The 43,614-nt window shown below is 65.6% G+C and carries 35 protein-coding genes and 2 pseudogenes; 21 read left to right on the top strand and 16 right to left on the bottom strand.

Going from position 1 to position 43,614, the window contains the following annotated elements:
• Both AC1DS6_RS36745 and AC1DS6_RS36740 read left to right on the top strand, forming a co-directional pair.
• Positions 1–148, top strand: a pseudogene (locus tag AC1DS6_RS36745) (ABC transporter ATP-binding protein); the annotation flags it as partial.
• Between the two features lie 40 nt (positions 149–188).
• Positions 189–779 (top strand): hotdog fold thioesterase, encoded by a 591-nt coding sequence (locus tag AC1DS6_RS36740; protein ID WP_477104344.1) that lies wholly within the window; start codon positions 189–191, stop codon positions 777–779.
• On the opposite strand, the gene AC1DS6_RS36735 is transcribed toward AC1DS6_RS36740, so the two are convergent.
• Both AC1DS6_RS36735 and AC1DS6_RS36730 read right to left on the bottom strand, forming a co-directional pair.
• Positions 674–1,984: an NAD(P)/FAD-dependent oxidoreductase gene (locus AC1DS6_RS36735; RefSeq protein ID WP_441634179.1), complete on the bottom strand. Its 1,311-nt coding sequence runs from the start codon at positions 1,982–1,984 to the stop codon at positions 674–676. The genes AC1DS6_RS36740 and AC1DS6_RS36735 overlap by 106 nt on opposite strands.
• A 52-nt stretch (positions 1,985–2,036) precedes the next feature.
• On the bottom strand, positions 2,037–2,663 hold the full coding sequence (locus AC1DS6_RS36730) for an HAD family hydrolase (RefSeq protein WP_441634181.1): 627 nt from the start codon (positions 2,661–2,663) through the stop codon (positions 2,037–2,039).
• Positions 2,664–2,788: 125 nt separating this feature from the next.
• On the opposite strand from AC1DS6_RS36730, the gene AC1DS6_RS36725 reads away from it, so the two are divergent.
• Positions 2,789–3,787, top strand: coding sequence for a LysR family transcriptional regulator (locus AC1DS6_RS36725; protein ID WP_441634183.1), 999 nt, complete (start codon positions 2,789–2,791; stop codon positions 3,785–3,787).
• Positions 3,788–3,842: 55 nt separating this feature from the next.
• Here AC1DS6_RS36725 and AC1DS6_RS36720 read toward each other — a convergent pair whose 3' ends face one another.
• The 4 genes from AC1DS6_RS36720 to AC1DS6_RS36705 all read right to left on the bottom strand — a co-directional run bounded on the left by AC1DS6_RS36720 (position 3,843) and on the right by AC1DS6_RS36705 (position 8,020).
• Complete coding sequence (locus AC1DS6_RS36720) at positions 3,843–4,706, bottom strand: HpcH/HpaI aldolase/citrate lyase family protein (protein ID WP_441634185.1); 864 nt, start codon at positions 4,704–4,706, stop codon at positions 3,843–3,845.
• A 67-nt stretch (positions 4,707–4,773) separates the two neighbouring features.
• Positions 4,774–5,442 carry an RraA family protein gene (locus AC1DS6_RS36715; RefSeq protein WP_477104343.1) on the bottom strand — a complete coding sequence of 223 codons (669 nt, stop codon included), beginning with the start codon at positions 5,440–5,442 and terminating at the stop codon, positions 4,774–4,776.
• Between the two features lie 97 nt (positions 5,443–5,539).
• Positions 5,540–6,892 (bottom strand): MFS transporter, encoded by a 1,353-nt coding sequence (locus AC1DS6_RS36710; RefSeq protein WP_477104342.1) that lies wholly within the window; start codon positions 6,890–6,892, stop codon positions 5,540–5,542.
• A 354-nt stretch (positions 6,893–7,246) separates the two neighbouring features.
• Positions 7,247–8,020, bottom strand: a complete 774-nt coding sequence (locus AC1DS6_RS36705; protein ID WP_477104341.1) for a FadR/GntR family transcriptional regulator — start codon at positions 8,018–8,020, stop codon at positions 7,247–7,249.
• Positions 8,021–8,498: 478 nt separating this feature from the next.
• Here AC1DS6_RS36705 and gabT point away from each other — a divergent pair, with 478 nt between their 5' ends.
• The 4 genes from gabT (at position 8,499) to AC1DS6_RS36685 (ending at position 14,382) form a co-directional block, all read left to right on the top strand.
• The gene (gene gabT, locus AC1DS6_RS36700) at positions 8,499–9,761 is read left to right on the top strand and encodes a 4-aminobutyrate--2-oxoglutarate transaminase (RefSeq protein ID WP_441634191.1); all 1,263 of its coding nucleotides are present in this window, start codon (positions 8,499–8,501) and stop codon (positions 9,759–9,761) included.
• A 91-nt stretch (positions 9,762–9,852) separates the two neighbouring features.
• On the top strand, positions 9,853–11,580 hold the full coding sequence (locus AC1DS6_RS36695) for a thiamine pyrophosphate-binding protein (RefSeq protein ID WP_441634193.1): 1,728 nt from the start codon (positions 9,853–9,855) through the stop codon (positions 11,578–11,580).
• Positions 11,581–11,607: 27 nt separating this feature from the next.
• Complete coding sequence (locus tag AC1DS6_RS36690) at positions 11,608–12,849, top strand: Zn-dependent hydrolase (RefSeq protein ID WP_441634195.1); 1,242 nt, start codon at positions 11,608–11,610, stop codon at positions 12,847–12,849.
• Positions 12,850–12,882: 33 nt separating this feature from the next.
• Entirely contained in the window at positions 12,883–14,382 is a 1,500-nt protein-coding gene (locus tag AC1DS6_RS36685) for an aldehyde dehydrogenase (RefSeq protein WP_441634197.1), read from the top strand.
• A gap of 56 nt (positions 14,383–14,438) precedes the next feature.
• On the opposite strand, the gene AC1DS6_RS36680 is transcribed toward AC1DS6_RS36685, so the two are convergent.
• Positions 14,439–15,206 (bottom strand): response regulator transcription factor, encoded by a 768-nt coding sequence (locus AC1DS6_RS36680; RefSeq protein ID WP_441634199.1) that lies wholly within the window; start codon positions 15,204–15,206, stop codon positions 14,439–14,441.
• Between AC1DS6_RS36680 and AC1DS6_RS36675 the strand changes: the two genes are divergently transcribed.
• Entirely contained in the window at positions 15,205–15,378 is a 174-nt protein-coding gene (locus AC1DS6_RS36675) for a hypothetical protein (protein WP_441634201.1), read from the top strand. The genes AC1DS6_RS36680 and AC1DS6_RS36675 overlap by 2 nt on opposite strands.
• A 203-nt stretch (positions 15,379–15,581) precedes the next feature.
• On the opposite strand, the gene lon is transcribed toward AC1DS6_RS36675, so the two are convergent.
• The 3 genes from lon to AC1DS6_RS36660 form a co-directional block, all read right to left on the bottom strand.
• On the bottom strand, positions 15,582–18,023 hold the full coding sequence (lon, locus tag AC1DS6_RS36670) for an endopeptidase La (protein WP_477104340.1): 2,442 nt from the start codon (positions 18,021–18,023) through the stop codon (positions 15,582–15,584).
• Positions 18,024–18,112: 89 nt separating this feature from the next.
• Entirely contained in the window at positions 18,113–18,517 is a 405-nt protein-coding gene (locus tag AC1DS6_RS36665; protein WP_035869573.1) for an Hsp20/alpha crystallin family protein, read from the bottom strand.
• 200 nt (positions 18,518–18,717) lie between these two features.
• The gene (locus tag AC1DS6_RS36660) at positions 18,718–19,152 is read right to left on the bottom strand and encodes a hypothetical protein (RefSeq protein WP_477104339.1); all 435 of its coding nucleotides are present in this window, start codon (positions 19,150–19,152) and stop codon (positions 18,718–18,720) included.
• Positions 19,153–19,435: 283 nt separating this feature from the next.
• Here AC1DS6_RS36660 and AC1DS6_RS36655 point away from each other — a divergent pair, with 283 nt between their 5' ends.
• Positions 19,436–19,867: a CopG family transcriptional regulator gene (locus AC1DS6_RS36655; protein WP_045242757.1), complete on the top strand. Its 432-nt coding sequence runs from the start codon at positions 19,436–19,438 to the stop codon at positions 19,865–19,867.
• 62 nt (positions 19,868–19,929) lie between these two features.
• Complete coding sequence (locus AC1DS6_RS36650) at positions 19,930–21,075, top strand: extracellular catalytic domain type 1 short-chain-length polyhydroxyalkanoate depolymerase (protein ID WP_441634234.1); 1,146 nt, start codon at positions 19,930–19,932, stop codon at positions 21,073–21,075.
• A gap of 94 nt (positions 21,076–21,169) precedes the next feature.
• On the opposite strand, the gene AC1DS6_RS36645 is transcribed toward AC1DS6_RS36650, so the two are convergent.
• Positions 21,170–22,090 carry a LysR family transcriptional regulator gene (locus AC1DS6_RS36645; RefSeq protein WP_447431137.1) on the bottom strand — a complete coding sequence of 307 codons (921 nt, stop codon included), beginning with the start codon at positions 22,088–22,090 and terminating at the stop codon, positions 21,170–21,172.
• A 155-nt stretch (positions 22,091–22,245) separates the two neighbouring features.
• Here AC1DS6_RS36645 and AC1DS6_RS36640 point away from each other — a divergent pair, with 155 nt between their 5' ends.
• The 6 genes and pseudogenes from AC1DS6_RS36640 to AC1DS6_RS36615 all read left to right on the top strand — a co-directional run bounded on the left by AC1DS6_RS36640 (position 22,246) and on the right by AC1DS6_RS36615 (position 28,308).
• Complete coding sequence (locus AC1DS6_RS36640; RefSeq protein ID WP_477104338.1) at positions 22,246–23,280, top strand: tripartite tricarboxylate transporter substrate binding protein; 1,035 nt, start codon at positions 22,246–22,248, stop codon at positions 23,278–23,280.
• Positions 23,281–23,321: 41 nt separating this feature from the next.
• Positions 23,322–24,218, top strand: a complete 897-nt coding sequence (locus AC1DS6_RS36635) for an isocitrate lyase/PEP mutase family protein (protein ID WP_441634212.1) — start codon at positions 23,322–23,324, stop codon at positions 24,216–24,218.
• Between the two features lie 557 nt (positions 24,219–24,775).
• Positions 24,776–25,216 carry a MaoC family dehydratase gene (locus tag AC1DS6_RS36630; RefSeq protein ID WP_035869587.1) on the top strand — a complete coding sequence of 147 codons (441 nt, stop codon included), beginning with the start codon at positions 24,776–24,778 and terminating at the stop codon, positions 25,214–25,216.
• Positions 25,217–25,280: 64 nt separating this feature from the next.
• Positions 25,281–26,951 carry a PHA/PHB synthase family protein gene (locus tag AC1DS6_RS36625; protein WP_477104337.1) on the top strand — a complete coding sequence of 557 codons (1,671 nt, stop codon included), beginning with the start codon at positions 25,281–25,283 and terminating at the stop codon, positions 26,949–26,951.
• Between the two features lie 58 nt (positions 26,952–27,009).
• A pseudogene (locus tag AC1DS6_RS36620) lies at positions 27,010–27,174 on the top strand (hydrolase); the annotation flags it as partial.
• A 567-nt stretch (positions 27,175–27,741) separates the two neighbouring features.
• Complete coding sequence (locus AC1DS6_RS36615; RefSeq protein ID WP_477104336.1) at positions 27,742–28,308, top strand: acyloxyacyl hydrolase; 567 nt, start codon at positions 27,742–27,744, stop codon at positions 28,306–28,308.
• 469 nt (positions 28,309–28,777) lie between these two features.
• Here the strand turns inward: AC1DS6_RS36615 and AC1DS6_RS36610 are convergent, their stop codons facing one another.
• The 3 genes from AC1DS6_RS36610 to AC1DS6_RS36600 form a co-directional block, all read right to left on the bottom strand.
• On the bottom strand, positions 28,778–29,560 hold the full coding sequence (locus tag AC1DS6_RS36610) for a class II aldolase/adducin family protein (RefSeq protein ID WP_441634218.1): 783 nt from the start codon (positions 29,558–29,560) through the stop codon (positions 28,778–28,780).
• Positions 29,561–29,569: 9 nt separating this feature from the next.
• On the bottom strand, positions 29,570–30,562 hold the full coding sequence (locus AC1DS6_RS36605) for a Bug family tripartite tricarboxylate transporter substrate binding protein (RefSeq protein ID WP_441634220.1): 993 nt from the start codon (positions 30,560–30,562) through the stop codon (positions 29,570–29,572).
• A gap of 202 nt (positions 30,563–30,764) precedes the next feature.
• Positions 30,765–31,790: a TauD/TfdA family dioxygenase gene (locus tag AC1DS6_RS36600; protein WP_441634222.1), complete on the bottom strand. Its 1,026-nt coding sequence runs from the start codon at positions 31,788–31,790 to the stop codon at positions 30,765–30,767.
• 149 nt (positions 31,791–31,939) lie between these two features.
• On the opposite strand from AC1DS6_RS36600, the gene AC1DS6_RS36595 reads away from it, so the two are divergent.
• Positions 31,940–32,872, top strand: a complete 933-nt coding sequence (locus AC1DS6_RS36595; protein WP_441634224.1) for a LysR family transcriptional regulator — start codon at positions 31,940–31,942, stop codon at positions 32,870–32,872.
• A gap of 194 nt (positions 32,873–33,066) precedes the next feature.
• Here AC1DS6_RS36595 and AC1DS6_RS36590 read toward each other — a convergent pair whose 3' ends face one another.
• Positions 33,067–33,807: an IclR family transcriptional regulator gene (locus AC1DS6_RS36590; protein WP_477104335.1), complete on the bottom strand. Its 741-nt coding sequence runs from the start codon at positions 33,805–33,807 to the stop codon at positions 33,067–33,069.
• Positions 33,808–34,103: 296 nt separating this feature from the next.
• Between AC1DS6_RS36590 and imuA the strand changes: the two genes are divergently transcribed.
• Genes imuA through AC1DS6_RS36575 form a run of 3 tightly spaced genes read left to right on the top strand, consistent with a single transcriptional unit; the run spans position 34,104 to position 40,027 of the window.
• On the top strand, positions 34,104–35,000 hold the full coding sequence (gene imuA / locus AC1DS6_RS36585) for a translesion DNA synthesis-associated protein ImuA (RefSeq protein WP_477104334.1): 897 nt from the start codon (positions 34,104–34,106) through the stop codon (positions 34,998–35,000).
• Entirely contained in the window at positions 34,933–36,492 is a 1,560-nt protein-coding gene (locus tag AC1DS6_RS36580; RefSeq protein ID WP_477104333.1) for a Y-family DNA polymerase, read from the top strand. Before imuA ends, AC1DS6_RS36580 begins: the two co-directional genes overlap by 68 nt.
• A 46-nt stretch (positions 36,493–36,538) precedes the next feature.
• Positions 36,539–40,027: an error-prone DNA polymerase gene (locus tag AC1DS6_RS36575; protein WP_441637320.1), complete on the top strand. Its 3,489-nt coding sequence runs from the start codon at positions 36,539–36,541 to the stop codon at positions 40,025–40,027.
• Positions 40,028–40,060: 33 nt separating this feature from the next.
• Here the strand turns inward: AC1DS6_RS36575 and AC1DS6_RS36570 are convergent, their stop codons facing one another.
• The gene (locus tag AC1DS6_RS36570; protein WP_441637318.1) at positions 40,061–40,312 is read right to left on the bottom strand and encodes a hypothetical protein; all 252 of its coding nucleotides are present in this window, start codon (positions 40,310–40,312) and stop codon (positions 40,061–40,063) included.
• A 356-nt stretch (positions 40,313–40,668) separates the two neighbouring features.
• Here AC1DS6_RS36570 and AC1DS6_RS36565 point away from each other — a divergent pair, with 356 nt between their 5' ends.
• A complete protein-coding gene (locus AC1DS6_RS36565; RefSeq protein WP_477104332.1) occupies positions 40,669–42,642 on the top strand; it encodes a methyl-accepting chemotaxis protein in 1,974 nt (657 codons plus the stop codon).
• The last annotated feature ends 972 nt before the right edge of the window (positions 42,643–43,614 follow it).

Genomic DNA, 43,614 nt, shown 5'->3' with positions numbered 1-43,614 from the left:
GCCGCTGATCGTGAAGGAAATCTTCCACATCATCAACGACCTGCGCAAGACCGGTGTGGCGACACTGCTGATCGAGCAGAACGCACGCGCGGCGCTGCAGGTGGCGGACTATGGGTATGTGATCGAGACGGGGGACATGGCGATGGAGGTGGCCTGACGACGCAAATGCCGACAACACGAGTTTGCCAATGACTATCTGGACCGTACCCGACTGGACCACCTACGCAAATGAGAAGGCGCACGGCACATTGAATGCCGCGCTGGGAATCGAACAGACCGAACTGGGGCCCGACTACGTGAAGGCGCGCATGCCGGTGGATCACCGGACCTTCCAGCCGGCAGGAGTTCTGCATGGCGGCGCGTCCGTGGTGCTCGCGGAAACGCTGGCGTCATGGGCCGGGAGCTTTGCGGTGGACCGCAACCGCTTTCACTGCGTGGGGCAGGAGATCAATGCGAACCACGTCAGGCCGGTCAGCGCCGGCTTTGTGGAGGCTGTGGCGATGCCCGAGGCTCTCGGCCGGAGATCTCATGTATGGAGCGTCCGCTTCTACGATGCGCAACGCAAGCTGGCCTGCGTGTCACGCGTCACGCCCGCGGTACTGGAGCGGCCGTCTGAATACCAAGCGCGACGGCCTGCCCAGGGCACGGGGCGGCGCGGGATCGCCGGGTGCGCTCAATGCAAGCGCGTCCCCGCCGCCAGCAGCCGCTCCAGACCCTGCGCCAGCGTCATCCCCAGCGCCCGTCCCCAACCGTGGATGTCGAGCACGTGCCGGCGATAGACGGCATGGTGGAGCAGGGCGGCGAGCCTGCCCTCGATATGCCAGCCGTTGTCCTTGCCTGGCGTAGCGCTCAGGTTGGCGATGGCACTGCTGCCCGCCAGGGAGACCAGGGAACCATAGTCGCGATACCTGAACCCCGGCGGCTGCTTGCCTGCCAGGCGCCGTGGCAAGGCCTCCGAGAGATATAGCGCTTGCTGGTAAGCAACCTGCGCGCGGGTCGGGAGTTCCGCATCGAGGTCCTGCGGCCGGCAGCTGGCGCAGTCGCCGATGGCGTAGATATGCTCGTCATCGATGCTTTGCAGTGTCGGCAACACGCGAATCTGCCCTTTGGCATTCACCGGAAGCTGGAAGGTGCCCAGCAGGGCAGGCGCCGTGATGCCGGCCGCCCACACCACCACATCCGCCTGCATCGGCGCCTGGCCGGCAATGGTCAGGCCGTTTTCGCTGACGGACGTCACCCGTGCGCTGCATTGGACGCCGATATGCAGGCGCGCAAGCTGCTCGCCGACGCGCGCCGCGAGCCGGGCGCCCATGCCAGGGACGACCGCGGCGGACGCTTCAATGACGCAAATATCCACGCCGGTCACCGGGTCCAGCCGGTGTATGCCATAGCGATTCAGCACGCTAGAGGTCCGGCGCAACTGCGCGGCGAGCTGCACGCCGGTCGCACCTGCGCCGACGATGGCCACGCGGACCTTTGCCGGCGATGCCTGCCGCTCGACATCGGCCTGGGCAGTCCTGCGGCGCAGGGCGGTGAACACGCGGTCCCGCACCTGTTCCGCGCTGGCGACGCTGTCCAGCGTCAAGGCGTGCTCGCGCGCACCGGGCACGCCAAAGTACTGGGTGACACCGCCGACGGCAAGAACCAGCTTGTCGTAAGCAATGGACCGGACCTGGTCGCCTTCGCCGTGGCATGTGCCGGCAATCGCCACGGAGACGGTCCGGTTGATGCGATCCGCCGCGAGCAGCTCGCCTTGCACAAAGCGAAAATGATGGCGCTCGGCCTGCAAGGCGAACGAAGTATGGTGAACGACGGGCTCGATCCGGCCCGCGGCCACTTCATGGAGCAGAGGCTTCCACAGATGCGTGGGGCTGCGATCGATCAGGATGATCTCGGCGAGACCGCGCCTGCCAAGGCGCCGGCCCAGGCGAGTGGCCACCTGCAGGCCCGCGGCGCCGCCGCCGACGATAACGATTCTTCTCATGGGAACCTCCGCGATGTGTGTCTGATGCGTGGGTGGCGCCACGGTGGGCGCATCAGTTCGTCACAGGCTCGGCCATGGCGCGGCTTGCGCTGTGGCCACGATGCTGGCCGGCCACGATCGACTCCAGTACGTGGAAGTCCGGCCAGGCCGCCTGCGCTGTGCCCGAAAGCGTTACCGATACATCCGCATGGCGCGGCGTATCGCTGCCCTGCGGCAGTACAGCGGCTGTATGCATGCCGATGCCGCTTGCGGCGCGCAGGCTGCCTTGCGTGGCGCCAACCAGCAAGGCCCGGTGCGCCGGCGCCTCGGCGGTGCGCAGCACCAGGCGGTAGAGATCGGCCTCGGTCTCGCGGGCGGATAGCGCGTCCGCCGTGGCGACCACGGCAAAGCGATCGGTCCAGTCCGGCCCGATGGCGCCATCGAGCAATGCGCACAGCATGCGCGACGAGACCGGGGCGGCCAGCGCCAGGCGCGCACCGCCTGACTCGGCGCTGCGCATGAGTGCCAGGGCCTGGGGGCGGACGGGGATCGCCTGCTGGCCGCAAGCCGTGACGAAAGCGTCTTCGTGCGCGCGGAGAGTGCCGCGTTCCCGCGGTGCCAGATCGATGCCGGCCCGGCGCAGTTCGTCAGTCCGGATAAGCACATCGTCCAGGGTAAGCACCAGCAATTCAAGCGACATTCTCCGTCTCCATTAGCACCGCGTTGCGACACGCGGAGGTGATTGCGTTTCCGATCCAGGCACTATAAGGTAGGCCCTTCATATTGAAAAATTGGTTTATAAAACCGACTGATAGGTTTTCTACTATGAATCGCACCACCACCTTCCGCCAGCTGAACGCCATCGATGCGATCGCCCGCCTGGGCGGTGTTTCCCGCGCGGCGGAGGAGCTGCATATCACCCAGCCAACGGTGTCGCTGCAACTGAAGCTGCTGGAGGAAGCGATCGGGGCGCCACTGGTGCAGCGCGCGGGCAGGGGCACGCAGCTCACGCCGGCGGGCGAGGTGATGGCGGGCTACGCCGGGCAGATCCTGCGGCTCTGGCGCGATGCCACCGAAGAAGTCGCGGCGCTCAAGGGCAACCTGGCGGGAACGCTCCGGGTCGGCGCCATCACGACGGCGGAGTATTTGCTGCCGTCGATGCTGGTGGCATTCACGGCGGACCGGCCGGAGGTCAAGATCAAGCTTCACGTGGGCAACCGCGAGGAGATTGTCCGGATGCTGGCCATGCATGAGATCGATCTGGCCATCATTGGCCGGCCACCCACGGATATGCGCACCCAGGCGACGTCGTTCGCCAAGCACCCCATGGCGTTTATCGCGGCGCCGGACCATCCATTGATGACGCGCCGCCATCTGACGCTGCAAGACCTGGTGGAGGCGAACCTGCTGGTGCGCGAGCGCGGCTCGGGCACGCGCAATACCGTGGAGCGGCTGTTCAGGGAGGCTGGCCTGCGGCTGCCGCTGGGTTCCGAGCTGTCCAGCAACGCGGCGATCAAGCGGATGGTGTCCGCCGGGCTGGGCGTGGCGTTTCTCTCGCTGCACGCCTGCACCCTGGAGTTCCAGGCCGGGCTGATCGGGCTGCTGCCGCTGCAGGGCAATCCCATCGAGCGCGACTGGTACGTGCTGAACTTGCCGGGCGTGCGCCTGCCGCGCGTGGCGGTGGCCTTCCGTGCCTATCTGGTGGAGCAGGGCCAGGCGGAAATCAACCGGCAGCTGGAGTCCTTCGACGTGATATTGCGCCGGCTGCATGCCCGTGCGCGGCGTTTGCGCAAGGCAAAGCCCGATGCGGCGGAGCATTCATGAAGACGAGGCCGGATCGCTGGGAGGCGTTCGTCCCCGGTTGCCCGGCCGTCCGGTTCTAGCTGAGGGCCGTATCGCCGCTGGCCTGCGCCCATTCCCGGAACCTGGCATCGCGCGCCAGCAGCCTGCGCGCGGTGTTGTAGTCCGGCGGATCCACCCGCGTGCCTCCGGCGGGTTTGCCGTCACGGGCCGCCTCGTATCTGCCGATCATGTCCTGCGCTTGCGCGACCTGCTGCGCGGAGGGCGTGAAGGCCGCGTGGATGGCGGCGACCTGATGCGGATACACCGTGCATTTCGCTTTCAGTCCGATCCGGCGTGCCCAGGCCAGGTCGGCCGCCAGCGCCGTTGCGTCCTGGTAATTGAACGGGCAGTCGACCGGCACGCAGCCCGCCGCGATGCATTCGACCAGGAAGCGCGCGCGCACAGGGTGCAGCTCGATGCCATCCGGCCCGCGCACCGCGTCCAGATCCGCGCTCAGGTCTTCGGCCGCCAGCAGGCAGGCACTGACGCGCGTACTGGCCGACAGGATGGCGGCGGTGGCGACGATGCCGCGCGCGGACTCCAGCGTCGGCACGATTTCGGTTTGCCGGGGCGCCAGGCCGAACTCGCGCTCCAGCGCGGTGATTTGCTGGTCGAGCGCCTGGATTTGCGCGGCCGTTTCGGTGTGCGGCAGGAAGATGGCCGCGGGCGCGCCCGGCATGACGCCGCGAAGATCGTCCAGTCCGTCGCCATCCAGCTTGTTGATGCGCACGGCGCCGACAATGCCGCGCGCCCGGCATTCAGCCATCAGCGTGACAATCCGCGCGCGCGCGGCGGGGCGGTCTGCGGGACTGGTGAACTCTTCCAGGTCGGCGACGATGACATCCGGGCCGCTTTCAAGCGCCGCCTGCTGGCGGACGGTGTCCAGTCCTGGCGCGAACATCCAGCTGCGCCGGAGCGCTGGCGGGCGTCTTGAGGCGTGTCGGGGCTGCGTGTTCATCGCATATCTCTCATAGGGGGCCAGTGAGGCAAGGCAATCGATCCGGCTGGCGTCCGGCGCCCTGGAACAGCACCGAGGCAACCGGCTCGCCCGCTTGCAGGCGGGCGAGGATGGCCGGCTCGGCCTCGTCGGAAGCCAGCGCCCGGGCAATGACGCCAGCCGCGGCATCCGCCGACAGGAACAGCACGCCGTTGTCGTCGGCCAGCACGATGTCCCCCGGATTGACGGTGACGCCGCCGCAGATCACCGGCTCGTTGACGGCGCTGCCGCCTTCGTCGATCCGTTTGGTGGTGAGGACGCTGGTGCCGCGTGCAAACACCGGTATCCCCATGGCGCGCAGTTCCAGGATGTCCGTGACCACGCCGTCGACGATGATCCCTTTTGCGCCCGCGCACAAGGCAGCGGTGCCGGTGACGGCACCGACAGGCGCGTGGGCGTGGTCACCGCAGGCATCGATGACCAGCACATCGCCGGCGGTGAGGCAGGCCAGCGCGCGGTTCACCGCAATGGCGTTGGGCGTGGCCAGCCGCAGCGTGAGGGCGCGGCCGGCCACCTTGACGTTGGGGACGAGCGCGCGAATGCCGTGGCTGGCGAAGCCGTCCTCGAGAAAGTGCCCGAGCGTGGGGAAACTCACGCGTTCCAGCTGGCTCAGCAGGGTGGGGTCGATGTTCGTTTGCATGATCGGTATCAGGTATGACGACGTCGTCCCGGGCCGGCAGCAGGCATCAAGGCCGCAACCCGGGACGACGATCTGGCAGTGGCGCGGTATCCGCGGCTCAGGACAGCGAAGCCGTGGCGTTGCCCGCGGCGCTTGCCGCCGGCGCATCCTTGCGCAGGGTTTCTGCCAGCAGCAACAGCGCAACGGCGGAAATCAGCGCGGACCCGATCATGTACCAGGCCACCGACGAACCGCGGCCCGTGGCGGACAGCAGCGCGGTCGTGATGATCGGCGTGGCCGCGCTGCCCAGCAGCCCGGACAGCATGTAGCTGATCGACAGGCCCGAGTAGCGCACCTTGGTGCCGAACAGCTCGGCCAGGAAGGTGGCGATGGGACCGTAGTTTGCCGCGAAGGCGCTCATCATCAGCAGGTAGCCGAGCAGGGCAAAGGCAAACACCTTGGTGTCGAGCAGCCAGAACAGCGGGAAGGCGAGCAGCGCCTCGGCAAGGATCCCGCCGATGATCACCGGCTTGCGGCCGATCTTGTCGGACAGCAGCCCGAACAGCGGCAGCAGCACCACGCACAGCGCGCAGGCGATCAGCGCGATCGACAGCATCTGGTTGCGCGAGAAGCCCAGCGTCTGGGTGCCGTAGGTCAGGCCGAACGCCACGATCAGGTTGAAGGCAGTGCCGGTCGACATCGTCGCGATGCCGCCCAGCAGGACCTGCTTCCAGGATTTGGTCAGCACTTCCGCCAGGGGAATCTTGACCTGCGCGGCACTGGCCTTGACCTTGCTGAACGACGGCGTTTCCGACGTGTTCAGGCGAATATACATGCCCACGCCGACCAGCAATACGCTGGCCAGGAACGGAATGCGCCAGCCCCAGGACAGCAGCGCCTCATTGGACATCACCGCATTGCTGAGCAGGAATGCCAGGTTGGCGATGAGCGTGCCCGCGGGAACGCCGATCTGCACCCACGAGCCGTAGAGGCCGCGCCGGTTGGCCGGTGCATGTTCCACCGCCATCAGTACCGCGCCGCCCCATTCGCCGCCTAGCGCAAGCCCCTGGATGACGCGCAGCGTCAGCAGCAGGATGGGCGCCCAGATGCCGATCGAGCGGTAGTCGGGCAGCAGGCCGATGGCGAACGTGGCCGAGCCCATCATGATGAGCGATACCAGCAGCATGGACTTGCGGCCGACCTTGTCGCCGAAATGCCCGAACAGCGCGGCGCCGACCATGCGGGCGACATAGGCCGATGCAAAGGTGCCGAAGGCGAGCAAGGTCCCGGTCAGGGGATCGAAGGCGGGGAAGAAGACCTTGTTGAAGACCAGGGCCGAAGCCGTGGCGAAGATGAACAGGTCATACCATTCGACTGTTGTGCCGATGACGCTGGCGGCGGCGATCTTATTCATGTTGCGAGGAGGATGACCGGTTTCCGGCTGGGTAGTGGAGGCGTGGTCAGTGTTCATGAGGCGTTCCTGGATGGCGAGGCGTAGTGCATCTGTGTTCTGGTGGTCAGGCCAATATATCGTAGGCGAGCCCGAATGGCAGCGTAATAGGTAGTTGTTCTAGGTCTGGTGTTCTGGTGGTCAGGCCAATTATGGCAAAAGGTCACGTTCTTTCTCATTCACGCAAGCCGCGTGCCAGCGGAAAGATGCGAATGCGGCACGTCATGTCCGGGTCGATGCGTGGGAATGGTGCGTGCCAGTGCCGCTGACGAGGCGGGGGCGGGAACCGGTTTGCACCAGTTGTGTGCGGATGCGCGATGGCAGCCGGCGATGTGGGCGGGGAGGCGGGAGCCGGGACCCGGCCCGCCGGGTGATCTACTCGGCGATTTCCTCTGACAGGCGGGAGACAATTGCCAGCAAGTGGAAGGACATGGCGTGGCGCGCCCGGATCGGGTCCCGGGCCACGATGGCTGTCACGATGCGATCGTGCTCGCCTACCGCAGCGCGCCAGGCCGACGCGCCCACAAAGTGCTTGTCAAGGCGCTTGTACACGGGGCTGGCCTCGCACAAGTCCCAGACATGGGCGACCACCGACGCAAGCGCCGCATTTCCACAGGCCGCGGCAATGGCCTCATGGAAGGCCCGGTCATGGGCGAAATCTCCGGCTTCCGGCGACTGGTCGGGATTCATGCCCCGGTGGGCCTCTTCGATGGCGGCGATCTGCTCCGGCGTCCCGTGCTGGGCCGCCAGGGCAGCGCATTCCGGCTCGAACAGCGTGCGCGTCTCGAGCAGTTCGAACGGGCTGGCTTCCAGGGCCGCGCCAAGGCGGCGGTCGATATCGGCTTCAAGATCGGTTTCGATAGCGGTTCCGATGCCGGGCTCGGCGCCATTGGCTGCGGCAATCCCGTTCTCCTTGGGCTCCAGCACGAAGACGCCGCTGCCGACGCGCACCTCGATGTAGCCGCCGATCTCAAGGGCAATCAACGCCTCGCGCAACGTCGAGCGCGCCACGTTGAGCTGCTCGGCAAGGTCGCGCTCGGCCGGCAGGCGCTCGCCCGGCGCGAATTCCCCGGCGCTGATTTTCTTGGCGATCTGGTCCGCGATCAGGCGGTAGAGGCGCTGCGCTGTAACTGCTTGAAGAGATGACATGGGTAGGCGCCGCTGCAAATTGCAAATTGACTGGTGGTCAGATCAATACCGCAAAACAGGCTCTCAATTCAAGGGTGTAGGCGGGTTTCGCTCTGTCTGCGGATAACCGTGGGCAGTGGTCCGGCCAATATAGTAGCGTATGAGGCGCTTGCATATCGGCCTGGCGAAAAGCGGGGTCTCGGTCCGCCGGCGCCGTTCGGGCTGCCGTCAGGCTCCAGTCTCCTGATGATAAGTATCTTATACGACGCTTATCCGCGAAATGTCTTGTGAAAAACGTAAGCTATTCGCTACTAGTGGCCGGACCACCAGTCAAATAATCGAAATTGCTTGGCATTTTTCTGGCATGAATCATAGAATTGGTCCGGCCACCAGTTGATGCCCGATGATCGCCATGTAAGAAAGCGATCCGGGGAGCGCACGAGACACGGCGGAAAGGGGTCAGGACCCCGCCGCACAAGTAAATCCAAAGGAGGACGCAATGAAGAACGCAGACCTGGTACGCCGCAAGGATGCCGCCACGCCCCGTGGCGTCGGCGTGATGTGCAATTTCTACGCCGAGCGCGCCGAGAACGCGGAGTTGTGGGATGTCGAAGGCCATCGTTATATCGACTTCGCGGCCGGCATTGCCGTGCTCAATACCGGTCACCGTCACCCGCGCCTGATGCAAGCCATGCAGGCGCAGATGGAGCGCTTCACCCACACGGCCTACCAGATCGTGCCTTACGCCAGCTACATCGAGCTGGCCGAGAAGATCAATGCCCGCGCGCCCGGCGCCTTCGCCAAGAAGACCGCCTTCTTTACCACCGGCGCCGAAGCGGTGGAGAACGCCATCAAGATCGCGCGTGCCGCCACCGGGCGCCCCGGCGTGATCGCCTTCGCGGGCGGCTTCCACGGGCGCACCATGATGGGCATGGCCCTGACCGGCAAGGTCGTGCCGTACAAGGTGGGATTCGGCCCGTTCCCGGCCGATGTGTTCCACGCCCCATATCCGAATGCCCTGCATGGCGTGAGCGTGCAGGAGTCGATCAACGCGCTGCAGCAGCTGTTCAAGACGGATATCGATCCGAGGCGCGTTGCCGCCATCATCTTCGAACCGGTCCAGGGGGAGGGCGGCTTCAACGTAGCGCCCGCGGAATTCGTGCGCGCGCTGCGCGGCATCTGCGACGAGCACGGCATCCTGCTGATCGCCGACGAAGTGCAGACCGGATTCGGCCGCACCGGCAAGCTCTTCGCCATGGAGCACTATGACGCGGCGCCGGACCTGACCACCATGGCCAAGAGCCTGGCGGGCGGCATGCCGCTGTCGGCCGTGTGCGGGCGGGCCGAGATCATGGATGCACCAGCCCCCGGCGGCCTGGGTGGCACCTATGCCGGCAATCCGCTGGCGGTGGCGTCGGCGCTGGCGGTACTGGACGTGCTGGAGAGCGAGAAGCTGATCGAGCGAGGCGCGGCGCTGGGCCGCCGGCTACAGGACAAGCTCGAAGGCCTGAAGTCGCGCGTGACGGCGATCGGCGAAGTCCGGGGACTTGGCGCGATGATCGCCGTGGAGTTCCGCAAGGCGGATGGCAGCCCAAACCCGGAGTTCACACGGCAAGTGCAGGACCACGCCCTGGAGAAAGGCCTGCTGCTGCTCACCTGCGGCGTGCATGGCAATGTCATTCGCTTCCTGTTCCCCCTGACCATCCAGGACGCCGTGATGGACGAGGGCCTGGGCATCCTGGAAGCCGCGCTGCTGCAGTGACCGCCAGGCAGCAAGCCAGTCGACATCGAATTCAAGCAAATGAAGGATTGCCGCGGTAGTGCCGCGGCAATCGCGCAACGGAACCCACGACATGAATCATCCCTCGCCCCGTGCCTTGCCGGCGCTGTCAGAGCGCAACGGCGGCCAGATCCTGATCGACCAACTGATTATCCAGGGCGTGAAGCGCGTCTTCCTGGTGCCGGGCGAGAGCTACCTGCCTTGCATCGATGCGCTGTATGACCACCAGGACAAGATCCAGCCCATCGTCTGCCGGCAGGAGAGCGGGGCCGGCTACATGGCGGAAGCGCACGGCAAGCTGACCGGCGAGCCCGGCATCTGCTTCGTCACGCGCGGGCCCGGCGCGACCAATGCCAGCATCGCCGTGCATACCGCCTACCAGGACTCCACGCCCATGATCCTGTTCGTCGGCCAGGTCGGCAACGACTTCTACGAGCGCGAAGCGTTCCAGGAGATCGACTACCGCCGCATGTTCGGCCAGATGACCAAATGGGTGGCGCAGATCGACCGCACCGAGCGCATTCCTGAATTCATTGCGCGCGCCTTCGCGGTGGCGACCAGCGGCCGGCCCGGCCCGGTCGTGCTGGCCCTGCCCGAGGACACGCTGTGGGGCAAGGCCAGCGTGGCCGATGTGCCGCGCTATCGCCGTGCGCATAGCGCGCCGACCCCCGACGCCATGGCCTCGCTCGCGCAGATGCTGGAGCAGGCCGAGCGCCCGTTCCTGCTGGTAGGCGGCTCCGGCTGGACGCCGGCCGCATCCCGGCAGCTGGAAGGCTTTGCCGAGCGCTTCGCGCTGCCGGTCGGGGTGGCCTGGCGGCGCCTGGAATGTTTCGATAACCATCATCCCAATTTTGCCGGGCATGTGGGTTGGGCCATGCCCGACTCCCTGCGCAAGCGCGTGCAGGAAAGCGACCTGCTGATCGCCGTGGGCACGCGCATGGGCGAGGCAACCAGCGAGGGCTATACGGTTGTGGAAAGCCCGCTGCCGAAACAGCGCCTGGTCCATGTGTACCCCGACGCGAACGAACTCGGGCGCGTGTTCCATCCCACGCTGCCGATCGCCGCCGATGTCGTTTCGTTCGCCGCCGCGGTCAGCGCGCTTGCGCCATCTAGCCCCCGTGGCGCGCGCAACGCCGGCCATGAAGCCCATCGGGTCTATCTGTCCGAACAGGAGCCCAAGGCAGCGCCCGGCGCGCTCAACCTCAATGTGGCGGCCTGCCACGTTCGCGACAACGTGCCCGAGGACACCTGCATCACCGTCGGCGCCGGCAACTACGCCTTGTACCCGCACGCCTACTACCGCTTCAAGGGCGTCGGCACGAGCCTGGCGCCGACGGTGGGGTCGATGGGCTACGGCCTGCCCGCCGCCATCGCCGCCAAGCTGGAGAATCCCCAACGCACCGTGATCTGCTATGCGGGCGATGGCTGCTTCCAGATGAACCTGCAGGAACTGGGCGTCGCCATGCAGTACCGGGCGGGCATTGTGGTGCTGGTGTTCAACAACGGCATCTGGGGCACCATCCGCGCCCACCAGGAGCGCGAGTTTCCGGGCCGCACCGTGGCGCTTGGTTTCGATAATCCGGAATTCAGCGAACTGATCCGCGCCTATCGCGGCTACGGCGAGGTTGTCGCCAGCGACGCCGAGTTCGGCCCCGCCTTTGCACGCGCGCTGGCATTCGCCAACAGCCAGCAGCTGCCCGCCTTGCTCGAACTGCGCTATGACGCCGATGGCATCGCGCCGGGCATGACCTTGTCGCAGATCCGGTCGGAAGCCTTCGCCCGGCAGGCCGACGCCAAGTAAAGCCACGACGGCGCAAGGAGATAAGAGATGACGACACTCGCAATCAATGGCGACCGGCTGTGGAAGTCGCTGATGGATCTCGCCGCGATCGGTGCCACGCCCAAGGGCGGCAACGCGCGCCTGGCGCTGACGGCGCTGGACGGACAAGGCCGCGACCTCGTGACCGGATGGATGCGCGACGCCGGCCTGAGCGTGACGGTGGACAAGCTCGGCAATATCTTTGGCCGCCGGGCAGGGCGCAACAACGGCCTCGCGCCGGTCATGACGGGCAGCCATATCGACACGCAACCCACCGGCGGCAAGTTCGACGGCTGCTATGGCGTGCTGGCGGGGCTGGAAGTCATGCGCACGCTGAACGACCACGGCATCACCACCGAGGCGCCGCTGGAAGTCGCCATCTGGACCAACGAGGAGGGCTCGCGCTTTGTCCCGGTGATGATGGGCTCCGGCGTGTTCGCCGGCGTCTTCCCGCTGGAGACCGCGCTATCGGCCACGGACGTGGCGGGCAAGCGCGTGGCGGATGAACTGGCGGCCATCGGCTACGCCGGCGACACCGAGGTGGGCCGCGAGGTAGGCGCGTATTTCGAGGCCCATATCGAACAGGGGCCGGTGCTGGAAGCCGAAGACAAGGTGATCGGCGTCGTGACCGGGTCGCTGGGTTTGCGCTGGTACGACGTCACCGTGACCGGCATGGAGGCGCATGCCGGCCCCACGCCGATGCCGCTGCGCAAGGATGCGCTCTATGGCGCCACGTTCCTGATGCAGGCCGTGATCCGGATCGCCAACGATTTCGCGCCGCACGGGCGCGGTACGGTGGGCGTGGTCAATGTGCATCCGTCGTCGCGCAATGTCATCCCCGGCGCGGTGAAGTTCACGGTGGATCTGCGCCACCTCGATCCGGCGCGGCTTGCGGAAATGGATGCCCGCTTTCGCGCGGCCTGCGCGGCCGTGGCGGATGGCAGCACCACCGGCGCGGCACTGGATGTGGCGGTGGAGGACGTGCAGTACTTCGCGCCGACGCCGTTCGCCCCCGAACTGATTGGCCACGTGCGCCAGGAAGCCGCCGCGAGGGGCTATACCCACCAGGACATCGTGACGGGCGCCGGCCACGATGCCGTCTATATCGCCGGCATCGCGCCGACAGCGATGATCTTCGTGCCCTGCAAGGACGGCATCAGTCACAACGAAATCGAAGACGCCAAGCCAGAGCACCTGGAAGCAGGGGCCAATGTGCTGCTGGGCGCGATGGTGGCGCAGGCGAACGCCTGAGCGGCCCGGACACAACGAATACAGGAACGCATGATGAGCGATTTGCGAGATCTCGCCTACTGGCGCAAGCAGGCGGAAACGGTGCCCATCCGTACACAGGCCTATATCGGTGGCCGCTGGGCCGACGCCGTTGACGGCGCCACCTTCGAGACCATCAACCCCGCCACCGGCAAGGTGCTGGCCAGCGTCGCGGCTTGCGGTGCCGAAGACGTGGACCGTGCCGTGGCCGCGGCGCGCAAGGCTTTCCAGTCAGGCGTGTGGTCGGACCTGCCGCGCAGCGCCCGCAAGGCCGTGCTGCTCAGGCTGTCGCACCTGATCGACGCGCATCGCGAAGAGCTGGCGTTGCTGGAAACGCTGGACATGGGCAAGCCCATCGCTGAAACGCTGCAATACGATATTCCCGAAGCCGGGCGCACTTACGCGTGGTACGGCGAAGCCATCGACAAGATCTATGACGAGATCGCGCCGACGGCGCCCGGCGTACTGGCCACCATCACGCGCGAACCGCTCGGCGTGGTCGCGGCGGTGGTTCCCTGGAACTATCCGCTGCTGATGGCCAGCTGGAAGGTGGCGCCCGCGCTGGCCGCGGGCAACAGCGTGGTGCTGAAGCCGGCGGAGCAGTCCCCGCTTACCGCGCTGCGGCTGGCGGAGCTCGCCGAGGAGGCCGGCATTCCGGCGGGTGTCTTCAACGTGGTGCCGGGACTTGGCGCCGCCGCGGGCCAGGCGCTGGGCCGCCATCCGGACGTGGACTGCATCGCCTTCACCGGGTCCACCGCGACGGGCAAGCGCTTCATGGAATATTCCGGCCAGTCGAACCTCAAGCGCGTCTGGCTGGAGTGCGGCGGCAAGTCCCCGCACATCGTCTTCGACGACTGCCCGGACCTGGACCGCGCCGCGCAGGCGGCGGCCATCGGCATCTTCAGCAACCAGGGCGAGATCTGCATCGCCGGCTCGCGTCTCTATGTGCAGAGCGGCGTCTACGATGCGTTCCTGGAAAAGCTGGAAGCGCACGCCGCGCGGATGCAGCCGGGCGACCCGCTGGATCCGGCGTCCGCCATGGGCGCCATCGTCGACGGCGCGCAATTGCAGCGGGTGATGTCCTACGTGCGGAGCGGCGAGGACGAAGGCGCAAGGCTGCTTGCCGGCGGCAAGCGCGCGCATTCGGACAGCGGCGGCTTTTACATGCAGCCGACCATCTTCGAATGCCAGACGCAGTCGCTGACCATCGTGCGGGAAGAGATCTTCGGCCCGGTGCTGGCGGTGACCCGCTTCGATACGGAGGAGGAGGCCATCCGCATGGCTAACGATTCCCCCTATGGACTTGGCTCGGGGCTCTGGACATCCAGTCTCTCCCGTGCCCACCGGGTCTCGCGCAAGCTGCAGGCAGGGCTGGTATGGGTCAACTGCTATATGGACAGCGACGTGACGGTACCCTTTGGCGGCGTGAAGCAGTCGGGTTCGGGGCGAGACAAGTCATTGCACGCACTGGACAAGTACACGGACCTGAAGACGACGTGGATCAGCCTGGCATGACAGGGCGGCGCGCGTACCGCAGGCTTCCCCCGCGCTGACCGGGTGCGAGGCCCGGTTCAGATCAGGTCCTCCTGCCGCATGGTGGGGGCGTTGCCGCCGGCCAGGGCCAGCGGTGCTGCGCCACCGCGCGGCGTGCTGCCACCGCCTGCCCCCCGTGCCAGGTTAAGGCCCCGCTCCCGTGCCTTGTAGACGGCTTCTTCCTTCCCGCCCGCCTGCAGGTGCTTGTAGATGGTGCGGGCGTGGGTCTTGACGGTGGGCACGGAGATATTCAGCAAGCGGCCCACGGTCTTGAACGCATGGCCCCGGGCAATCAATACCAGCACATCGTACTGGCGCTGGGTCAGTCCCAGCATCATGGCCTCTGCACCGGGCCGTTCACTGCCAACGGCGGGTTGCGATGCCTGCTTCGCCGCGGGCAGGGCCGGGAACAGTGGCAGCTGGCCAATGCCGGAATGCCTCGCATGACCGGTGGCGATGCGCCGCACAGCCGACTCGATCACGTCGAGCGGCGCCGATTTCGCGAGACAGCCGCAAAAACCCGTCGTGATCCCGCCCTGGGGCAATTCCAGGGGAACGGTATCGGATAGCAACAGCAAGCGCGGTGCCGGCCATATCCTGCGTACCATGCCGAGCCACTGCCAGCCCGTGTCCGGATTGCCGGGCATGCCGAAGACAATCAGGTCAACGTCGCCTCCGGCATGACAAGCGGCGGGGAATTCCGTGGGGTCGATGGCAAGGACATGATCGATGCCCGCAACACGCTGCAACAGCGTGAGCATGGCGATGCGGAGCAACGGATGGCTTTCGACGAGCAGCGCGTTCATGCCTTACCTCCCCGTACAGATGCAATGGAGCAGGCTGAACCCGCAGGCATGGCGCGGCGCCGCCAGCGCGGACCAGCGCTATGGCAGCACCCACCACCTTCGGATTTCGACCCCCATCCTGGCTGTGCCGCCAGGGTGGTTCGGCGTCATGGACGCCCGCCCGGATATTTGATGTTTTTTCTTGTTCCGGGTGATCTTATGTGCGGAATATAACGAAATCAAGAAATTGTTGTTGCGGTAGTGAAACAACAACCTGTCCCGCGGTATCCGTTTCGCGCCGGTGCCGCCTCCTCGCACCGCGTCGCGATCTTGCTGAGGGCGTTGCCCCAGCCGACGCGCAGGTCCGGATTCCCGTACCTGCGGCGGACTCCGGGCTTAGCCTCCGCTCTCCTTTTCCAGCACCTCGCCCAGCGCGTCATCCACCGTTTCCAACATCACGAAACGCAACTGGCTGCGCGCGTCCGCCGGCAGGTCGTCAAGGTCGGGGGCGTTGCGCGCGGGCAGCAGCACGGTCTTGATACCGCCGCGCAGGGCAGCCAGCACCTTCTCCTTGATGCCGCCGACCGGCAGCACGATGCCGCGCAGGCTGATCTCGCCGGTCATGGCGCAGTCGCTGCGCACCGGCCGGCCCATCAGCAGCGAGGCCATGGCGATGAACATGGCTACGCCGGCGCTGGGCCCATCCTTGGGAACGGCGCCGGCGGGCACGTGGACATGAATGTCGTGCTTGTCGAAGCTGCCGCAATCGATGTGCAGGGACGCGCAGCGCGACTTGACCAGCGTCAGCGCCGCCTGCGCGCTTTCCTTCATCACGTCGCCAAGCTGGCCGGTCAGCAGCAGCCTGCCGCCGCCCGGCGTGCTGCCCGCTTCAATGAAGAGCAGGTCGCCGCCAACCGGGGTCCATGCCAGGCCGGTTGCCACACCAGGCAGGCTGGTACGCAAAGCCGATTCGCTCTCGAAGCGGCGATGCCCCAGGATGGACGGCAGGTCGTCAGGCCCGATGCGCTTGCGGATGGCCGGATCCTCGGCCACCAGCATTGCCACATGGCGCAGGACCGCGCCGATCTGCCGTTCGAGACTGCGCACGCCGGCCTCGCGCGTGTAGTCGCGGATGATGGCGGCCAAGGCCTCCTCGGTCAGTTCGCATTGCGCCGGCGCCAGGCCGCACGCTTCGAGCTGGCGGGGCAGCAGGTAGCGCCGCGCGATCTGCGCCTTCTCGGCCTCTGTGTAGCCGGCCAGTTCCAGCATTTCCATGCGATCGCGCAGGGGGCCCGGGATGCTTTCCAACTGGTTCGCGGTGGCAATGAAGACAATGGCCGACAGGTCGAAGGTCACGCCCAGGTAGTTATCGCGAAAACTCGCGTTCTGGCCGGGATCCAGGATTTCGAGCATGGCGGCTGCCGGATCGCCGTGCACGCCCTGGCCAAGCTTGTCGAGTTCGTCGAGCAGCATCACGCAGTTGCGCGCGCCGGCCTTGCGGATTGCCTGGATGATGTTGCCTGGCATGGCACCGATATAAGTGCGCCGATGGCCGCGCAGTTCCGACTCGTCATGCAGGCCGCCCAGGCTCACCCGCACGAAAGGCCGCTCCATCGCCCGAGCGATGCTCTGACCAAGCGAGGTCTTGCCCACGCCGGGTGGCCCGACGAAGCAAAGGATCGGGCCCTTGCCGTGCGGATTCAGCTTCCTGACGCCGAGATACTCCAGGATGCGGCGCTTGATCTTGTTCAGCCCGTAGTGTTCGTCGTCAAGGATCTGGCGCGCCCGCGCGATATCGATGGGCTTCTCATCGGGAAGGCGCCACGGCATCTCGGTCAGCCATTCAAGGTAGCTGATGCTGATCGAGTACTCGCCGGAGGCTTCCGGCATCCGTTCCAGCCGGGCCAGTTCCTTGCGCGCATGCGATTCGACCTCGGGCGGCATGCCGGCGGCGGCGATCGCTTCGGCCAGCTTGCGGATCTCCTCGTGGCTCTCCGTGTTCTCGCCCAGTTCGTGCTGGATGGTCTTGAGCTGTTCGCGCAGCATCATCTCGCGCTGGCGCTGGTCCAGCCTGCCGCGGGTTTGTTCCGCGATCTCGCGGGACAGGCGCAGCACTTCGATGCGCGCCGCCACGGCATCCGTCACCCGGTCCAGCCGCTTGCACAGCTCAAGCGTTTCGAGGATCTCCTGCTTGCGCTCCAGCGCGATGTCGACCAACCCGGCCAGCGTGTCCGCCAGCAAGCCGGGCGACTCGATCGCCTGCAGGGAACCGGTCAATTCCGCCGGAGTGCCTGGCAGCAGCGCGAACATGTCCGCCGCGCGTTCCTTCAGGACCAGCGCGCGTGCTTCGATGTTCGGGTCGCGCTGCGTGGGTTCGGCAAGCATCTCCACCCTGGCGGCCAGAAAGGGGTAGCCGGTCAGCGGTTCGAGCAGCCGGAAGCGCTGGGCGCCCTGGCAAACCAGGTGGTGGGTCCCATCCGGGCTGGTCACATAGCGCAGCACATTGGCCACGGTACCCATGCCATAGAGCGCATCGAGTTCCGGATCTTCGGCCTGCGGGTCACGCTGGAGCACCAACCCGAGCGGGAGCTGACCCAGTACGGCCGCGCTCACGCCTGCCTTCGCGCGCTCGCGTCCAATTGCCAGCGGGATTGCCAGGCCGGGGAAGAGGACGATATCGCGGACCGGGAGCAGGATGAGTCCATCGGGTGGCAGGGCGGACGCCGTGCCGCCGTCGGCCACTTCGGTAGCTTGCGCAACGCTGCCCTGTTCCACGCTTTGCGCAATCTGCCCACTCTCCCTGGTCAAGGCGGATTCGCCTCCGATATAGGTGCTCATGGTGGTGTCTCCTGCGGGCCTGGCGCGTGTAGCCAGGTCTTCGCGAAAAAATTCGGCAGCGCGCAAAGTCGGCTTCGCGCAGGTCCCGCCTACTCCGATCTCTCGAGGATCAGCACGAGACAGCCATCCACGGATTCGCTCTGCTGCATGCCGTAGCGCCCGGGAGGAAGCTGGATGTGCCGCTCAAAGCGGCCATAGGGAATCTCAAGGCAGTGCACGGTACCGCCGGCGAAGGCGCGGTGCAGCGCGCGTTCGGCACGGATGCTGAGCGTGTTGGCATCCAGCCCGATGTCGATGCACTCTGGCTTCACGCCGGGCAGCGCCACCACGACGGCGATCTGCTTGCCCTGCTCGAAGATTTCCACGGGCGGCTCCCACACCGGGCGCAGGCCAAGCTGGCCGGCCGGGCGAAAGAACTGGCGATGCAAGCGCTCGGCACGCTCGACCGCCTGTAGCGCGGTTTCCCACGTCGTCATGTTGCGGCCGCTTGGCATAGCCGGGCTCCTCGCTCACCCTTGGAACAGGCATGGCTGACGCTTCATCAAATGCCACGGGGGCGGCATTGTCAATTGGCTTTTTGGGGCGAGTTCCGAGGGCGGCCTGCCGGCTGGATCACTATCCGGGCATCGGGTGCAAGCGCCGCAATCCGGCTTGCTTGCAGTGTCCGGAAGCGGCGTCACCCGCTGAGCGGAAACTACGGCCGCTTGTCGCTGGCCGGGCTCGTCGGGCGCTGCGCAGGCAGGCTGTTGATGATGCAGTCCACCGCGCGCGTGTCCGACTTGCCTTGCCCCAGCCCGCCGATGACCGAGTCGCGGTACTGCGCGGGTGTAATGCGGTGGTAGTAGAGGCGCGAGGTCTGGTCGAGCCAGTAGACATAGTCGCTGTCGCCCTGGCTGCCGTCGGTGCGCAGCCACTCGCTCACATTGTTATTGCCGATCATCAGGTTCGGGCAACGCCGGTTCAGGCTATCCAGGTACGCGTCGAAGCCTTGCGCCTCGATGTTGCGGACCGAGTCCGGCGCGCAGCCGGCTGTCAGCGCTAGCGCTGCCGCGCAACTTGCCAAGGCAATCCTGTGTCCGGCATGGCGGGACCACCGGTTGGCGCACTTGGCAAAGGTAGGGAAATGCATATGGATCCTGGAATGGCCCGGCAGGGCGGACACAGAGGTGGCACCAGAGCGCATTGTCCGCCCCCGGTTCCGGTATTTCGAGTGAGCATACCGGGGAACCGTTTCCTCCCCACCCCCGGGTGAAAGATCTCATATGCCGCCGGGAAGCCCTTGAATTCGCTGCCTGCCAGCCGGAACGAAGCCCATTCAGCCTTGGACGTCACAAAGCAGTATTCCTGCTTGACTAGGACCGGTCTCCATCCTATAACCATCCCATTGGATGGTATTTGGATGGCGGATCACAGTGAACGAGCAACAAAGAGCACTTGCAGCACCTCCCCGGCCCAAAGGCGGCGAGACCGAGAAGATCACGATCAACCTTGGCCCTGTCGACCTCGGCCAGATCGACCTGCTGGTCGAGGAAGGCTTTTACTCGAACCGCACCGACCTGATCCGTACCGCGATCCGCAACCAGCTTGCGATCCATGCGCAGGCCGTCAGCGAGACCGTGACGCGGCGCGCGCTGGTACTCGGCCTGCAGCATTTTTCCCGGCAGGACCTGGAGGCCGCGCAAGCGGCACGGCAGCGTCTGGACATTCATGTGCTGGGCCTTGCCAGCATCGCCGCCGACGTCACGCCCGAACTGGCCCTGGCCACGATCCAGTCGATTGTCGTACTGGGCGCTTTCCATGCCTCCGCCGCGGTCAAGGCGGCACTGGCCGGGCGCATCCGCTGAGCCCGGCAATCACCTGAGGCCCCGCTGCAGGTTCTCCTGCAGGCCCCTCGAAGGACACCATGATGAAAATGAACGAAGCATTCCTGGCTTCCATGCACGAAGCCATGGCGCTGTTGCGCACGGCCGGTCCGCTGGAGGCCACCGAAGTCATACAGCGCGCGCTGCGCGATAGCGGCGCCGCCGCCGGTTTCCAGCCTGCGCAAGTCGTCGAGGCGCTGCTGCCGCGCACGGCGCCGGCAGCGGACGCGGACGCGGAAGGTCCCGCCGCCAAAGCCGGCGAGGCGCGCACGCAGCCCCGGCGGGAACCAAAGCCGGCGCCGCGGCCCGGCGTGCAGGACACCGGGCACTTCACTACAAGGCATTACGCCAGTCACGCCGGCGAGCGCGCCTACAAGCTCTACGTGCCTGGCGGCTACGATGGCCAGCCGCTGCCGCTGGTCGTGATGCTGCACGGGTGCACGCAGGACGCTGATGATTTCGCGGCGGGCACGCGCATGAATGCGCTGGCCGGGCGGCACGGCTTCCTGGTTGCGTATCCCATCCAGCCAATGACGGCCAACCCGTCCAAATGCTGGAACTGGTTCAAGCCGGGCGACCAGCAGCGCAGCCAGGGCGAGCCAGCGCTGATCGCGGGCATCACGCGGGAAGTCATGGCGAACCACCCGGTTGACGCGGATCGCGTGTACGTGGCCGGCTTGTCCGCCGGCGGCGCCATGGCTGCCGTGATGGTGCAGACGCATCCGGAGCTGTATGCCGCGGCGGGGATTCATTCCGGCTTGCCTTGTGGCAGCGCGCACGACCTGCCATCGGCACTGGCTGCGATGAAGGGCGGGAACCTGGCCGCGAAGCTGATGGAGAAAGCGCGGACCGCGCCCCGGGGCAACGGTGCTGTCTCGCAGTCGCGGCCCCTCATCGTATTTCACGGCGATGCCGACGCCACGGTGCATGTGTCCAACGGCGAGCGCCTGCTGCGTGATTTCCAGGGTGGTACGCACCGGGACAAGCAGCAGCGCAGCCGGGGCGGGCGCACCTTCACACACCGGCAACTGACATCGCCCGAAGGCGTCGACGCGGAATACTGGCTCATCCACGGGGCGCCTCACGCATGGGCGGGGGGCAGTTCGCGCGGGACGTACACCGATGACAGCGGGCCCGACGCCAGCGCCGAGATGGTGCGCTTCTTTCTCGCACATCCGCTGCGGCCGTAGTCCGGCGGCATCGCCGCGCGTCCGGCCCGCGCGGTCATTCGCCACACGCTAGCGTCAGGACAATCTCCGGGAAAAGCCCGCGCCGCCCCCGGCGCTAGCCGATCCTTGCCTCGCCGGGCCATAACGGCGAACTCACTGAAAAATCCGCCTCTTCCATCGTGACCGTCCTCAGTGACCGGACCACGGCACGCGTGTCGCCCGTGCGCCACTGGAAATAGTAGGACAGGTTGTGCGGAGCCGGCTGGCTTGCCAGTTCCGCCAGCTTGCCGGCGCGCACGAGAGGCGCCACATAGGATCGCGGAAAGAGGCTGATCCCCACGCCGGCAATCACCAGCGCAATCAAGGCCGACAGGCTGTTGCAAACCAGCGCCCTGGGAATCTCGAGTTTCTGCTCCGCCGCCCATTTCTCGAAGGCGAGCGTCAGGCCCGCTTCGGCGCTGAGCGTGATCACCGGATGCTCCGCGAAGTGCCGGGCTGTCAGGACAGTGCCGGATGCCAGCCGCTCTGGCGATGCCATCCACTGGTATGCGAGCTCACCGACCTTTTCCTGCGAGAGGTTGGGGGAGGAGGACGGGCCGGGAATGATCGCGAAGTCGAGTTCGCCGCGCTCCAGCTTGCGTTCGAGGTTCAGCGTCAGGTCGACCTGCGGTTGCAGCACGAGATGCGGATGCAGCTCGCGAACGCGGGCGACTAGTCCCGGGAACCAAGTGGATGCCACCAGTTCGCTGATGCCGAACCGGCAACTCCCGCGCAGTGCGCCGGACATGTCCAGGTCCGAGCGGATACGGCTTTCAATCTCGAGAATCTGGGCAGCATGCTCAAGCAGTCGCTCGCCGGCGTCGGTGATGACCGAGCGCTGCCCGGTACGGTCAAAGAGCGCCTTTCCCAGGTCGTCCTCCAACTCCGCGATGCGCTTCGACAGCGATGACTGCGTGACATGCAGGCGTGCCGCCGCCACGGAAAAGCTGCCGAGTTTTGCGGCCCAGTAGAAGGCTTCCAGTTGCTTGAGGGTCATGGCGCCGCCCCTGTCCCGCGATGGGGGCCTGGCGCCGCCAGCGCGCTGCCATTCCAAATTCTCACCGGGGGCAGTGAAGATTTCTCGCTTTCTTCCGGAGCGGGAGCTACGTATCGTTCGGCCATTGTCAATATCGGTTCGGAAAGGGGGAGGCCATGCGGCACAGCTTCAAGACACGCAACAAGACACGCAACAAGACACGCAACAAGACACGCAACAAGACACGCGGGACGTTCAACGTGCTCACCACAGTGCTCCTGTCGCTCGGGTTGGCGGCGACCGCGGCGCGGGCGGAGTGGCCCGCCGATCATCCGATCCAGGTCTTCGTCGGTTTTGCCGCCGGCGGAGGCACCGATACCATGGCGCGCACGATGGCGCCGTTCATCCAGCGCTACCTTGGCGCAAACGCCAGCCTGGTGGTGCAGAACAAGCCGGGCGCCGCCAGCGAGATCTCGAACATCGGCCTGATGCGCTCGGCCCCGGATGGCTACACCATCGGCGTGGTCAACCTGCCTGCCATGGCGTTCGCGCCGCTCTACAAGAAGACGAATTTCGATCCGGCCGGGCTGCAACTGGTAGCGCGCGTGCTGAGCGACCCGACCATCCTGGTGGCCAGGAAGGAGAGTCCGTACAACAACCTGAAGGACGTGGTTTCGGCATTGAAGAAGAAGCCTGCCTCCTTGTCTTTTGGTCACAACGGGGTCGGGACGAACGGGCACCTGGCGCTATTGCAATTGCAGAATGTGGCGGGCGTGAAGGTCAACGACATCCCGTATAACGGCACGGCGCAGTCCAAGACGGCGTTGTTTGGCGGGCATATCGACTTCGCGGCGGTCACTACGGGTGAACTGCAGGATGCGGGCAAGGAGGCTGTGCCGCTGAAGATTATCGCGCAAATGGGGGAGAAGCGGGCCGCTTCGCTACCCGATGTGCCGACGGCCAGGGAGCAGGGGTTCGACGACGTAATGCCTGCCGAGCGGGGGATTGCCGTGCCCGCGGGTGTGCCGCCCGCCATCGTGGAGAAACTGCGAGTAGCTGTCAGGGCGACGCTCAGGGATCCCGAGTACCTGAAGAAGGCCGGCAACGACGCACCGGTCCTGGCCTACCTGCCCGGCGACGACTGGGCCAGGGAAATCGCGGCCCGCAAGCCGATGATGCGCAAGCTGGCCGACGGCATGCCGAAGGAGTGAAGGGCGTGATGACTTCTTTTCCTCGTTGCGAGCCCAAGTCCATGCAAAGACCCGCCACGTCTCAAAAGACGGCATCCCTGCGCGCGCTGTTGCGCACGGAGCCGTTTGTCGTGGCGCCGGCCGTGCACGATATCTTCAGCCTCCGGCTGGTGGAGCAGGCGGGCTACCAGAGCGCTTGCATCAGCGGCGCCATGCTCTCCTACAGCTTGCTCGGCGTCCCGGACATCGGCCTGCTCACGCTGACGGAATGCGTGGAGCACTGCCGCCGCCTGACGCGCGTGTCATCCATCCCCATCACCGCGGACGCGGACGCGGGCTATGGCAATCCACGCGGCGTGCACTATGCCGTCGAGTTGTTCGAAGAGGCCGGCGCCGCCGGCCTGAACATAGAGGACCAGGTGGTGCCAAGGCGCTGGGCCTCGCCGGGCGGCAAGGAGGTGGTGCCGGTCGGCGAGATGATCGCCAAGATCGATGCCGCGCAGCGTGCCAGGCGCGACAGCAACTTCATGATCATCGCCCGCACGGACGCGTTTGCGTGCGAGTCCACCGAGCAGGTCATTCAACGGGCCCGGGCCTATCAGGCGGCGGGCGCCGATATGCTGCTGCCCATCGCGCCGCGGACCGAGAACGACATCACTCGCCTGGTGCGCGCGCTAGATATCCCGGTGACGCTCAGCGCCGGCACCGGGCTGGTGCCCAGCCCATCCGCCGCAAGCCTGCCATTGGAACGGCTGCGCGGCCTGGGCGTCCGGCGGGTCAGCCTTACCACGCTGCTGCCGGGCGCAGCGGTCGCGGGCATGAGGCGGAGCCTGGACGCCATGCGGGGTGGGGCGGGCAGCGGCGACGATGGCGGGATGGCGGCAGAGGGCGCGGCGAGCCTTGGGGCGTTGTTCCATGCGCAAGACCAGATGGACTTTGAGGAGGCGTTGCTGCTGTAACTTGCTCGGTCCCTTGCCGCAAGCCGCAAGCCGTATAGGCTGGCGGCGCATGGCGCGGCCTCGGGAGGCCTTCCTCTGACGAATCCCGACCACCACTACACCGGCATCCTGTTCTGTGGCGCCGAAGCAGGTCGTTGTTCCAGCACAGAACATCGTGCCGATCTCTCATCATGTCGTCATGACTTCCCAGTGTATGGCTGTGAGCGACGCCGTTCCCCCCTCGGAGCGGGGGGGAGGCGACGCATGTTGCGATACATGCCCATCGTTGGAATCAATCGTTTTTTTCGATAAATATCAGCGGGAAAAACCGTTTTAGGTAGTTATCGCGCCGGCCTTAAGCTTCGCCTCTGGAAATTTCGGCACCGTGCTGCCGGCGTGAGCCCAATCGATCCGCGCAGCGCCTTTCCTCGGGCATCGCGCTCACCTCACCCCAGGCCTCGAAGATGGAAACCCATATTGCCAAGGACCGAGGCTGCGAAGCCCCGGTAGCGCATGTGCGTCCCTGCGAGCTTGTCACTGCCAGGGCGAGACGGATTCAACTACTACCAGGAAACGTAATGAACGCACTGAATGGCTATGACTATGAAGACCTGGAGCTCGGGATGAGCGCCACCTTCGACAGAACCATCACCGAAGCGGATATCGCACTGTTTGCGGCCGCTTCTGGCGACAACAATGCCGTGCACCTCGACGAGGAATTTGCCCGCACGACCCAGTTCGGCGGATGCATCGCCCACGGCATGCTGACCGCCAGCGTGATCTCGGCAGCCATTGCCGGACGCTTGCCGGGGCCTGGGACGATCTATCTGAGCCAGAACGTTCGCTTCAGAGCGCCCGTAAGGCCAGGGGAAACAGTCAAGGTTACCGTGACCGTCAAGGAGTTGCAGCCAGGGAAGCAGCGCGTCTCGCTGACTACGGTCTGTACGGTGCAAGACAAGGTCGTGGTGGACGGGGACGCGCTGGTGATGCCGACGTCGTTGGCGCGCAGGGTCCAGTAATGCCGCGGAGCTGGCTGGTTAGCCAGCTCCAATCTCAAATTCGACTAACTTTACGGAGAACGGCGTGTCTCTTCCATTGGCATTTTCAGATAAGTTGCTCCAAGTATATTTTGCTCCATTTAAAAAAACGGCCGAGTATATGGCCGGGCAGAGGTTCTTGTCCTGCAGCATGGATTTTTCTGGCCTGCTGCGCTCCAATCTGCGCCATCTGGAAGGGCAGGCAGCCGTGATGAGGTCGGTATGGAGCGAAGAGACGGGTGGGGAAAATCCGGATCGACGCTTCGCCGCGGACGAGTGGAATCGCAATCCGTGGTACCGCTTTCTCAAGAAAAGCTACCTGAATAACGCCAGAACTCTCTCGGAGATCACTGAAGCAATCGGTCTCGAGGAAGACGACAAGAGCAGGCTGAGATTCCTTGTCGGCCAGTATATTGAATCCTTGAGCCCCGCCAATTTTCTTGGCACGAATCCGGAAGCCATTCAGCTGGCATTGGAATCCCAGGGCGGAAGCCTCGTTTCCGGACTTGCCAACTACGTTGAAGACGCGCGGCGAGGCCGCATCGCAATCACGGACGAATCCGCCTTTGAGGTAGGCCGCAATGTGGCCACGTCCGAGGGGGCCGTTGTCTTCGAGTGTGAATTGATGCAGCTGATCCAGTACAAGCCGCTGACCGATAAGGTTGCCTCGCGGCCGCTGGTCATCGTGCCACCGTGCATCAACAAGTTCTACATACTGGACCTCCAGCCGGAGAACTCATTCGTGCGCTTTGCCTGCGAGCAGGGGCATACCGTGTTCCTGGTATCGTGGCGCAATCCGCAAGCGGATATGAGCGAGACCACATGGGACGACTATGTTGAGCACGGCGTATTGAAGGCGCTGGAAGTCAGCCAGGCCATCAGTGGCGCGGCTCAGGTGAACGCGCTGGGCTGGTGCGTCGGAGGTACGTTGCTGACTTCAGCCTTGGGCGTGCAGCAGGCCCGCGGTAAAAAGACGGTAGCCAGCATGACGCTGCTGACGACCATGCTGGATTTCAGCGAGCCAGGCGAACTTGGCGTGTTCATCGACGAGCCGACGGTTGCGCAACGCGAGCAGACTATCGGGCGCAGTGGCATCTATCCCGGCAAGGAGTTGGCGTTTGTCTTCCAGATGCTGCGCCCGAATGACCTGATCTGGCCCTATTTCGTCGGCAACTACCTGAAAGGGCAATCGCCGGGAGCCTTCGACCTGCTTTACTGGAACGCCGACGCCACGAACCTGGCCGGGCCGATGTATGCATGGTACTTGCGCAATATGTACCTGGAGAACAAGCTGCGCGAGCCGGGGCAATTGACCGTTTGCAGGCATCCGATGGACCTGGGCAGCATCGACGTGCCCAACTATATCCTTGCCACGAAGGACGATCACATCGTTCCCTGGCGGTCGGCCTATCGCAGCGTTCAGCTACTGGGCGGAAAGTCGGAGTTTGTTCTTGGCGAGAGCGGACATATTGCAGGTGTTATCAATCCGGCATCGAAGCAAAAGCGTGGCTACTGGCGTGCCGGCGAGCGATGCGATGATGCAGACGGCTGGCTGGCTTCGGCGACGTCCACGCCGGGGAGCTGGTGGGTTCATTGGGCTGCCTGGCTGAAACGCCATGCCGGCAAGCAGGTCGCAGCGCCGTCCAGATTGGGGAACGACACGTTCGAGCCAATCGAGCCCGCTCCTGGCCGTTATGTCGGGGTGCGCGCCGACTGACCGGGAAACCGGCGGCGCCCAGGTTCGCTAAATTCGCACGACGATATTTCCGGGGCCCGCCGCGGTGGCTTCGGAGCTGCAGAAAACCTGGCGCCGGGACGATGCCATGCAGTGGGCCGAGATCTACACCAAGATCTTCCCGGCGTACCAATTGCTGATCGAGAGCTATACCAAGGCCCAGAACGTCGTGAAGGACAGCGAGGTGCTGGACTCGGCTCGCTGATCGTCCGTGCTGCCGCTGTGTGAGAGATCGTCATGTCTTTCACGCAGTTGGTCGCCAATTAGCTCAGGCACCAGGCCGGCACCGGATATTTGGCCCATATTTGGCCCATTACCCGTGCCGGCCTTCAACAATTCACTCGCTTTACGAACGAGTCCTCCGCAGTCAACCCCAAAAGCACCTTTCCAGCGTGCCGGTGCCCAGCTTGATTGCAGGCGCCACGCCGCCGGCGACCTGTCGACTCGCGCCATGTTCGCCCCCTCGTTGGCCATACATCGGGAAGCTTCCTGAAACCACCTTCCACGCGACCAACGACGCGTCTTCTTCCACGGACAGTATTCCATGCGATCACGTCGTTCCAAATGTGGAACGCAGATATGCGCTGGCGGCATCTATTCGACCGCTTGCGCTGAAAGCATACTTCCGGATTTTCGCGCGGAGCCCGCCCTGGAGGTGCGCGAACCTGGGGCGTGTTCGGCACGGCGATGAAATCCTCATGGCTCGTGCTCACTTTCAGCGCCGTGCAACGTGTCACCAAAAGCAAGAATTACTTTTCACAAGGCCTTAGTCATGCTTCGATCCGTCATCTCCATCATTCTGCTTTCCAGTGCGTTTGCCAGCGGCGCCGCGGGTGCCGCGCCCACCAGCGAGGACGCCTCGTGGTTCGATCCGGTTCGTCTCGGGGTCGCATTGGGTGCGGGAGACGCGGCTTCGATTGCACGCCTGGAGGCGCGATGGAACTTGAAGAACGACCTTTGGGCGACGAGCTCGCAGTCGGTGCGGGTTCGCCTGGGTCTCGAGGCTTCCGTGGGTGGCTGGAATCCACATGGCGGCAACAGCAGCGTGATGGGCGATATCGGCTTTACGCCCATCTTCCGGATCCAGGGCTCGGGCCGCTCGGGTGCTTTCGCGGAGATTGGCGCAGGCATGCACCTGCTGTCGCGGACGCACATCTCGGACTCCAAGGTTTTCTCGACGGCGTTCCAGTTTGGCGATCGCATTGCCGCGGGCTACCGGTTTGGCGATCCGTTCGACTCGGAACTGGCGGTGCGTTTCCAGCACTACTCCAACGCAGGCATTAAGGAGCCCAACCCCGGCATCAACTTCTACATGCTCCAGTACTCGGGGCGTTTCTAAGCGTATTGCCGCTGCCGTTGCGCTCGCGTACGACGACACAACGAATGCGGCAGGCGTGGCAAACTCAGTCGGCTCCGGTCTGGCGGGCTCCATTTGTCCGCGAGAACGGCTGGTTGGCCGGGCCGAGGAACGCGGGGGCCAAGCCCGACAATTGTTCCGCCGCCGCACGCAGGGCCGGCAGGATCTCCCTGACAGCCTGCTCTGGCCGACCTCACCGGACAGCAGGTTGGCGCTGATGGCCGCCACCACGTTGCGCTGCTCGTCGCGCACTGGCCGACCAGCGACAGGCCGCGCGCCATCAGCGGATCGAGGCCCATGGCTGCCACCACCGCAGCGATGGCGCCCACAGCGTTAAGCGGCAGCGGCTTGTTCTGCTCCTTGGTTGGTACTTCGCCGATGGCGTCCATCAGGCGCCAGTGCATGCGAAAGTAGCCGATTCGCTGAGCCCGAGCCAGCTGACGTCAGTCAGTCAGTCTTTGTAGCCGGGGTCGATGCGCTCCACCAGGCGCAGCAGCGCCGGCCATTCACGTGTGCCGAAGGTGTTCGCACGTGCATCCATCACGGCCCGCGTTTCGTCGATGACACGCGGCGTCGGCATGATCAGCTCGGTGCCCGACGTCATGGCATCGACCTGGGTCCGGCAGGCCATCTCCAGCCAGTACATGCGGCTGAACGTTTCGGCCACGCTGGGGCCCACAGCCAGCAGCCCGTGGTTGCGCAGCACCACGACTTCATGATTGCCGAGAGAGCGGACCAGGCCCGCCTGCTGGTTCATTTCCACCACCGGGCTGTCGAAGTCGTGGTAGCCGGTTTTCTCGTGGAACCTGAGCGCCGTCTGCGTCATCGGTAGCAGACCCGTCTTCATGGCGGACAACGCCATCCCGGCCCGGGTATGGGTGTGAATCACGCAACTCACGTCAGGCCTTGCCTTGTGGACAGCGGTGTGAATCACCATGCCGGCCCGGTTCACCTGGTAGCCGTGCTCGTTCTGGGGGCTCAGGAGCACGTTGCCCTCCAGGTCGATCTTGATCAGGTTCGACGCGCAGATCTCCGAATACAGGTAGCCGTAGGCGTTGATGAGCAGATGCTCCGTGCCCGGGATCTTGAGCGTGATGTGGTTGTAGATCAGGTCGGTCATGCCGAACCGGTCCATCAGCCGGTAGCAGGCAGCGAGCTGCACGCGGGCTGTCCACTCCGCTTCGCTGACTTGGGCCCGCACGGTTTCGCGCGGAACGGACATTGCGTTGGTCATCTGTACTCCTCACTCCACTCGAATATTGCCGGCCTTGACTACCTTGCTCCAACGCTTGCTTTCCGAGTCGAAGTACCGGTTGAGCTGTGCGGGCGTCATGGGGTCCGGCTCCATGCCGTAGTCGGCGATCTGCTTGCGGACGTCGGGTTCCTGCAGCACATCGCCAACGGTGCGCGCCAGCTTGTCGATCACGCTTTGAGGCGTCTTGCTCGGCGCGACAATGGCAAGCCAGGAATTGGCAACCACGTCCGGATAACCGGATTCCGCCAGCGTGGGCACATTCGGCAAGGCAGGCATGCGCGTTGCGCCGGTGAAGGCAATGGCGCGCAACTTGCCTGCCTTGATGTAGGGCGAAAACAGTTGCAACGTGTCGATCATGATTTCAAGCCGGCCGGCCAGCAGGTCCGGCAGGACGGCTGCGGCACCCTTGTACGGGATGTGCTCCAGCTTGAGACCGGCGTTCATGGAGAACAGCTCGCCGACGAGATTTGCGCTGGAGCCCGTGCCTGAACTGCCATATCTCAGGCGGTCCGGGTGTGCCTTGCCCCATGCGATCAGCTCGGGAACCGAGTGGATAGGCAGGTCGCCATTCACTACAAGGAGCAGCGGCACCTTGGCCATCATGGCCACGCCGGTCAGGTCCTTGACGGGATCGTAGGACAGCTTGCCGTACAGCAGCGGATTGATGATGTGGGCCGGTGCCGTGGTCAGCAGCGTGTAGCCGTCCGGATCGGACTTCGCCACATAGTTGGTGCCGATCTGCACATTGCCGCCGGGCTTGTTCTCGACAATGAAGCTCGTGCCAAGGCGCGTCGACAGTTTGTTGCTGACCAACCGCGACACGGCATCAATCGGGCCGCCCGGCACGGAAGGCACCACGACCTTGACCGGGTGGGAGGGATAGGCGGGCTCCGCGGCATGGGAAAAACCAACGCCACACGCGGCAATTGCCGCGGCGGCCAGGCTCCCGGCGAAGCGCCTGAGTCCATTGACTGAAATCATTGTTTGTCTCCTTCTGTAATTAGGTCTTCTGTATATTCTCGAAGCGCTTCGCGGACGCCATCGAGCATCGAGGTGCGAGAAAGCCTGAGTGAGCTCAATGAAGGAGATTTGGCGAACAACTCGCCCCTTCCTTGGTATGCCGGCACGCCGCGGGCGCTACTTCACCGCTGCAACGCGCCGCTTCCGCCCTGTCGCCTCGCCTTTAGTCGAGCAGGGCGACCTGCACGTCACGCGGACCCTCATACGCATCGCGGCCGTGCCATACCTGCAGGTTATCCAGGATCATCACGTCGCCGTCGCGCCATTGCCAGCGAAGGGTCGCCTTGTCGCAAATCGCGTTGATATGGTCGACCTCCGCCGGTTCGAGGCGCTGCTCCTTGCCCAGGAACATCCCGGTCGGATACTTCTGGTTCTTGCGAATGTCGGTGCTCAGGACCAGGGTCGCGGTGTGCGACCTGTGCAGCCCCGAGCGATAGAGCTTCTTTCCGGTCACTGGATGGCACATGAACGGCTCGAGCGTCGTGAAGACAGTCAGCGAGCCGTCGTCATGCCACAGCGGTTCGAGGCCGCGGGCGGCGCACAGCGCCTCTACCTCCGCCGGGTCTTCGGTATTGAAAGCATGGTTCCAGCCGTGCCGGTCCATGTCGGCATACGACTTCTCGACAGCCGCGGACTTCGGGCCGTAACTCAGCGCGGAGCGGATGCCGAGTTCAGTGATCTTGGCAACCAGTTCCGGTGCCATGTCGTACGCAAAGTTGCGCGCATCGGCGATGGTAGTCGCACCGCCCACGGGAGCCGTGACTCGCGAGAAGAAGGCGATACGCTTCGGATAATGGCGCCGGTATGCCATTTCCGAATGCACGCCAAGCCCGGCGCTGGCTTCCAGCCTTGTGGCCTCCATGACTTTGCCGCTGATTTGCGTGCGCGGGGCGCGTCCGCCCACATAGCCGTCCTCAAATGGCGGATATTGATTGACGATGTCAGCAAAATCATCGGTTTCCGGCGTCGGGAAGCCTCGCAGCACAATGCCGCCATGCTTTGTGATGAGCTGTTCCAGGACCGGCTTCACGCGCCGCGTCCAGGCGCGAAATTGGGCACGGTCCAGCAACTCGCCTCCCTTCGGCTCGATGAACAGCGGCGGCCGTCCGGTTTGGAGCTCATGGCATTGCACGTCCTTGCCAAGCGCATCGATGAGGTGCGGATCGAGGGGTTCCGAATTCGTATTCATAGCAGTCTCCAAGTTGTCTGAGTCGGTGAAGCCTGTCGCATCGGGGGTCAACTCTATCCGCCGCAAGGTCTGGCAGTGATTCCCCGGTTGGGTTAAGCGATTCCATTCAGGCATACTTCGCGGAGACTTCAATACAGGCCGGAGGTGCCATGCGAATCGACGACCTGCGGGTGTTCCTGCTTGTGGCGCAACACGGAAGCCTGCACCGGGCGACGGAACACATTGGGGTGACGCAATCGGCCTTGTCGAAGGCGTTGGCACGGCTTGAGGCCGATGCGGGGATGCGCCTGTTCGAGCGCACGGCTCGCGGCGTCACGCTCACGCCGGTTGGACAGACGCTGCTGGAGCGGGCAAGAAACGTGGTGCTGGCAGCCAACGATCTCCAGGGGGAAGTGGAGGCACAGGCCGCGGCGCGCGCAGGAAAAATCAGGCTTGCGGCGACGCCCTACCTCTTTTCCTGGTTGCTGTCCCCCGTGGTCGCACGCTTCCTTGCCAGGCGGCCGCTGGCGACTTTTTCCATTGAGACGCGGCTGACGCAGGGAGCCATACTATCCCTGCAGTCGGGGGATGCGGACCTCGCTTGTGGCGGGATGACCGCCAATGTGCCGCGCGATGTCAGCCACATTCCGTTACGGCCGCTGAGGTTGCAAGTGGTCGCTCGGTCAGGCCATCCCAGACTCGGCGCTTTCAAGACCCTGGCGGACCTGGCGCAAGAGCGCTGGGCGCTGCCGCAGGCGTCGTCCAGCTTGTACCAGGTGCTGGCAGATGAGTTTGCCAACAATGGCTTGCCTGCGCCGCTCGTTGCCGTGGAATGGACTGGATCCGGCATTTCCATTGCCGAACTCCTTCGGGATACCGATCTGCTCGGCCTTGTACCGCAGCGCACGCTTATGCAACCCGAAGGCCGGGATCTCAGCGTGATCGGCGAGCCGGACATGTTGCGGCAGCCGGAAATCGCCATGTTCTGGCGCGCCGATGGCTATCTCTCTCCGCTTTGCATTGAATTCCGCGATGAGCTGGTTGCCTTTTGCAAGGAAGACGACGCAACTGGCGGCAGGGTTGAGCACGCGCTCCGGCTTTGACCGCGCCGGACTGCCGCGGCAGCGGTGGCTTCATGTACGGCGAAATGACCTTCCACTTGCCATCGCGGATCTGTGAAAGCGGCCTTCAGCGTAAGTCAGCGGGCGACCGTGGCACGGAGCAAGGGGGAGCGCTTTTAATGATGAAGAGGACGCCGCAATGCGTAGGCCGCCGATTTCTATGCGTCGTGGGCAGCTCAGGTGTCAGCCATCAGCGAATCACGGACTTCGCGCATGGCCGTCAAATAGGCCTCCTGGTTCTTTCTCATGCGCTCCGCGGGCCCGGCCAGGGAAATGCCGACCGGCTGGCCGCCCAACCATCCGGACACCGCCAGCCCGTGGACGCCCTCGCTGCCTTCTTCCCGCGCCTCGTATCGGCCAAGGTCGCGGCCGTGCGCCACTTGCGCCATCAGTTCGTCAACGTCAACCACTGTGTGCTCGGTGAAAGGACGAAGCTTGCTCTTGCCAAGTATTGCGCGGGCTTCGTCTTCCGGCAGGAGTCCCAGCAGCGCCTTGCCCAGTGCGGAGGCGTGCAAGGCCGCCCGTGAGCCGACCTCGATGATATAGCGCAACGGCATCCGGCTCGGCTGCACGGCAACGACCTTGACAGCGGTGGTATCGAGTACACCGAAGAAGACGGTCTCATTGGTTTTTGCGCCCACTTGCTCGACGGCTTCCTGCGCTAGTGTCGTCAGGGGATCGTTTTCGGAGATCTGGCGCGCGGTTTCCAACAGACGGGCGGTCGGGTAGAAGCGCCGCGTGCGGGATGTGCGCATCAGGTAGCCGAGCGAATGCAGCGTATGCAATAGGTCAAGGGAACTGCTCTCGGCAACCGAAAGCAGACGAGCCACATCGGAATTTGACAGCTCGCGTTTTTCCCTGGCAAACAATTCAAAAACTGCCATGGTGCGGCTGGCTGCGGGGATCAGGGTGGGCATGCTGGTTTCAAGAAGTGCTGGCTGGAGATACAGTGGCGAGTAGCACTATACGATATTTCGTAGTATAGGGGAGCAGCCAAAGGCGGGGTGTTGCGGAGCTGTGAGCGAATGCCACGGCCATCGCTTCCCCAATCGCCGTCGCACAGCGTTTAACCGAACCATGGCGAACGCTAACTATTGTCAGTTTCCACATTGTCGACCCCGGCTTTGCCTCCTTGCGCGCTTCCGTGATACTGTACAAACATACAGTAATCAGAAATTTCCACCCGGTCCCCAAGCCGGGGCGCAAGCATCACATGACCACCCATCTCTCCCCAGCCTCGCCCGACGTGTCGGGCATTGCGCCGTTGGCGCAAGCGCCCGCCGCCGACCGGCAGGGTGCGCTGGACGCACTGGAACGACGCTATCCCGGCCTGTGGCGGGCGGGGCAGCTCGGCCATCTGGGCCGCGCGGGCAGCGTGCCGGCCTTGCCCACCGGCCATGCGGCGCTCTCGGCCGAGTTGCCAGGCGGCGGCTGGCCGATGGGGGCGCTGACGGAACTGCTGCTGGCCGACGCCGGCGTGGGCGAGTTGCGCCTGCTGCGCCCGGCGTTGCTGGCGCTGGCGGCGGCACAGCGCCGGGTGGCGCTGGTGGGGCCGCCGTACCTGCCCAATGCGATGTGCCTGGCCGAATGGGGTTTGCCGGCAAGCCAGCTGTTCTGGGTGCGTCCGCCCGCTGGCGCGGGCCGGGCCGCGGCCCAGGCGGATGTGCTGTGGGCGGCGGAGCAGGTGCTGCGCAGCCAGGCTTTTGGCGGGGTGATGGTGTGGCTGCCAACGGCGCGTCCCGAGGCGCTGCGGCGCCTGCAGGTGCTGGCGCAGGCGGGCGACGCGGTGGTCTGGGCGTGCCGCCCGGCCGGCGTGCTGCACGAGTCGTCGCCGGCGGTGCTGCGGCTGCTGTTGTCTCCGGCACCCGGCAATGTCTTGTCGATCACTTTTCACAAGCGGCGCGGCCCGGTGCGCGATGCGCCGCTGGTGCTGCCGCTGGGCGAGATGATGGCGGTGCCGGCCAGGACCGCTTCGCCGTCCGCGCCGCCGCCGGTCCCTTTCAATTTCCCGGTTTCCCAAGCCGTTGCGGGAGAGCAAGCCCATGTCGTACTGGATCGCGGTGCATCTGCCGCGCCTGTCGCTGGACGCGTTGCAGCCGAACTGGCCTGAGCCCGCCGCGCTCCCGGCTTCCTCCGGCCTGCTGCACCACCGGGTGCCGGTGGCGGTGATGGAGCGCGAGCGGGTGGTGCTGGCCAACGGGCCGGCGGTGGCACTGGGGGTGCAGGCCGGGATGCGGCGTGGCGGCGTGCAGGCCTTGTCGGCGCAGGTGGTGCAACTGGAGCGCGAGCCGGCCGCCGAGGCGCAGCTGATGACGGCGCTGGCGCTGGCGCTGCTGCACTTCACACCGCATGTGACGGGCCATCCCGATCCCGATGCGGCTACCGTGATGATCGATGCCGGCGCCAGCCTGCGGCTGTTCGGCGGCCATCTGGCGCTGTGCCGCGCGGTGTATGCGCGGGTGCGCCGGCTAGGTGTGTTTCCGCAGCTTGGCTGCGGGCCCACGGCCTTCGGGGCGGCGTGGCTGGCGGCGCAGCCGCTGCGGCGGGACCGCCGTGGCGCGATGGTGCGGCCGGCGCGGCGCGCGGTGCGGGCTGCTCGCATGGCGCGGCTGCTGGACCGGCTGCCGGTGGCCATGCTGCAAGGCGTGGCCGACGACGGCTGGCTCGACGGCATCGGCTGCCGGACCGTGGGCGAGGTGCGGGGCCTGCCGCGTGCCGGCCTGCGGCGCCGGCTGGGGCCGGATCTGCTGGCGCGGCTGGACCAGGCCTATGGCGAGGTGCCGGTGCGCTTTACCTGGTTCAGCGCGCCGGCAGCCTTCGCGCAGCGCATGGAGCTGCCGGGCCGTACCGAGTCCGTGCAGGGCGTGATGGCGGGCGCGCAGCGCCTGCTGCTGGCGCTGGCCGGCTGGCTGGCGGTACAGCAGGCGGGCGTGACGCGGCTGGTGCTGCGGCTCGAACACGAGCGCTACCGGCTCGGCACCGAGACCCCGTCTACGCCGGTGACGGTCAGCCTGGCGCAGCCCAGCCGCGATCCGGTCCATCTGTCCAGGCTGCTGCAGGAGCGGCTGGACAAGGTGCAGTTCAGCGTGCCGGCGGTGGGCCTGATGCTGGTGGTGGAGTCCATGGAGACCTGCCTGCCGCAGAGCGATTCGCTGTTTCCGGAACCAGGCGGCACGCCGGCCGAACTGGGCCGCCTGCTCGATACGCTGATGGCGCGGCTCGGCCGCGAAAACGTGTTGCAACCCCAGCCGTTGCCCGACCACCGGCCCGAGCGCGCCAATCGCTGGTGCCCCGTCGACGAAATGCCGGCGCGCGCGCCGCAGCCGGCCCCGGCAGGCGCCATGCCGGAGCGCCCGGCGTGGCTGCTGGACAAGCCGATGCCGCTCACCGTGCAGCGTCACCGGCCCTGTCATGGCGGCCCGCTGACCTTGCTCTCGCGGCCGGAGCGCATCGAGAGCGGCTGGTGGGATGGCGCGCTGGCCACGCGCGATTATTTCGTCGCCGAACGTGCGGATGGCCTGCGTTGCTGGGTCTATCGCCAGCGTCCCGGGCACGAGGAGAGCGGTGAATACCGCTGGTTCCTGCACGGCCTGTTCGCCTGAGATTCGCCTGAGCCTTTGCCTCCCTGTCATGTCCAGCAAGCCCGCCATGCCCTCGTTTTCCGCTTTGCCGCCGGCGCTTTCCGCGTTGCTGCCGGTATTGCCGGATTATGTGGAGCTGCACTGCATTTCCAATTTCACGTTCCTGGATGGGGCGTCGCATCCGGTCGAGCTGATCGAGCGCGCCTTTGCGCTGGGCTATCGCGGGCTGGCGCTGACCGATGAATGTTCGGTGGCCGGCACGGCGCGCGCGCATCATGCGCTGAAGGACCTGCGTGAGCGCATCGGCGACGCCGCGGCGCGCAGCGCGGCGCGATTGGCCGCGGGGCTGGATGAGGATGGCGACGATGACGATCTCATCGAGGACGACGGCGAAGAGGGCGATCAGCATGACGGCGGGCATGGGGTGGATGATGAATCCCTCGCCGTGCCGGATGCCACGCCCGCCGCCGGCGACGCCTTGGCCCCTGGCGAAGCCACCCAGGCCCGCCTGCGCCGCCATGAACGACTGGACGCGCTGGCCCGCGCCGCGCAGGATTTCCGCCTGCTGGTCGGCAGCCGCTTCACGCTGACGGACTCCGCCGGCCAGCCGGTGCTGCGGCTGGTGCTGCTGGCGCAGGACCGGGAAGGCTTTGGCAACCTGAGCGAACTGATCACCCTGGGGCGCATGCGCTCGGAGAAGGGCAGCTACCGGCTCCACCCCGACGACCTGGCCGCGCCGCCGCAGCCGGAACAGGCTCACCTGCGCGGCATGCCCAACTGCCTGGCGCTGCTGCTGCCGTCTTATTGCCCCGAGCCCGAGGCGTTGCTGCAGCAAGCGCAATGGATGCGGCAGACCTTTGGCGCGCGCGGCTGGATCGCGCTCGAACAGTTGCAGGGCCATGCCGATGCCTTGCACCGGCTGCGTCTTGCGGACGCATCGGTGCAATCCGGCGTGCCGCTGGCGGCGGCCGGCGCGGTGACCATGCATGTGCGTTCGCGCAAGCCGCTGTCCGATGTGCTGAGCGCGATTCGCGTGGGCCAGCCGCTGTCCGGGTGCGGCATGACGCTGGCGCCCAATGCCGAGCAGCACCTGCGCATGCGGCAGCGCTTGTCCCGGCTGTACCCGCGCGAGGCACTGGCGCAGACGGTGCGGATCGCCTCGCTGTGCGATTTCTCGCTCGATACGCTGCGCTACGAGTATCCGGAAGAGCTGGTGCCCCCCGGTGAGACCCCCTTCAGCTACCTGCGCCGCGAGACCATGAAGGGTGTGCTGCGGCGCTTCCCCGGCGGACTCAAGCCCGAGTGGCGCAAGCAGTTGAAGGAGGAGTTCGAACTGATCCGGGAGAAGCAATACGAGCCCTTCTTCCTCACCGTGCACGACATCGTGCGCTTTGCCCGCGGGCGCGGCATCCTGTGCCAGGGGCGCGGCTCGGCGGCCAATTCGCTGGTCTGCTATTGCCTGTTCATCACCGAGGTGGATCCCGGCGATGCCAACATGCTGTTCGGCCGCTTCCTGTCGCGCGAGCGCGATGAGCCGCCCGATATCGATGTCGATTTCGAGCACCAGCGGCGCGAGGAAGTCATCCAGTACATCTACGGGAAATACGGCCGCCACCGCGCCGCTCTGGCCGCCTCGCTGATCACCTACCGCTCGCGCAGCGCGCTGCGCGACGTGGGCCGCGCGCTGGGCATCGACGCCAGCGTGATCGAGCAGGTGGTCAAGGGCCAGGCCTGGTGGGACGGCGGCAAGACCTTTCTCGACCGCATTGCCCAGTACGGGCTGGACCCGGAATCACCGGCGGTGCGGCAGTGGGCCAGCCTGACCGCGCAACTGCGCGGCTTTCCGCGGCATCTGTCGCAGCACGTGGGCGGTTTCGTGATCGCGCGGCACAAGCTGTCGCGGCTGGTGCCGATCGAGAACGCGGCCATGGAAGACCGCAGCGTGATCCAGTGGGACAAGGACGATCTGGAATCGCTCGGCCTGCTGAAAGTGGACGTGCTGGCGCTGGGCATGCTGTCGGCCATCCGCCGCGCGCTGGCGACGATCCCGAGCCGCTCGGGCGCGCCGTACCGCATGGAGGACATCCCCGGCAAGGACGCGCAGACCTACGACATGATCTGCGCCGCCGATACCATCGGCGTGTTCCAGGTGGAGTCGCGCGCGCAGCAGTCGATGCTGCCGCGGCTGCAGCCGCGCACCTTCTACGACCTGGTGGTGGAGGTGGCCATCGTGCGGCCCGGGCCGATCCAGGGTGGCATGGTGCATCCCTACCTGAAGCGGCGCGAGCAGGTGCGGCGCACCGGCAAGCCGCCGGCGTATCACAACGACGTCATCGAGAAGGTGCTGGGCCGGACCCTGGGCGTGCCGATCTTCCAGGAACAGGTGATGCAACTGGCCATCGACGCCGCCGGTTTCACTCCAGGCCAGGCCGATCAGCTGCGCCGCTCGATGGCGGCCTGGCGGCGCAAGGGCGATCTGAAGCAGCACCAGGATGCGCTGGTCAGCGCGCTGACCCGCAACAAGTATCCGGAAGCCTTCGCGCTGGCCATCTGCAAGCAGATCGAAGGCTTCGGTGAATATGGCTTCCCGGAAAGCCATGCCGCCAGCTTCGCCAAGCTGGTCTATGTCAGCGCGTGGATCAAGTGCCATCATCCGGCGGCTTTCCTGTGCGCCTTGCTCAACAGCCAGCCGATGGGTTTTTACACACCTTCGCAACTGGTGCAGGATGCGCGGCGCCACCACGTACGTACGTCGCCCGTGGATGTCACGGTGAGCTGCTGGGAAAGCACGCTGGAGCTGGAAGCGGACGGGCGGGCGGCGCGAGGACGCGAGCGCGCCCAACCCGCGGTGCGGCTCGGGCTCAACCGCGTGAGCGGCATGCGCGAGGCGGCTGCCGGTCGCATCGAGCAGGCACGCGCCAGGCAGCCTTTTGCCAGCGTCGAGGACCTTGTGCTGCGGGCGCGGCTCGATCGCCACGACATCGACGCGCTGGCCGCCGCCGATGCGCTGGCCAGCCTCGCCGGGCATCGTCGCCAGGCGCGCTGGCAGGCCCGCGCCGCCGCGCTGCAGGCCGCCCATCATGACCTGCTCTACGAGGCACCGCCGGCCGAGAGCAAGCTGTCGCTGCCGGCGCCGCGCCTGGGCGAGGACGTGGCCGCTGATTACGCCAGCATGGGCCTGTCGCTCAAGTCGCATCCGCTTGCGCTGCTGCGGCCGCGGCTGGCGGCCATGAAGTACGCCACCGCGCAGGATCTGGCCCATTGCGGCAACGGCCGGCGTGTGCGGGCCTGCGGCATCGTCACGGTGCGGCAGCGGCCGGCGACCGCCAGCGGCACGATCTTCACGTCGATCGAGGATGAGACGGGTGCCGTCAATGTGATTCTCTGGCCGGACCTGATCGAGCGCCAGCGCAAGGAAGTGCTGGGCGCCACGCTGCTGGGCGTGATCGGCATGTGGCAGCGCCAGGGCGAGGTGAGGCACCTGGTGGCGCAGGAACTGGTGGACCTGAGTCCGCTGCTGGGCCGTCTGATGGTGTCCAGCCGCGACTTTCATTGAGCCGCGAGGACGCGGCGAGACCACCTTGCCGCTTTACCGCGCGGATGCTTCCTGCCCGCGTGACGCGCCATGCCGCACCCTGGCCATATCGCCCTGCCAGCCCATCGCCCTGAGCAAGGCGAAACCATGCGGCGTGACATGCGGGCACCAATGGCCGGCCCCGCATTCCTCCAGCGACACAAGGCCGCGTTCCAGCAACGCCTCCAGATCCACGGGATCCAGTTCCAGGCGGTCCTGCGTATCGTGGACCAGCATCAAGGTAGCAAATTCGTGCGGACTCAGCATCGGCATCTCCTGGGTTGGGAATCCTGGTCTCGCGGGCCAGCAGGGGCGCAAGCGCCCAAGAAGGACACTGCTTACGCGCATTGGCCCGCGTGTTTCCCACATCGGAACCCGCCCGGCGCGCTGACATCGCAATGCCTACCGTTCTACGTTTGATTTGCGTCTGTTTTGTGTCGGCTTTCTTATCCGCTCTTTCGTGATCGTCTTGTGCCTGTTCTACACGCGGTTTGTGCCTGTTTTTCGCCCGAATTACGGGCATTCTGCACCCGTCTTGTGCTGTTTCCGCCCCGCAGTTGTGCATGAAAAAAAAGCTGGAAAACTGCGCTTCAGTACGCCTTGATGCGGCCGATACAAGGCACATGCGAGTGCTTTTTCTGGGGTCTTTCGTGGTGACTTTCCTTTCTCCTGCCATGCGCCTGATGGCGCGCCTGACGATCACGCGCAAGCTGCTCTTGCTTGCGATCCTGTTCCTGATCCCGCTGAGCGGCTCGCTTTATGCGGTGCTGAGCCTCTCGGCGCAGTCGATCCGCGCCAGCCAGGACGAACTGCGCGGCCTCGCCATCGTCGACCGCGCGCTCGACTTCATGCGCGAGACACAGGTCAGGCGCGGTGCGGCCAACGCCGTGCTGGCGGGTAACGCGGCATTTCGCGCCACGTTCGATGGCGCGGATGCGAAGGCCGCTGCACACCTCGACGGGCTGATGCAGCAAGCCGGGGCGGCGGCGGGCTTCGACGTTATGCCCGAGGCGAAAAAACTCGGGGAGTCGTGGCGACGCATGCATGAAACGGGCCTGAACACGACGGCCGGGCCGCTGTTCGACATGCACAGCGCGCTGGTCAAGCAGACCCGCTTGTTTATCGGCGATGTGGCGGATCGCTCATCGCTCGCGCTCGACCCCGATAGCGGTTCGTACTACCTGGTCACGCTGATGGTCGGGCCGATGCCAAGGCTGGCCGAGCTGAGCGCGCTGGCGCGTGGCAGGGGGGCCGCCATCATCAGCCAGGGCGGCTATTCCGATGCGGCGCAACAGGCTGAGCTGGCCGCGCTCGGGGAGCAGATCCAGGACGGACTGGAATCGGTGCGGCGCGACATCGGCCGCGTGACGCGCGGCGCGCCGGCGTATCGCACACGGGTGGAAAACGCACAGGCGCAACTGTCCGCCGTGGATGCTTTCTACCGCACGCTGAAGGAGAGGATGCTGGGCAGCAGCGGCATCAACATCGAGGCCAAGGCCTATTTCGACGAAGCGACCGCCGCCATCAACGCGGTCTCCTCGGTCAACAAGGAGTTCTCCGCACTTGCCCGCGCCATGCTGGAGCAGCGCATCGCAGCCGACAAGCTGGAACTGGAAGTGCTCGGCGGCGTGGCCCTGCTGGCGGTGGGCGCGGCGTTCTACCTGTTCGCCGGTTTCAGCTGCGGCATGCGCGAGGACGTGCGGCAAGTGGCGGACATGGTGGGCCGGATCAACGCCGGCGACCTTGGCATCCGGCTGGAGGTTCATGGCAGCGACGAACTCAGCCATGTGAAGCGGCACCTGCTGTCGCTGGTGGATACCTGGCGCGTGCTGATCGGCGATACCAAGGAGGGCGCGCAGAACGTGCTGGTGGCCGCGGGCGAGATCGCGCAAGGCAACCTGGACCTGTCGCAGCGGACGGAAGAGCAGGCATCGTCGCTGCAGCAGACCGCCGCCAGCATGGAGCAGCTCACCGCGATCGTGCAACAGAATGCCGGCAGCGCGGACCAGGCCAGCGCGCTGGCCAGCGCGGCTTCCGACATCGCGGTGGCCGGCGGAGCCTCGGTGGGGCGCGTGCTACAGACCATGGGCGAGATCGAGGCCGACTCGAAACGCATCGTCGACATCATCGCGGTGATCGACGGGATTGCCTTCCAGACCAATATCCTGGCGCTCAATGCGGCGGTGGAAGCGGCGCGTGCCGGCGAGTACGGGCGCGGGTTTGCCGTGGTGGCTGCCGAAGTGCGCAACCTGGCGCAGCGCGCCGGCAGTTCCGCCAAGGAGATCCGCACGCTGATCTCGCAATCGGTCCAGCGCGTGGAGGCGGGCTCGGCGCTGGCCGGCGACGCTACCACGACCATGGAGAGCATCGTGGGCGCGGTCGGGCGGGTGACGGCGATGATGGATGAGATCAGCCGGGCGTCGCGCGAGCAGAGCAGCGGGATTGCGCAGGTGAATCAGGCGGTGACGCAGATGGATCAGGTTACGCAGCAGAATGCGGCGTTGGTGGAGCAGGCGGCGGCGGCGGCTGATGCTTTGCGGGAGCAGGCGCAGAGGATGGAGAGGTCGGTTGCTGTTTTTCGGTTGGAGGTGGTTTGATTGGGGGGGCGCATCTCTTTGGCACGGTTTTAGCGTTTTTTGGCGGGGTTTTGTTGCTTCTAGCTGCTGTCGCGGCTGTACGGGGTTGGCCGTTTACGCACACGGAGGTGTCACTTTTCTTTACTCGTAAAGAAAAGTAACCAAAAGAAAGCGATCCTTGCAGGAGGCTGGCGTGTCGGGCTTGCGCAGCCCATTGGTTTCGTTGTCAGGCCCCGGGTTTTAATAGCCTCATGCCGTTACCGGTTTGAATGGCCACGATCCTGCCAATGGCGCTGGTTCCGTAGTGAGGCCCCCGGTAGCGGCTCCCTGCCCATTCGCCCATCTGCCGGTACCGGCACGGAGCATCACGACACATCACGCCGTGATGGTTTCGTGGTGGGGTGGGCGCGGTGAAGAAGGTCCTGGTCCTAGCAATCCCGTGCCACCGCGCCCACGACGAAAACGGGGCACCTGCAACTTCGTGGCGCTCTCAGAGGATACGGCAACGAAGTTGCAGGCGTCTCAAGCTTAGTCGTGGGCGCGGTGGCACCGAATTGATAAGCCGATGACCTCACCACCGCGCCCACTCCACCACGAAACCATCACGACGTGATGTGTCGTGACGATTCGCGCCGGTACCGGTAGATGGGCGAATGGGCAGGAATTCCGCTACCGGGGGCACCACCACGAATCCCTGGGCATTGGCCGGGTCGTGGTGCTCTGAACCGGTAACGGCACGAGTCTGTTAGAACCCAGGGCCTGACGACGAAACCATTGGGCTACGCAACCCCGACACGCCCGCCTCCTGCAAGGATCGCTTTCTTTTGGTTACTTTTCTTTACGAGCGGCGTGTGTCAAGGTAGTTGTCGCCTCAGCCGTTACGCTGCTTGCTTGTAATTCTCTGCGTTTTTCTGCGCTCGCTCCGGGTTCAGGTACACCGCATCTGGGAGTTCCCAGTTGCGGATGCCCGCGCTCCAACGCTGCGGATTCCGG

The organism is Cupriavidus sp. 05L310 (assembly GCF_056398185.1).
Note: the sequence above shows the minus strand (reverse complement) of the source record. Positions and strands in the feature narration are given on the sequence as shown.

Bases quoted from the DNA above. Each gene is read 5' to 3' on its own strand.
- AC1DS6_RS36740 (WP_477104344.1), top strand. From the start codon at position 189: ATGACTATCTGGACCGTACCCGACTGGACCACCTACGCAAATGAGAAG.
- AC1DS6_RS36735 (WP_441634179.1), bottom strand. From the start codon at position 1,984: ATGAGAAGAATCGTTATCGTCGGCGGCGGCGCCGCGGGCCTGCAGGTG.
- AC1DS6_RS36730 (WP_441634181.1), bottom strand. From the start codon at position 2,663: ATGTCGCTTGAATTGCTGGTGCTTACCCTGGACGATGTGCTTATCCGG.
- AC1DS6_RS36725 (WP_441634183.1), top strand. From the start codon at position 2,789: ATGAATCGCACCACCACCTTCCGCCAGCTGAACGCCATCGATGCGATC.
- AC1DS6_RS36720 (WP_441634185.1), bottom strand. From the start codon at position 4,706: ATGTTCGCGCCAGGACTGGACACCGTCCGCCAGCAGGCGGCGCTTGAA.
- AC1DS6_RS36715 (WP_477104343.1), bottom strand. From the start codon at position 5,442: ATGCAAACGAACATCGACCCCACCCTGCTGAGCCAGCTGGAACGCGTG.
- AC1DS6_RS36710 (WP_477104342.1), bottom strand. From the start codon at position 6,892: ATGAACACTGACCACGCCTCCACTACCCAGCCGGAAACCGGTCATCCT.
- AC1DS6_RS36705 (WP_477104341.1), bottom strand. From the start codon at position 8,020: ATGTCATCTCTTCAAGCAGTTACAGCGCAGCGCCTCTACCGCCTGATC.
- gabT (WP_441634191.1), top strand. From the start codon at position 8,499: ATGAAGAACGCAGACCTGGTACGCCGCAAGGATGCCGCCACGCCCCGT.
- AC1DS6_RS36695 (WP_441634193.1), top strand. From the start codon at position 9,853: ATGAATCATCCCTCGCCCCGTGCCTTGCCGGCGCTGTCAGAGCGCAAC.
- AC1DS6_RS36690 (WP_441634195.1), top strand. From the start codon at position 11,608: ATGACGACACTCGCAATCAATGGCGACCGGCTGTGGAAGTCGCTGATG.
- AC1DS6_RS36685 (WP_441634197.1), top strand. From the start codon at position 12,883: ATGAGCGATTTGCGAGATCTCGCCTACTGGCGCAAGCAGGCGGAAACG.
- AC1DS6_RS36675 (WP_441634201.1), top strand. From the start codon at position 15,205: ATGCCTTACCTCCCCGTACAGATGCAATGGAGCAGGCTGAACCCGCAG.
- AC1DS6_RS36680 (WP_441634199.1), bottom strand. From the start codon at position 15,206: ATGAACGCGCTGCTCGTCGAAAGCCATCCGTTGCTCCGCATCGCCATG.
- lon (WP_477104340.1), bottom strand. From the start codon at position 18,023: ATGAGCACCTATATCGGAGGCGAATCCGCCTTGACCAGGGAGAGTGGG.
- AC1DS6_RS36665 (WP_035869573.1), bottom strand. From the start codon at position 18,517: ATGCCAAGCGGCCGCAACATGACGACGTGGGAAACCGCGCTACAGGCG.
- AC1DS6_RS36660 (WP_477104339.1), bottom strand. From the start codon at position 19,152: ATGCATTTCCCTACCTTTGCCAAGTGCGCCAACCGGTGGTCCCGCCAT.
- AC1DS6_RS36650 (WP_441634234.1), top strand. From the start codon at position 19,930: ATGAAAATGAACGAAGCATTCCTGGCTTCCATGCACGAAGCCATGGCG.
- AC1DS6_RS36645 (WP_447431137.1), bottom strand. From the start codon at position 22,090: ATGACCCTCAAGCAACTGGAAGCCTTCTACTGGGCCGCAAAACTCGGC.
- AC1DS6_RS36640 (WP_477104338.1), top strand. From the start codon at position 22,246: ATGCGGCACAGCTTCAAGACACGCAACAAGACACGCAACAAGACACGC.
- AC1DS6_RS36635 (WP_441634212.1), top strand. From the start codon at position 23,322: ATGCAAAGACCCGCCACGTCTCAAAAGACGGCATCCCTGCGCGCGCTG.
- AC1DS6_RS36630 (WP_035869587.1), top strand. From the start codon at position 24,776: ATGAACGCACTGAATGGCTATGACTATGAAGACCTGGAGCTCGGGATG.
- AC1DS6_RS36615 (WP_477104336.1), top strand. From the start codon at position 27,742: ATGCTTCGATCCGTCATCTCCATCATTCTGCTTTCCAGTGCGTTTGCC.
- AC1DS6_RS36610 (WP_441634218.1), bottom strand. From the start codon at position 29,560: ATGACCAACGCAATGTCCGTTCCGCGCGAAACCGTGCGGGCCCAAGTC.
- AC1DS6_RS36605 (WP_441634220.1), bottom strand. From the start codon at position 30,562: ATGATTTCAGTCAATGGACTCAGGCGCTTCGCCGGGAGCCTGGCCGCC.
- AC1DS6_RS36600 (WP_441634222.1), bottom strand. From the start codon at position 31,790: ATGAATACGAATTCGGAACCCCTCGATCCGCACCTCATCGATGCGCTT.
- AC1DS6_RS36595 (WP_441634224.1), top strand. From the start codon at position 31,940: ATGCGAATCGACGACCTGCGGGTGTTCCTGCTTGTGGCGCAACACGGA.
- AC1DS6_RS36590 (WP_477104335.1), bottom strand. From the start codon at position 33,807: ATGCCCACCCTGATCCCCGCAGCCAGCCGCACCATGGCAGTTTTTGAA.
- imuA (WP_477104334.1), top strand. From the start codon at position 34,104: ATGACCACCCATCTCTCCCCAGCCTCGCCCGACGTGTCGGGCATTGCG.
- AC1DS6_RS36580 (WP_477104333.1), top strand. From the start codon at position 34,933: ATGTCGTACTGGATCGCGGTGCATCTGCCGCGCCTGTCGCTGGACGCG.
- AC1DS6_RS36575 (WP_441637320.1), top strand. From the start codon at position 36,539: ATGCCCTCGTTTTCCGCTTTGCCGCCGGCGCTTTCCGCGTTGCTGCCG.
- AC1DS6_RS36570 (WP_441637318.1), bottom strand. From the start codon at position 40,312: ATGCTGAGTCCGCACGAATTTGCTACCTTGATGCTGGTCCACGATACG.
- AC1DS6_RS36565 (WP_477104332.1), top strand. From the start codon at position 40,669: ATGCGAGTGCTTTTTCTGGGGTCTTTCGTGGTGACTTTCCTTTCTCCT.